Source organism: Streptomyces wuyuanensis (assembly GCF_900103455.1).
Taxonomy (GTDB): domain Bacteria; phylum Actinomycetota; class Actinomycetes; order Streptomycetales; family Streptomycetaceae; genus Streptomyces; species Streptomyces wuyuanensis.
On sequence record NZ_FNHI01000016.1, the window covers coordinates 1 to 57,194 of the forward strand.

At 72.8% G+C, this 57,194-nt stretch carries 49 protein-coding genes, 1 pseudogene and 1 riboswitch (1 of these 51 running past the window's edge); of the genes and pseudogenes, 21 read left to right on the plus strand and 29 right to left on the minus strand.

From position 1 onward, the window contains the following. Window positions 1-86: 86 nt before the first annotated feature. Entirely contained in the window at window positions 87-1,199 is a 1,113-nt protein-coding gene (locus tag BLT82_RS22750) for an MBL fold metallo-hydrolase (RefSeq protein ID WP_093657793.1), read from the minus strand. 301 nt (window positions 1,200-1,500) lie between these two features. Here BLT82_RS22750 and BLT82_RS22755 point away from each other — a divergent pair, with 301 nt between their 5' ends. The 4 genes from BLT82_RS22755 (at window position 1,501) to BLT82_RS22770 (ending at window position 5,293) form a co-directional block, all read left to right on the plus strand. Further along, a complete protein-coding gene (locus tag BLT82_RS22755; protein WP_093657795.1) occupies window positions 1,501-2,091 on the plus strand; it encodes a carboxymuconolactone decarboxylase family protein in 591 nt (196 codons plus the stop codon). Between the two features lie 65 nt (window positions 2,092-2,156). Beyond that, on the plus strand, window positions 2,157-3,344 hold the full coding sequence (locus BLT82_RS22760; protein ID WP_093657798.1) for a glutamate dehydrogenase: 1,188 nt from the start codon (window positions 2,157-2,159) through the stop codon (window positions 3,342-3,344). A gap of 383 nt (window positions 3,345-3,727) precedes the next feature. After that, complete coding sequence (locus BLT82_RS22765; RefSeq protein ID WP_167746063.1) at window positions 3,728-4,348, plus strand: TetR/AcrR family transcriptional regulator; 621 nt, start codon at window positions 3,728-3,730, stop codon at window positions 4,346-4,348. A gap of 27 nt (window positions 4,349-4,375) precedes the next feature. Beyond that, window positions 4,376-5,293 (plus strand): carbohydrate kinase family protein, encoded by a 918-nt coding sequence (locus BLT82_RS22770; protein ID WP_093657802.1) that lies wholly within the window; start codon window positions 4,376-4,378, stop codon window positions 5,291-5,293. On the opposite strand, the gene BLT82_RS22775 is transcribed toward BLT82_RS22770, so the two are convergent. Then, window positions 5,284-6,321, minus strand: a complete 1,038-nt coding sequence (locus tag BLT82_RS22775; RefSeq protein ID WP_093657804.1) for a DUF6745 domain-containing protein — start codon at window positions 6,319-6,321, stop codon at window positions 5,284-5,286. The genes BLT82_RS22770 and BLT82_RS22775 overlap by 10 nt on opposite strands. Window positions 6,322-6,413: 92 nt before the next feature. Beyond that, the gene (locus BLT82_RS22780; protein WP_093657806.1) at window positions 6,414-6,740 is read right to left on the minus strand and encodes a hypothetical protein; all 327 of its coding nucleotides are present in this window, start codon (window positions 6,738-6,740) and stop codon (window positions 6,414-6,416) included. A gap of 308 nt (window positions 6,741-7,048) precedes the next feature. Here BLT82_RS22780 and BLT82_RS22790 point away from each other — a divergent pair, with 308 nt between their 5' ends. From BLT82_RS22790 to BLT82_RS22810, 5 genes are all read left to right on the plus strand, one after another. Continuing rightward, window positions 7,049-8,002 carry an STM4015 family protein gene (locus tag BLT82_RS22790; RefSeq protein WP_093657811.1) on the plus strand — a complete coding sequence of 318 codons (954 nt, stop codon included), beginning with the start codon at window positions 7,049-7,051 and terminating at the stop codon, window positions 8,000-8,002. Beyond that, the gene (locus tag BLT82_RS22795; RefSeq protein ID WP_093657814.1) at window positions 7,999-9,162 is read left to right on the plus strand and encodes an STM4014 family protein; all 1,164 of its coding nucleotides are present in this window, start codon (window positions 7,999-8,001) and stop codon (window positions 9,160-9,162) included. The genes BLT82_RS22790 and BLT82_RS22795 overlap by 4 nt, the downstream gene beginning before the upstream one ends. Window positions 9,163-9,248: 86 nt before the next feature. Continuing rightward, the gene (locus BLT82_RS22800; protein WP_093658074.1) at window positions 9,249-10,073 is read left to right on the plus strand and encodes an STM4013/SEN3800 family hydrolase; all 825 of its coding nucleotides are present in this window, start codon (window positions 9,249-9,251) and stop codon (window positions 10,071-10,073) included. Beyond that, window positions 10,070-11,413 (plus strand): STM4012 family radical SAM protein, encoded by a 1,344-nt coding sequence (locus tag BLT82_RS22805; protein WP_093657816.1) that lies wholly within the window; start codon window positions 10,070-10,072, stop codon window positions 11,411-11,413. The genes BLT82_RS22800 and BLT82_RS22805 overlap by 4 nt, the downstream gene beginning before the upstream one ends. A gap of 7 nt (window positions 11,414-11,420) precedes the next feature. Next, complete coding sequence (locus BLT82_RS22810) at window positions 11,421-12,335, plus strand: STM4011 family radical SAM protein (RefSeq protein WP_093657818.1); 915 nt, start codon at window positions 11,421-11,423, stop codon at window positions 12,333-12,335. 18 nt (window positions 12,336-12,353) lie between these two features. On the opposite strand, the gene BLT82_RS22815 is transcribed toward BLT82_RS22810, so the two are convergent. From BLT82_RS22815 to BLT82_RS22825, 3 genes are all read right to left on the minus strand, one after another. Further along, a complete protein-coding gene (locus BLT82_RS22815) occupies window positions 12,354-13,145 on the minus strand; it encodes an SGNH/GDSL hydrolase family protein (RefSeq protein WP_093657820.1) in 792 nt (263 codons plus the stop codon). A 224-nt stretch (window positions 13,146-13,369) separates the two neighbouring features. Then, on the minus strand, window positions 13,370-14,389 hold the full coding sequence (locus BLT82_RS22820) for a M23 family metallopeptidase (protein WP_093657822.1): 1,020 nt from the start codon (window positions 14,387-14,389) through the stop codon (window positions 13,370-13,372). Between the two features lie 2 nt (window positions 14,390-14,391). Then, window positions 14,392-14,554: riboswitch (cyclic di-AMP (ydaO/yuaA leader) on the minus strand. Window positions 14,555-15,016: 462 nt separating this feature from the next. Continuing rightward, window positions 15,017-17,113: an alpha-galactosidase gene (locus tag BLT82_RS22825; protein WP_093657824.1), complete on the minus strand. Its 2,097-nt coding sequence runs from the start codon at window positions 17,111-17,113 to the stop codon at window positions 15,017-15,019. Between the two features lie 170 nt (window positions 17,114-17,283). On the opposite strand from BLT82_RS22825, the gene BLT82_RS22830 reads away from it, so the two are divergent. Further along, window positions 17,284-18,099: a tyrosine-protein phosphatase gene (locus tag BLT82_RS22830; protein WP_093657827.1), complete on the plus strand. Its 816-nt coding sequence runs from the start codon at window positions 17,284-17,286 to the stop codon at window positions 18,097-18,099. Window positions 18,100-18,231: 132 nt separating this feature from the next. On the opposite strand, the gene BLT82_RS22835 is transcribed toward BLT82_RS22830, so the two are convergent. The 16 genes from BLT82_RS22835 to BLT82_RS22910 all read right to left on the minus strand — a co-directional run bounded on the left by BLT82_RS22835 (window position 18,232) and on the right by BLT82_RS22910 (window position 37,748). Next, window positions 18,232-19,617, minus strand: a complete 1,386-nt coding sequence (locus tag BLT82_RS22835) for an aspartate aminotransferase family protein (protein WP_093657829.1) — start codon at window positions 19,615-19,617, stop codon at window positions 18,232-18,234. After that, complete coding sequence (dxs, locus tag BLT82_RS22840; RefSeq protein WP_244292091.1) at window positions 19,614-21,770, minus strand: 1-deoxy-D-xylulose-5-phosphate synthase; 2,157 nt, start codon at window positions 21,768-21,770, stop codon at window positions 19,614-19,616. Before dxs ends, BLT82_RS22835 begins: the two co-directional genes overlap by 4 nt. A gap of 55 nt (window positions 21,771-21,825) precedes the next feature. After that, a complete protein-coding gene (gene hpnH / locus BLT82_RS22845; RefSeq protein ID WP_093657831.1) occupies window positions 21,826-22,848 on the minus strand; it encodes an adenosyl-hopene transferase HpnH in 1,023 nt (340 codons plus the stop codon). Window positions 22,849-22,853: 5 nt separating this feature from the next. After that, window positions 22,854-23,543 (minus strand): phosphorylase family protein, encoded by a 690-nt coding sequence (locus BLT82_RS22850; RefSeq protein ID WP_093657834.1) that lies wholly within the window; start codon window positions 23,541-23,543, stop codon window positions 22,854-22,856. Next, window positions 23,544-25,574 (minus strand): squalene--hopene cyclase, encoded by a 2,031-nt coding sequence (gene shc / locus BLT82_RS22855; RefSeq protein ID WP_093657836.1) that lies wholly within the window; start codon window positions 25,572-25,574, stop codon window positions 23,544-23,546. A 137-nt stretch (window positions 25,575-25,711) separates the two neighbouring features. After that, window positions 25,712-26,812 (minus strand): polyprenyl synthetase family protein, encoded by a 1,101-nt coding sequence (locus BLT82_RS22860; RefSeq protein WP_244292092.1) that lies wholly within the window; start codon window positions 26,810-26,812, stop codon window positions 25,712-25,714. Next, entirely contained in the window at window positions 26,809-28,233 is a 1,425-nt protein-coding gene (hpnE, locus tag BLT82_RS22865) for a hydroxysqualene dehydroxylase HpnE (protein ID WP_093657840.1), read from the minus strand. Before hpnE ends, BLT82_RS22860 begins: the two co-directional genes overlap by 4 nt. A 100-nt stretch (window positions 28,234-28,333) precedes the next feature. Then, on the minus strand, window positions 28,334-29,284 hold the full coding sequence (gene hpnD, locus BLT82_RS22870) for a presqualene diphosphate synthase HpnD (protein WP_404204962.1): 951 nt from the start codon (window positions 29,282-29,284) through the stop codon (window positions 28,334-28,336). Beyond that, on the minus strand, window positions 29,281-30,204 hold the full coding sequence (hpnC, locus tag BLT82_RS22875) for a squalene synthase HpnC (protein ID WP_404204965.1): 924 nt from the start codon (window positions 30,202-30,204) through the stop codon (window positions 29,281-29,283). The genes hpnD and hpnC overlap by 4 nt, the downstream gene beginning before the upstream one ends. A gap of 431 nt (window positions 30,205-30,635) precedes the next feature. Next, window positions 30,636-31,436 carry an ABC transporter ATP-binding protein gene (locus BLT82_RS22880; protein WP_093657844.1) on the minus strand — a complete coding sequence of 267 codons (801 nt, stop codon included), beginning with the start codon at window positions 31,434-31,436 and terminating at the stop codon, window positions 30,636-30,638. Continuing rightward, window positions 31,423-32,352 carry an ABC transporter permease gene (locus BLT82_RS22885; RefSeq protein ID WP_093657846.1) on the minus strand — a complete coding sequence of 310 codons (930 nt, stop codon included), beginning with the start codon at window positions 32,350-32,352 and terminating at the stop codon, window positions 31,423-31,425. Before BLT82_RS22885 ends, BLT82_RS22880 begins: the two co-directional genes overlap by 14 nt. A gap of 91 nt (window positions 32,353-32,443) precedes the next feature. Then, on the minus strand, window positions 32,444-33,316 hold the full coding sequence (locus tag BLT82_RS22890; protein ID WP_093657848.1) for a glycosyltransferase family 2 protein: 873 nt from the start codon (window positions 33,314-33,316) through the stop codon (window positions 32,444-32,446). A 5-nt stretch (window positions 33,317-33,321) separates the two neighbouring features. Next, on the minus strand, window positions 33,322-34,101 hold the full coding sequence (locus BLT82_RS22895; RefSeq protein ID WP_208868009.1) for a CDP-alcohol phosphatidyltransferase family protein: 780 nt from the start codon (window positions 34,099-34,101) through the stop codon (window positions 33,322-33,324). Further along, entirely contained in the window at window positions 34,079-35,143 is a 1,065-nt protein-coding gene (locus tag BLT82_RS22900) for an iron-containing alcohol dehydrogenase family protein (protein ID WP_093657852.1), read from the minus strand. Before BLT82_RS22900 ends, BLT82_RS22895 begins: the two co-directional genes overlap by 23 nt. After that, window positions 35,131-35,868, minus strand: a complete 738-nt coding sequence (locus BLT82_RS22905; RefSeq protein WP_093657854.1) for a phosphocholine cytidylyltransferase family protein — start codon at window positions 35,866-35,868, stop codon at window positions 35,131-35,133. Before BLT82_RS22905 ends, BLT82_RS22900 begins: the two co-directional genes overlap by 13 nt. Beyond that, on the minus strand, window positions 35,865-37,748 hold the full coding sequence (locus tag BLT82_RS22910) for a DUF5941 domain-containing protein (protein ID WP_093657856.1): 1,884 nt from the start codon (window positions 37,746-37,748) through the stop codon (window positions 35,865-35,867). The genes BLT82_RS22905 and BLT82_RS22910 overlap by 4 nt, the downstream gene beginning before the upstream one ends. Window positions 37,749-38,047: 299 nt before the next feature. On the opposite strand from BLT82_RS22910, the gene galE reads away from it, so the two are divergent. The 4 genes from galE (at window position 38,048) to idi (ending at window position 42,413) form a co-directional block, all read left to right on the plus strand. Continuing rightward, window positions 38,048-39,031: a UDP-glucose 4-epimerase GalE gene (gene galE / locus BLT82_RS22915; RefSeq protein ID WP_093657858.1), complete on the plus strand. Its 984-nt coding sequence runs from the start codon at window positions 38,048-38,050 to the stop codon at window positions 39,029-39,031. A gap of 156 nt (window positions 39,032-39,187) precedes the next feature. After that, window positions 39,188-40,129 carry a cation diffusion facilitator family transporter gene (locus BLT82_RS22920; protein WP_093657860.1) on the plus strand — a complete coding sequence of 314 codons (942 nt, stop codon included), beginning with the start codon at window positions 39,188-39,190 and terminating at the stop codon, window positions 40,127-40,129. Window positions 40,130-40,429: 300 nt separating this feature from the next. Then, window positions 40,430-41,683: a bifunctional class I SAM-dependent methyltransferase/N-acetyltransferase gene (locus tag BLT82_RS22925; protein ID WP_093657862.1), complete on the plus strand. Its 1,254-nt coding sequence runs from the start codon at window positions 40,430-40,432 to the stop codon at window positions 41,681-41,683. A 136-nt stretch (window positions 41,684-41,819) separates the two neighbouring features. After that, window positions 41,820-42,413, plus strand: coding sequence for an isopentenyl-diphosphate Delta-isomerase (idi, locus tag BLT82_RS22930; protein WP_093657864.1), 594 nt, complete (start codon window positions 41,820-41,822; stop codon window positions 42,411-42,413). Between the two features lie 73 nt (window positions 42,414-42,486). Here idi and BLT82_RS22935 read toward each other — a convergent pair whose 3' ends face one another. Both BLT82_RS22935 and BLT82_RS22940 read right to left on the minus strand, forming a co-directional pair. Next, a complete protein-coding gene (locus BLT82_RS22935) occupies window positions 42,487-42,957 on the minus strand; it encodes an ATP-binding protein (RefSeq protein ID WP_093657866.1) in 471 nt (156 codons plus the stop codon). 144 nt (window positions 42,958-43,101) lie between these two features. Next, on the minus strand, window positions 43,102-43,752 hold the full coding sequence (locus tag BLT82_RS22940; protein WP_093657868.1) for an HdeD family acid-resistance protein: 651 nt from the start codon (window positions 43,750-43,752) through the stop codon (window positions 43,102-43,104). A gap of 155 nt (window positions 43,753-43,907) precedes the next feature. Between BLT82_RS22940 and BLT82_RS22945 the strand changes: the two genes are divergently transcribed. Beyond that, window positions 43,908-44,684: an enoyl-CoA hydratase/isomerase family protein gene (locus tag BLT82_RS22945; RefSeq protein WP_093657870.1), complete on the plus strand. Its 777-nt coding sequence runs from the start codon at window positions 43,908-43,910 to the stop codon at window positions 44,682-44,684. A 142-nt stretch (window positions 44,685-44,826) separates the two neighbouring features. Here the strand turns inward: BLT82_RS22945 and BLT82_RS22950 are convergent, their stop codons facing one another. Together BLT82_RS22950 and BLT82_RS22955 are read right to left on the minus strand one after the other, a co-directional pair. Beyond that, on the minus strand, window positions 44,827-45,471 hold the full coding sequence (locus tag BLT82_RS22950) for a DJ-1/PfpI family protein (RefSeq protein WP_093657872.1): 645 nt from the start codon (window positions 45,469-45,471) through the stop codon (window positions 44,827-44,829). A 130-nt stretch (window positions 45,472-45,601) separates the two neighbouring features. After that, a complete protein-coding gene (locus BLT82_RS22955) occupies window positions 45,602-46,564 on the minus strand; it encodes a GlxA family transcriptional regulator (RefSeq protein WP_093657874.1) in 963 nt (320 codons plus the stop codon). Between the two features lie 510 nt (window positions 46,565-47,074). Between BLT82_RS22955 and BLT82_RS22960 the strand changes: the two genes are divergently transcribed. From BLT82_RS22960 to BLT82_RS22975, 5 genes and pseudogenes are all read left to right on the plus strand, one after another. Beyond that, complete coding sequence (locus BLT82_RS22960; protein WP_093657875.1) at window positions 47,075-47,935, plus strand: SCO6745 family protein; 861 nt, start codon at window positions 47,075-47,077, stop codon at window positions 47,933-47,935. Window positions 47,936-48,121: 186 nt separating this feature from the next. Next, window positions 48,122-48,256: an LPFR motif small protein gene (locus tag BLT82_RS38595; protein WP_280142496.1), complete on the plus strand. Its 135-nt coding sequence runs from the start codon at window positions 48,122-48,124 to the stop codon at window positions 48,254-48,256. 116 nt (window positions 48,257-48,372) lie between these two features. Then, window positions 48,373-50,775 carry a Tex family protein gene (locus BLT82_RS22965; RefSeq protein WP_093657876.1) on the plus strand — a complete coding sequence of 801 codons (2,403 nt, stop codon included), beginning with the start codon at window positions 48,373-48,375 and terminating at the stop codon, window positions 50,773-50,775. Window positions 50,776-51,092: 317 nt separating this feature from the next. Beyond that, a pseudogene (locus BLT82_RS38840) lies at window positions 51,093-52,398 on the plus strand (MFS transporter). Window positions 52,399-52,664: 266 nt separating this feature from the next. Beyond that, on the plus strand, window positions 52,665-53,189 hold the full coding sequence (locus BLT82_RS22975; protein WP_093657877.1) for a hypothetical protein: 525 nt from the start codon (window positions 52,665-52,667) through the stop codon (window positions 53,187-53,189). 91 nt (window positions 53,190-53,280) lie between these two features. Here the strand turns inward: BLT82_RS22975 and BLT82_RS22980 are convergent, their stop codons facing one another. From BLT82_RS22980 to BLT82_RS22990, 3 genes are all read right to left on the minus strand, one after another. Continuing rightward, window positions 53,281-53,700 carry a hypothetical protein gene (locus tag BLT82_RS22980; protein WP_093657878.1) on the minus strand — a complete coding sequence of 140 codons (420 nt, stop codon included), beginning with the start codon at window positions 53,698-53,700 and terminating at the stop codon, window positions 53,281-53,283. A 14-nt stretch (window positions 53,701-53,714) separates the two neighbouring features. Beyond that, window positions 53,715-55,352: an ABC-F family ATP-binding cassette domain-containing protein gene (locus BLT82_RS22985; protein WP_093657880.1), complete on the minus strand. Its 1,638-nt coding sequence runs from the start codon at window positions 55,350-55,352 to the stop codon at window positions 53,715-53,717. Between the two features lie 559 nt (window positions 55,353-55,911). Beyond that, window positions 55,912-56,934, minus strand: coding sequence for an oxidoreductase (locus tag BLT82_RS22990; RefSeq protein WP_093657882.1), 1,023 nt, complete (start codon window positions 56,932-56,934; stop codon window positions 55,912-55,914). 67 nt (window positions 56,935-57,001) lie between these two features. Between BLT82_RS22990 and BLT82_RS22995 the strand changes: the two genes are divergently transcribed. Continuing rightward, window positions 57,002-57,194, plus strand: the start of a protein-coding gene (locus BLT82_RS22995; protein WP_167746064.1) for an FAD-dependent oxidoreductase. 764 nt of this gene lie beyond the right edge of the window; 193 of the gene's 957 nt are visible here — the first part of the coding sequence; its start codon is at window positions 57,002-57,004; its stop codon lies off the right edge, out of view.

Here is a 57,194-nt window from a genome sequence, read left to right on the forward strand (position 1 = left end):
GGCTTATGTAGCCGCCGTCGACGACATGGCAGTAGCACATGCCGAACATCGCTGCGGTGCAGAAGACGCGCCGTCCCCGATCGACGTCACCGCTCGCCCGCGAGATCGAGATCGCCGCCGTGCGTCCCGGTCGCGGCCTCGGCGCGCCGCGGGCGGCTCAACGGTTGTCCGATCGGATGGGACACGGTCCGCCACCACGGCTCATCCGGGAGCTTCCCCGCAGGCTCGAAGGGCTCGCCCGGCCGGGGGAGCGCCACCGCCTGGCCGGCCTCCTCGGCCGCGTCCTGCGTCCACTCCCCCGGCTCGTCCCACGGGTGCAGCGCCAGGTTGAACGTGGCCCAGTGGATCGGCAGCATCACCCCCGACGGCTGCCCGCCCTGGAGGTCCAGATGCGCTCGCATGCCCTCGGCCGGCGTCATGTGGATGTCGGGCCAGTACTCGCTGTACGCGCCGATCTGGATCATGGTGGCGTCGAACGGGCCGTGCTCGGCACCGATGTCCCGGAAGCCGGGGAAGTACCCTGTGTCACCGCTGTGGTAGATCCGGTGACCGGACGGGCCCTCGACGGCCCACGACGCCCAGAGGGTGTGCTGCTGGTTGCGCAGGCCGCGCCCGCAGAAGTGCCGGGCCGGGGTCGCGGTCAGCCGCAGGCCGTCCACCTGCGTCGACTCGTTCCAGTCCAGCTCCCGCAGGCGGCTCTCCGCGACGCCCCAGCGCTCCAGGTGCGCCCCCACCCCCAGCGGTACGGCGAAGAGCGTGTCCGTCGAGGCCAGGGCGCGGATCGAGGGGAGGTCGAGGTGGTCGTAGTGGTCGTGGGAGATGACGACCACGTCCACCGGGCCGAGGGCGGCCAGCGGCAGCGGCACGGCGTGGAGCCGCTTCGGTCCGGCGAAGGCGAACGGTGAGCAGCGCCGGCCCCAGACCGGGTCGAAGAGCACGCGCTTGCCGTCGATCTCCGCGAGCACGCTGGAGTGGCCCATCCAGGTGAGCCGCAGCCCCGAGGCCGGGGGCCCGGCGAGGTCCTCGAGCGTGGTGGGGTGCACGGGTATCGGAGCGGCGGGGCCGCGGCGTCTGCGGGACTCTTTCCGGAAGTAGATCTTCGCGAACTCGAGTGTCGATCCGGACGGCCTGGTCCGGGCTGCCACGGGGTTCCGGAACACCCCGTCGGCGAAATTCGGGGAGCGGCGGATCCGCTCCATCCGCTCTCCGGCGGGGTCTGCCCCGAAGGCAACGGGCCGCAGCGATCGCAGCCGGGAGCGCAGCGGGTGCGGGGAACCTGCGCCGGTCACGGGACCTCCTGAGGTCTTCGGTTCGTTCCATTATCGGTGGATGTCACGGGACGCCGGGGTCCGTGAAGCGGAGGCGACGAGCCTCCCACGGCAACCGCAACGTACGAGGCCCGGAAAAAATGCCGGAGGCCGCGTCCGGCGGATGTCACATCCGGCACCACCCCTTCCGTCGTACGGGCGACGGAACACATCACGACCGAGGAGCCCCGCCATGGCCCGCATCTCCCTCTCCCCGCCCCGCACGCTCTTCTACCGCGCGATGGAGTGGTACTCCAATCGGACGTACGGGAAGGTCCTCGACCCCGCGAAGGCGCTGGCGCACAACCCGAAGGTGCTCCGGTCCGATCTGCGGTTCGAACTCGCGGTCGCGAAGTGGAACCGGCTGGACGCCGACCTCAAGGCGCTCGCCGTGATGGCGTCGGCCGCCTCGATCGGCTGCAGCTGGTGCATGGACTTCGGGCACTGGGAGAACCAGCGGCGGGGCATGGACGTCCGCAAGGTGCACGACGTACCGGTGTGGCGGGAAAGTGACGCGTACACCCCGCTGGAGCGCGACGTGATGGAGTACGCGGAGGCCATGACGGCCAATCCGCCGGAGGTCACCGACGAGCTGGCCGGGCGGCTGCTGACGGCCCTGGGCGAGGCCGCGTACGTGGAGCTCACGGCGATGGTCGCGGTGGAGAATCTGCGGTCGCGCATGAACTCCGCGCTCGGCCTGACCAGCCAGGGCTTCAAGGACCACTGCGAGGTGCCGGGGCGGCCCGGGGCGGCCGGGGCGTCGGCCGCCGGCGACTCGCGTTGACAGGCCGTCCACGGCCTCCGGATACTGACCGGCGGTTCAGTTGGTTGTCGTATCCGGAGGCGTCCGTGTCCCAGCCCAGCCCGCTCGTCTCGCTCACCTGGACCGACCACGTCACCGGGCGGCGGGGCCACCTCGTGATCGACCGCCTCGTCCGCGGGGTGTGCAGCGGAGGTCTGCGGATGCGCGAGGACTGCACCCTGGACGAGGTCGCCGGGCTGGCCCGGGGCATGACCATGAAGGAGGCCCTCCACTACGACCCGGAGGCAAGGTACGTCCCGCTCGGCGGCGCGAAGGGCGGAATCGACTGCGATCCGAGGTCGCCGGAGGCATACGGCGTACTGGTCCGCTACCTGATGGCGATGCGGCCGTACATCGAGCGCATGTGGACCACCGGCGAGGACCTGGGGCTCACCCAGGACGTCATCGACAGGGCCGCCACCGAGGCCGGGCTGGTCTCCACGGTGCAGGCCGTGTATCCGCTGCTCGACGACGAGACGGCGGGGCGGCGGCGGCTGGCCGACGCGTTCGCCCTCGACGTCGACGGGATCGGGCTCGACGAGCTCGTCGGCGGCTGCGGGGTCGCCGAGTCCGTACTCACAGCCCTGGAACGCGCGGACGTGCCCCGCGAGGGCACCCGGGTCTCGGTGCAGGGCTTCGGCACGATGGGCGGGGCGGCGGCCCGCTTCCTCTCCCGCGCAGGTCTGCGGATCGTGGCCGTGGCCGACGTCAAGGGGACGATCGCCCACCCGGACGGCCTCGACGTGGAGGCGCTGCTCGCCGCCCGGGACTCCTTCGGCACGGTCGACCGCGCGGCACTGCGCCCCGGCGATCTCGAACTGCCCGGTGACGCCTGGCTGTCCGCGGACGCGGAGGTCCTCGTGCCCGCCGCGGTCTCGTACGCCGTCGATCCGGCCAACCAGTCCGAGATCCGCGCACGTTGGATCGCGGAGGCGGCGAACATGCCGGTGCTTCCGGAGGCGGAGGAACTACTGCGGGCCCGGGGCGTCACCGTGCTGCCGGACGTCGTCGTGAACTCGGGGACGAACGCCTGGTGGTGGTGGACGCTCTTCGGTGACATCGGCGCCGACGCGGACGAGGCGTTCGACCACACCCGGCGGTCCATGCGAGCACTGGTCGACCGGATGCTCACCCGCGCGGACGCGGACGGCACGACCCCGCGCGCCGCGGCCCACGCGATCGTGGCCGACCGCCTGCCGCTGATCCTGGAACGCTTCGGCCCGTACGGCCGGTAGGCGCGTTTCGGCCTGTACGGCCGGTGGCCAATGGGGCATCGCCGGCCGGACCGGGCGGCCCGCCGGGCTGCCGGGCTGCCGGGCTGCCGGGCTGCCGGGCTGGGCCGAGGGTACGCCGTGTGGGGCGGCGGCCCCGGCCACGGAGGGGCGACGCACCGCGCTCGGGCAGGCGGCCCCGGGGCCGCCTGCAGGCACGGCCCTCGAACCGAAGGCAGCCCTCCGCATGACCTCGGGCCGAGCCGCCTGCCCCGGCGGGAAGCGCCGGTCTTCCCCGTGTGCTGCCGCGCGGATCGGGGTGAGCCGGCTGCCCTTCGGCGCATCCTGGGCCGCGTGACCGAACGGCGACCGCCGGCTCTCGCGACACGCGTGTGTAGGGTGACCGGGTGACGAGAGTCCGGTTGAGCGTGGCGCAGCGGCAGGAGGAACTGCTGCGGGCCGCCGTGGAGCAGATCGAGGTCCGCGGGGTGGCCGCCGTCCGGATCGCCGACGTCGCCTCCGCCCTCGGTGTGAGCAACGCCTTGGTGCTGTACCACTTCTCGTCGAAGGAGAAGCTCGTCGCTGCCGCCTTCGCCTATGCGGCGGAGGGCGATCTGGCGCATCTGCGCAAGATCCTCGGGCGCCGGACCTCCGCGGTGCGGCGGTTGCGAACCGCCGTCCGCTGGTACGCCCCGACCGGGCAGGCCAAGGGGTGGCGACTGTGGATCGAGGGCTGGGCGGCGGCGCTGCGGGAGCCCGCCCTGCGCGAGGTGTCCCGGGATTTCGACCGCCGGTGGAAGGCGGAACTCACGGCGGTCATGGCGGAGGGCGCCGCGGCCGGCGAGTTCCACTGCGCGGATCCGTCGTCGGCGGCCTGGCGGCTGACGGCACTGCTCGACGGCCTCGGCGTGCAGATGACGTCGTATGCGGGCTCGCTCGGCCGGGCCACCATGCTGGTTTGGGCCGAGGAAGCGCTCGCCCGTGAACTGGGGCTGGACCGCGAGGCGTTGACCGGGCAGAGTGCCTAGCCGGGCAGGTACGCGGAGAGGAAGACGGTGTCGGCGCAGAGCACGGAACAGTCCGCCCTCGACGTACTCGTGGTCGGTGGCAGTGGGGTCGACACGGTCGTTCGGGTCGGCACCCTGCCGGTGCCGCAGGTGGACTCGATCGGGGTGCCGCCGATCCGGGAGTGGGCGGGCCACACCGGCGGCAATGTCGCCCTCGGCTGCCGGGCCCTCGGACTCGGTGTGACCTTCCTGGACTTCATCGGTGAAGACCTGCCGGGCGAGCAGGTGCGCGAGCGGCTGGCCGGCGGCGGCGTGGACTTCGAGCATCTGGTCTCCCCCACCGGAACCCGGCGTGCGGTGAACCTGGTCGACGACACGGGCCGCAGGATGTCGTTCTACGACGCCCGCGACCCGGGCGACCTGCGGATGCCGCGCGACTTCTACCTCCCTCATCTGCGACGCGCCCGCCACGTCCATCTGTCGATCATGAACTTCGCCCGGTTCCTGTACGACGACATCGCGGAACTCGGGGTGCCCGTGTCGACCGATCTCCACGACTGGGACGGAGTGGACGACCACCACCGGGACTTCGCGCTGCGCTCGGACGTGGTGTTCCTGAGCGCGGCCGGCGCGGGCGAACGGATCGCGTCGGTGATGCGGGAGATCCTGCGCGAGGGGCGCGCGGAGGCGGTCGTCGCCACGGCCGGGGCCGGCGGCTCGTACCTGATGACCCGCGACGGCGGCCGCACGCCCCGCCCCATACCGGCGACGGTGCCGCCCTCACCGGTGGTGGATTCCAACGGCGCGGGCGACGCGTACGTCTCCGGCTTCCTCTACGGCCGGCTGGCGGGCCGCCGCGTCGAGGACTGCGCACGCCTGGGCGCGGTCGCCGGCGCCTACGCCTGTACGGGCAACGGCAGTTCGGCGCTCATCGGCCGCGAGGGCCTGGATTCCGCTCAGGTCTGACGCACGGGAACATACGCCTCGGCATCCAGCCCGAAGGTCCAGGCGACACCCTCCTTCGCGGTCCGGGTCGCGGGCGGCACCCGCAGCCAGTACGTCTTGTGCGTGCCGTCCGGTTCGGGCGTGGAGTTGACCACTTCCACCATCGTGACGTCCTCGTCGTCGGCCAGCGCGATCCGCCACAGCACACCGGTCTCGTCGCGGTGCACGGGGCGGGCGTCCGACTCGGCCAGATAGCGGTCGTAACCGTAGAACTCCAGCATCACCCGGCGCAGTTCGGCGTTCTCCTCGCCGCGTATGCGCTCGGGGGTGAGCGAGGCGAGTCCGGCCAGGAACTCGGCCGGTACGGGCATGCCGCGCCAGGCGTGGAGCGCGAAGCCGTCCGGGAAAGCGAGCGCGGGGCCGTCGCCGCGGTCGAGCCGGCCGGCCTCGTCGCGGTGCAGTTCCACGGGCCGTTCGCAGATCACCACCGCTTTCTCGAACGGCCACCACCAGCCCGCGTGCTCCGCCACCCGGGCCAGGCCGGCGAGCCGGTCGCTGCGGCCGTCGAAGGCGGCGAGCCAGGCCGCGTCGTGCTGGCCCAGGACCGCGTCCAGCAGGACCAGACGGACCGCCTTCCGTTCGGCGTCCGCGGCCTCGGGGTCGACTCCGGCAAGGACGGCGGCCTCCTCGGCCAGGGCGTCTGCCGCTCCCGTCCGTATCCGCTCGGCGAGCGCGCGCGTGGTGTCCCACAGCAGCGCGCCGCTCCTGCCCCACAACTCCGTCCAGCCCGCGGGGCCGAGGGCGTCGTGGACGCGGCGGCGTTCCTCCGCCCAGGGCACCGTCCTCACCTCGTCCCGCACCGAGCGGCCCGCGTCGGTCAGCGACCGCACCGCCGTCACGGCGGCCCTGGGCGAGCCCACCCACACGAAGCGCTCGGGCTCCGCGAGTCCGGCCGTGCGGTAGGCGAGCCGGACCCCGTCCTCCGCGGCCTCCCGGTCGGCCGGGCCCGTCGCCGCCGCCACGGCCCGCCACTTGTCCATGTACTGCATCCCGAATCCCCGTCCCCTGATTCCCTGTCCCGTGTCCCGCTGTCCCGCTGTGTAGCGCCGCCCGCCGGTCCGTCGCCGTCGCGGGCCGGCACTCAGTCCGCGACGATCCGCACGGCGCCCGGGATGTACTCCCGCTGGCGCACCACCCGGTACCAGCCCCTGGGCAGGGGTATCGGCGCGTGCTCCTCGTGCACCACCCGGCCGCCCTCCGGGAGATGGAGGAGCATCGGCCCGGACGAGCCGGCCTCGCGGAAGAGCCGCCCCGGCCCCGTGACCGCGTGGGCGTGACCCGTGACCTCGCCGAGCGCCAGCACCAGCCGCCCCCGGCCGTCCCTCGGTTCCCCCTGCGCGTCCTCGGCACGGGCGGGGACGGCGTCCTCCGCGACGGGCACGATCAGCACATCTCCCTGCCGGTACATGGCTCTCCCCTCGACCGTCGGCGCCAGGTGCGCCGGGCTGTGATCGAAGCTAGAGGCAGGGTCTGACAGTCCGCGTCACCAGTCGATCCAACCGTCCTCGCCCACGACCGGTCCCGTCGACCGCGGCCGCCCCACCGGGCCGGTCGTGGTGTTCCGTCGCTCGGCGACCTCGTGCCCGGATCCCCCATGCGCACGCCACGGGCCGCCGATGGCCGTCGGGGCGCCCCGCGGCGGGCCCTGTCAGTGGCGCTTGGTAGAACTGCTCGCACATCAGCCGATCATCGCCGTTCGCTGTCTGGAGCATCGTCATGACCATTGGGGTCCATCTGCAGGAGCTGCACGGCCTGCCCGCGTTCGACTTCCCCGGCGCCGACGCGAAGTCCGGCGAGCTGCCGGACCCCGCGTCCGTCGCCTGGCGGATCGGCGTGGACGCGTACGAGAGCGAGGAGGCGTGGCAGGACGCCTTCGCACGCTTCGCCGCCGCCGTGGACACCACGAAGGTCCGGGCCCTGATCGTGGGCGCGTGGAGCGATGTCTACGACAGCGGTCCCGACGAGGTGTTCGCGGCGCTGCTCGGCGCGCGCGAGCGGCTGCCGGAGCTGCGGGCGCTGTTCGTCGGCGACATCACCTTCGAGGAGTGCGAGATCTCCTGGATCAACCAGGGCGATGTCACCCCGCTGCTCGACGGCTTCCCGGAGCTGGAGGAGTTCGGGGTGCGAGGCGGCATGGGCCTGGGGTTCGGCGCCGCCCGCCACGAGCGCCTGCGGACGCTCGTGGTCGAGAGCGGTGGTCTGCCGGCCGAGGTGGTGCGGGGCGTGGCCTCCTGCGAGCTGCCCTCGCTGGAGAACCTGGACCTGTGGCTCGGCACCTCCGGCTACGGCGGGGACGCCGAACTCGCCGATCTGGAGCCGTTCCTCGCCGGCACCCGGCTTCCGGAGCTCCGGTGTCTCGCGCTGCGCAACAGCGAGATCCAGGACGAGATCGCCGCGGCCCTCGCGGCGGCCCCGGTCGTCGCCCGGCTGGAGGTACTGGACCTGTCGATGGGCACCCTGGGCGACCAGGGAGCGGCCGCGCTGCTCGAGGGCCAGCCCCTCACCCATCTCAGGAAGCTGGATCTCCACCACCACTTCGTCAGCGAACCGATGGCCGAGCGCATACGCGGCTCGCTGGAGCCCTCCGGAGTGAGCGTCGACCTCGACGACGAGCAGGAGCCGTGGGACGACGACGAGGACAACGGCCGGTTCACCGCGGTGGCCGAGTGAGACCGGCGGCGTCGCGGCGCTTCGCCGTCGTCGGCGTCCCGGGGAACCGCCGGGTCGCGTTCTTCCAGCGGGCCCTGCGGACGGCGGGGCTGCCCGAGGCGCGTGTGGTGCCGTGGCTGGACGTCCTTCGGGGCCGGGCGGCGTTCTCCGCCGGTGAGACCGTGCGGATCGACTCGCCCGGTGAGGACCCGGAGGTCGACCGGCTGCTGCGCGGGGTCGAGGACCCGTCCAGGGTCGAGGGCACCGGCCGCTGGTACGCCCGCTTCACGGAAGCCGTGCGGGAATTGGCGGATTCCGTGCGCGCGGCGGGCGGCACGCTGCTGGACGACCCGGACGAGCTCGCCGTGCTGTTCGACAAGCGGCTGTGCCACGAGCGGCTCACTGCGGCCGGGGTGGCGGTGCCGCCGTCGCCCACCTCGGGCGCCGCGGCACCCGCGGTTCGCGGCTGGGACGACGTGCGGGCCGTCCTCGCCGAACCGGGGTACCGCCGCGCGTTCGTGAAGCTCGCCCACGGCTCCTCGGCATCCGGCGTCCTGGCAGTGGAGTTCGCCGGCGGCGGCCGCATCCGGGCCACGACGTCGGTGGAACGGACGCCGGACGGAAAACTGTTCAACTCGCTCAGGCTGCGCCGCTACACCGCCGAACCGGAGATCGCCGCGATCGTGGACGCCCTCGCGCCCGACGGTCTGCACATCGAGCGCTGGCTGCCGAAGGCCGTCCAGCACGGCAGGGCCGCCGATCTGCGGGTGGTGGTGGTCGCGGGCCGGGCCACGCACGCCGTGGTGCGGACGAGCCGTTCCCCGCTGACCAATCTCCATCTGGGCGGCCTGCGGGGTGACCTGGCCGAGGCCCGGGCCGCGGTACGGGCCGCCGGCCGCAGCTGGCGCGACGACGTGCTGGGGCTCTGCGAGCGGACGGCCGGCCGCTTCCCGGGAACCCTGTGCGTCGGAGTCGACCTGCTGCCGGCCACGGGCTGGCGCCGGTTCGCCGTCGGCGAGGTCAACGCCTTCGGCGACCTCCTGCCGGGGCTGACGGGACTGCCGGGGAGTGGCAGCGAAGGCCTCGACACCTATGCGGCGCAGGTCGCCGCCGTACATCCGCACCATGAGGAACCACCATGCACCCAGCCCCTCCCGGCCGGACCGGTCCGGCCGGCATGACAGAGCCCACCCTCGCGACGGACGCGGCCGGCGCGGTGGAGCCGGCCGGCTCCACAGTCCTCGCCGCCACGGCGCCCCCGATCGACATGCGGTCGATCGTCGGCACGGACGACCTGCTGCTCGTCACCCTCGACACGCTGCGCTTCGACGTCGCGGAGGAGCTGGCGGCAGCCGGCCGCATCCCGCACCTGGCCCGTCATCTGCCGGGCGGCCGCTGGGAGCGGCGGCACGCCCCGGGCAGCTTCACCTTCGCCTCGCACCAGGCGATCTTCGCCGGTTTCCTGCCGACGCCCGCGGCCCCCGGCCCCCACCCCCGGCTGTTCGCCGCCCGGTTCGCGGGCAGTGAGACCACCGCCGACGGCACGTTCGTCTACGACACCCCCGACCTGGTCTCCGGGCTGGCCGGCGCCGGGTACCGGACCGTGTGCATCGGCGGGGTCGGCTTCTTCAACCGGCAGGCACCGCTCGGCACCGTGCTGCCGGGAATGTTCCAGGAGAGCCACTGGGAGCCGGAGTTCGCAGTGGCCTCCCCCACTTCCTTCGAGGCGCAGGTCGCAAGGGCAGAGGAGGTCGTCGCCGCGCTCCCCGCGGACCGGCGGCTGTTCCTGTTCGTCAACGTCTCGGCCCTGCACCAGCCCAACTGGTTCCATCTGCCCGGCGCAACACGGGAGGCGGGCGACTCGCGCGAGACCCACGCGGCGGCACTGGAGTACGTCGACCGGCACATCGGCCGGCTGTTCGCCGCGGCGGGCAGCCGCCGGCGCTGCCTCGCGATCGTCTGCTCCGACCACGGCACGGCGTACGGCGACGACGGGTACACCGGCCACCGGCTCGGCCACGAGGTCGTGTGGACCGTGCCGTACGCGCAGTTCTTCCTGCCCGGACCCGACGCGTCGGAGGGGGCCCGGTGAACGGCGCGGCGCACGGGATCCGCCCGTACCTGAGCTATGTCTACGCCTATCCGCACAAGACGTCGTACCGTCCCCTGCCGGACCGTCCCGCGCTGCGCGAACTGTGGACCGGGGAGGGGAGGGACGCGCTGTCCCTCTACCTGCACATCCCGTTCTGCGAGGTCCGCTGCGGTTTCTGCAATCTCTTCACCCGGATCGGCGCTCCCGGCGAGCTGACGACGCGGTACCTCGACGCGCTGGAGCGGCAGGCGGTCGCCGTGCGGGACGCCCTGGGCGACGAGGACCCGGTCCGGTTCGCCGCCGCCGCCTTCGGCGGCGGCACTCCGACCTTCCTCACGGCCGGGGAGCTGGAGCGGCTCTGCGACATCGCCGAGAAGCGGATGGGCGCCGATCTGCGCGCCGTGCCGCTTTCGGTGGAGACGTCCCCCGCCACCGCGACCGCCGACCGCCTCGCGGTCCTCGCCGAGCGCGGCACGACCCGGCTGAGCATCGGCGTCCAGAGTTTCGTGGACGAGGAGGCGAGGGCCGCCGTCCGTCCGCAGCGGCGGGCCGACGTGGAGGCCGCGCTCGGCCGCATCCGGGAGACCGGCGTGCCGGTCCTCAACATCGATCTGATCTACGGTATCGACGGCCAGACGGAGGCGACCTGGCGGCACTCCCTCGACGCGGCGCTCGCCTGGCACCCCGAGGAGCTGTATCTGTATCCCCTCTACGTCCGGCCGCTGACGGGGCTCGGCCGGCAGGACGACGCCGGAGGAGACGCCGCCTGGGACGAGCAGCGGCTGCGGCTCTACCGGCAGGGCCGGGACCATCTGCTGTCGCACGGCTACGAGCAGGTCTCCATGCGGATGTTCCGCCGTCCCGGCGGGCAGGGCACCGCACCGCGCGGCCCGGACGACCACGCCTGCCAGACCGACGGCATGATCGGCCTCGGCTGCGGGGCCCGGTCGTACACCTCCGGACTGCACTACTCCTTCGACTACGCCGTCGACATGCGCCGGATACGCACGATCATCGACGACTACACGGAGACGGCGGACTTCACCCGCGCCGAGGTCGGCAGGCGGATCGACGGCGGCGAGGCCCGGCGCCGCCATCTGCTGCAGTCGCTGCTCCAGGCACAGGGCCTGGAGGTGGCCGCCTACCGGGACCGTTTCGGCGGCACGCCCGCCGAGGACTTCCCCGACGAGCTGGCCGCGTTCGCGGGGCGCGGCTGGCTGGAGGAGAGCGGGGGTCTGCTGCGGCTCACCCCGGAGGGTCTGGCGTACTCGGACGCGCTCGGCCCCGAGCTGTTCTCGCCCGCCGTACGCGACGCGATGGCCGCGTACGAGCCGAAGTGAGGCCGCGATGGATCTGACCGTGCTGTACCGCGGGCCGCTGGCGTCGTGCGACTACGACTGTCCCTACTGTCCCTTCGCCAAACGGCGGGACAGCAGGGAGCAGTTGCGGGCCGACCGCGCTGCACTGGAGAGGTTCGCGGGCTGGGCGGCGGCCCGGGAGGGCGAGGACCGGCTGTCGGTGCTGTTCACCCCGTGGGGCGAGGGGCTGGTGCGCTCCTGGTACCGGCGTGCGCTGACGGAGCTGTCCCGGCTGCCGCACGTCCGCAGGGTCGCCGTCCAGACCAATCTGAGCTGCCGCACGGACTGGCTGGACGGCGCCGACCCGGACACCCTGGCGCTGTGGTGCACGTACCACCCGGGCCAGACACCGTACGACCGCTTCCTCGGCAAGTGCCGGGACCTGGTGGCGCGCGGGATCAGGTTCAGCGTCGGCATCGTCGGCTTCGAGGAGCATCTGGAGGCGGCGCGCCGGCTGCGGGCGGACCTCCCGGACCGCGTCTATCTGTGGGTCAACGCGGCGGAGGGGCACACGTACACGGACGAGGAGGCCGCCCGCTGGACGGCGCTGGACCCCCTCTTCCCGTACAGCCGGCATCCGCACCGCTCGGCCGGTCTGCCCTGCCGTACGGGCGAGTCGGTCGTCTCGGTGGACGGCGACGGCACCGTGCGGCGCTGCCATTTCGTGCGATCCGAGCTGGGCAATCTCTACGACGGCTCCTACCGTGCGGCGCTGGGCCCGCGGGCCTGCCCGCTCGCGGTGTGCGACTGCCACATCGGCTATGTCCATCTGGAGTCGCTGCCGCTGTACGACGTGTTCGCCGGCGGGGTGCTGGAGCGGATCCCCGCCGGGTACCGGGACTCCGGGCCGGGCGGCGCGGGCACGACGAGCCGGGGCGGCGGCGCGGGCTCGCGCCCGGGCTGACGCCCGGACCGGGCCCGATCAGAGCGGCAGCAGGTCCGGACGCTTCGGCTCGACGTGGTCGCCGGACGACTCGCCCCGCAGCCGCCGTCCGATCCAAGGCACGAGGTGCTCGCGGGCCCACTGGATGTTGTCGCGGCGGACCTCGAGGCTGCCGCGCGGCGGCTGCGGGGGCCACGGCTGGTCCGGGTCGGCGGGCACGTCCAGACCGAGCACCTGCGCCGCGCGCAGCGCCACGCGGGTGTGGCCCTCGGGCGAGAGGTGCAGCCGGTCGCCGTCCCAGGCCCGCCGGTCCTGCACGGACTTGAGCGACCAGAGGTCGAGGACGGGGCAGTCGTAGCGGTCGGCGATGGCGCGGACGTGCGCGGAGTAGGTGGCGATCTTGCCCCGGAGGTGGCGGAGAACCGGCACCCCGCGGGTGTCGAACCCGGTTGTCACCATCACCGTGCCCACGGAGGCGGTGAGTTCGGCGACCGCCCGCTCGAAGCGTTCGGCGACGTCGTCGGGGTCGCTGCCGGGCCGGATGATGTCGTTCCCGCCGGCGCAGAACGTCACGAGATCGGGGGCGAGTTGCCTGGCCCGCGGGACCTGCTCCTCCACGATCTGGTCGAGGAGCCTGCCGCGTACGGCGAGATTGGCGTAGCGGAAGGTGTGTTCCGGTAGGCGGTCGTCCAGCAGCACCGCGAGGCGGTCCGCCCAGCCGACGAACCGTCCGTCGGGTCCGGGGTCTCCGACGCCCTCGGTGAAGCTGTCACCGATCGCCGCGTACGACCCGAAGGAGTCCTTTGCTCGTGATCGCGAATCATCTGCCACGTCGAGTCATCATTCACGTCGTGAAGTGACCTACGCCACCGTAGGGAGGGGTTGACGGCGCGTGATATAGACCACCAGGTCAGTTTTCGGCAAAGCGGGAATAGCCTCCGAGCGGTCCGCCACCCGTTGCCGGCTCGGCTGCGGAGGCCGGCACGAAGCCGTCCGCCGGCCCCCTGCGCGGGACCGGTGGACGGAGGGACGCCGCGTGAGGTACGGACGTGGCGTCAGATCGAGACCCCGTGCCGGCGCAGGTAGGCCAGCGGGTCGATGTCCGATCCGTAACCGGGGCCGGTACGGATCTCGAAGTGCAGGTGCGGGCCGCTGGAGTTGCCCGTCGAACCGGACAGCCCGATCTGCTGGCCGCCCGTGACGCTCTCGCCGGAGGAGATGGAGAGCTGGGACAGGTGGGCGTACTGCGAGTAGGTGCCGTCGTGGTGCTTGATGACGACCTCGTTGCCGTACGCGCCGCTCCAGCCGGCCGAGACGACGGTGCCCGGGCCGACGGCCTTCACGGACGTGCCGGTGGAGGCGATGAAGTCCACACCCGTGTGGTAGCCGCTCGACCACATGGCGCCCGCGGTCTTGTACGCCGTGCCGACGCCGCCGACCACCGGGGAGAACCAGCCCGAGGGGATGTTCTTGACGGCGGTGTCGGCGGCCGGGGCCTGGACGGGGGCCGCCGCGGGGGCCGCGGCACCGCGGTCGGCGGTACGGGAGGCACGCTCGGCGGAGGCGGCCGGCTTCTCGGCCTTGGCCCGGGTCTCGGCCGGGGCCTCGGCCTTCGCCGGGGCGGCGGCCTTGCGCTCGGACTTCGACGCGGCGGCCTTCGACTGGACCTTCGGCTGCGGCTTGGCGTCGCCCTGGGCCTTCGGCTTGCCGTGGAGGCTGAGCTTCAGACCCGGGTGGATCAGCGAGGGGTTCTCGCCGACGGCGGCACGGTTGTCGGCGTACAGCTTCTTCCAGCCGCCCGCGACGTCCTGCTCGGCGGCGATCTTCGACAGGTAGTCACCCGCCACGACGGTGTAGGCCTTGGCCGCCTTGCCGGCCTGCGGAGCCTGGGGGACGAGAGCCTTGTGGGCGGTCGGGGCGGCGTGTCCGGCGGCGGGCGCGGACTGCCCGGCGGCGCTCGCGCCGGCGGCACCGAAGAACGGGATGGCGATGGCGGCTCCGCCCGTACCGGCGGCGACGAATCCGCGCTTGAACGGGCTGGTCCTCGGACGGCGGTGCTTCCCCTTACCGGGCATGGCTCATTCCTCTCCGCCGCCTGCGAGGTGAGCTGTCGGGTTCGGGCTGGAGCTGCCCGGCCGCGCTGGGGACACGGCTTCACCCCGAGCCGTCCGGGATCACGGAACGGCGCAGTACCTGGGTCCCCCGCTCCTGCCACATGTGGGTGGGTGCGATATTCCGGACGGCGGCAGGATTAGGCGTTCCGACCGGATTGCGGTGACCGTAAGCGAGCCGGGTCGGCATGAACAAGCCGTCATTTCCCCCCTGAATCGAAGTGCCGGATATCAGCGCACATTTCCCGGTCACGCTCCGTGGATTACGGATCTTCGATTTCCACGCGGGCAAGGGAGTTGGACCGTCGGGCACTCCACGGAACGTCACGGATATGATTCAGCTCACGGGCGGATGCCATCTCATTTCCAACCGGGGCGCGTTACCTGAAAACGGCCAATTCGGACACATCACTCATTGCGGGTGCAATGCAATTTAGGGTGCGAGCGGCGCGTAAAACCCTCTTCCGCATCTACAGGCGGAATTCCATTCGCACAACGCGTCGAATGCCGTGATTCATCCCGCCCGCGCACACCGCGCCGCGCCTCCCCGCACCCGGCCCTGCCGGGATCCCGATGCGTCCGCGCCGTGGCTCACAGGCGCCGGAAGCGCAGCACGGCCGCGTCGAGGTCCCCGCGGAGGCCGGTGTGGAGCCCGTGGTGGAGGAGCACGGCGCCGCGATGGCGGCGGCCGGTGTCCCGGCACTCGTACTCCGCCGCGGGGTCGAGGCCGCGCAGCCGGAGCGGCGGCGGGCGCTCGCCGTAACGCTGGGCAGGCAGCCAGGCCAGGACCGCCACCTCGTCGCCGCGTACGTACTGCACGGCACTCAGCACGTCCTCCGGCGGGCGCAGCCGGTACAGCTCGCCGTGCTGGACGACCGGTCTGATCTCCTTGTAGAGATCCACCCAGCCGCGCGCCTCGGCCAGCTCCGCCTCGCTCCATCCGGTGAGATCGCCGCCGATGCCGAGCACCCCGGCCATCGCGCTGACGAAGCGGAAGCGCAGCGAGCTGACCCGTCCGTTGAGTTGGACGTTCGGGCTGTCCGTGACCCAGGCGGCCATGACCCGCGCCGGGTGCAGCTGCCCGAAGCCGTGCTGGATCGCGAGCCGGTCCAGCGGATCGGTGTTGTCGGACGTCCACACCTGGTCGGTACGGGAGAGGATGCCCAGGTCGATCCGGCCGCCGCCGCCCGAGCAGGACTCGAAGGCGACCCGGGGGTGAGCGGCCCGCAGCCGGTCCAGCAGGGCGTACAGCCCGTGGACGTGCTCGACCCAGAGCCGCTGCGGGTACGGCTCCCCGGGCCAGCCGGCGTCCGTGAAACAGCGGTTGAAGTCCCACTTCACGTAGTCGACGGGGGCGGAGGACAGCAGCGCGTCGAGCTGCTCCCAGAGGTGCTCGCGGACGTCCTCGCGGGCGAGGTTCAGCACGAGCTGGTTCCGGAACTCGGTACGCGTCCGGCCCGGATGGTGCTGGACCCAGTCCGGGTGCGCCCGGTACAGGTCGCTGTCGGCGTTCACCATCTCCGGTTCGACCCAGATCCCGAACCGCATCCCGAGCGCGTGGGCCTCGTCGGCGAGCGGTTTCAGTCCCCGCGGGAAGCGGTCCGGATTCGGGGTCCAGTCTCCCAGTCCGGCCCGGTCGCTCGTCCGCCGCCCGAACCAGGCGTCGTCGACCACGAACAGCTCCACCCCCATCGCCGCCGCCCGCACCGCCAGTTCGCGCTGCTGCTCCTCGGAGATGTCGAAGCCCGTCGCCTCCCAGGAGTTGTAGAGGACGGGCCGGGAGGCCCCGGCGTCGGGCACGACATGGGCCAGCTGCCAGGCGTGCCAGGCCCGGCTGGCGGCACCGAACCCGCCGTCGCTCCACAGCCCCGCGAACACCGGTGAGACATAGGTCTCACCGGGCCCGAGCAGCAGCAGCCCGGAGTCGTCGTGGCCCGCTCCGCCGGCGATCTGCACCTGCCCGTCGGGCAGGTACTGGACGGCGATGCGCCAGGACCCCGACCAGCCCAGGGCGCAGCCGTACACCTCTCCCGACTCCTCCGTGGCCGCGCCGTCGTCCACGGCGACCCAAGGGAGGTGCTGGTGACCGGTGTGGCCCCGGCGCGAGCCGATCAGCTTCTCGCCGTGGGTGAGCTCGGAGCGTACGAGCCGGGACTCCGCCGCCCACCTTCCGTGGAGCTGTGAGAGACGGCGGCGGTCGCGCGGCGGGAGCGTGAAGACGGCGGCGTCGGCACGCAGCAGCTCCGGCGCGGGCCCGTCGCCGGTGCGCGTGACGGTGACCCAGCGCTCGATCACGTCGGCGTCGTCCCGCATCCGGTAGTGCAGGCCGAGCAGGAGTCCGTGCACCGGATCCTCGAAGTCGAGCCGCAGCACGTCCTCGCCGTGCCCCTCGTGGGCCGCCACGAAGCGCCACTCGGTGCCGCGGACCTCGGGGGTGCGCACGGACAGCGCCGGGCGCACGAATCGGGGGCCGCCCTCGACCGGGTACTCCTCGTGCCCGTCCAGGCGCGACTCGAAGGGCCGGTACGGCGGGAGGGGATCGGCGGCCAGTGCCTCGGCGTCGGCCGGCGCGATGCGCGGTCCCCAGTGGAGATGCAGGAGTTCGTCCCGCTCGGTGAGCAACAGTGCGTAGCTACTCTTCGTACCGGACAGAAGCCAGATCCGACCGTCGCCGACCGTCTCGATCATCCAGACCCCTCAGATTCGAACAACTCCGCACATCATCGGGCGGAATTCGGCTGCACGGCAACGGCCTTGCCGGTACGGGTCGAAATAATTGCCTGAGGAATCGATGTCGTAGTGTCAGCACCGCGCCATCGTCGGCGAGCAGCGCCGACCGCAGACACGGAGGAGCCCCCGTGACGCAGCAGCTGCCCCAGACCCCGTCGACCGAACCCGAGCTGTCCGGTGTGCGCAACTTCCGGGACGTGGGCGGACTGCCGACCGTGGACGGACGGCGCGTGCGGTACGGACGGCTCTTCCGCAGCGGCCATCTCGCGCACGCGACGGACACCGACGCGGCCTTCCTCTCCTCACTCGGGCTCCACACGATCTTCGACTTCCGCAACGCCGCGGACCAGCGGCTGGAGGGCCCGGACGTCGAGCTCGCCGGGGTGCGCAACGTCAACATCCCGCTCTCCGACCCGGCCGACGGGGCCGAGTTCTGGCGGATGGTCCGGGACGGCGACCTCGACCAGCTGAAGTCGATCCTCGCCGACGGCCAGGCGGCCGGACGGATGATCGCCTCCTACCGCATGATCATCAAGGAGCGCACCGCCGAGCACAGCCGCGTGCTGCACGCGCTGGCCGAGGACAGCACGCCGGCGCTCATGCACTGCGCGGCGGGCAAGGACCGGGCCGGGCTGTCCATCGCGGTCTCGTTGCTGGCCGTGGGGGTGGAGCGGGACGCCATCGAGGCGGACTACCTCAAGTCGAACGATCCCCACCGGCGCTACAAGGTGCGCCGCAGCGACAGCTCACCGGCCGGGATGTCGCCCGAGGTGATGGAGCTGCTGAGCCCGCTGTTCGACGCCCGGGCCGAATACCTGGCCGCCGCGTTCGAGACCATGGACGAGGTCTGGGGCGGCACCGAGCGCTATCTCACGGACGGCCTCGGCCTCACGCCCGCGACGCGGGAGCGGCTCCGCGAGCGGCTGGTCGACGGAACGGTCTGACCGCGTCCGGCGGCCCGGCCGGGAGGCGGTCCCCGGGGGCACCGGCCCGGCGGGGATGGCCCGGGCGATCACGCGCCGCCCGGTGACCGTGCGGGCGGCCGGAACCGCCGGCCGCCCCGCTGTCCCACGGCTTCAGCGGTTGGCGACCGCCTGTCGCACGAGGGTCTTCCCGAAGTCCCACATCAGCCCGCTGCCGCCGTGCGCGTCGTCCATGACGGCGGTGAAGGCCTCGACGAACCGGTCGACCTCCGGCTCCCCGATGATCAGCGGCGGGATCAGCTTGATCACTTCCAGCCGGTCGCCGGAGACCTGGGTGAGGATGCGGTGCCTCTGCAGCAGGGGCACGACCACCATCTGGGCGAACAGCCCCTTGCGGGCCGCCTGCAGCATCGTCCAGCGGCTGCGGAGCTTCAGCGAGGACGGCTTCCCGAACTCGATCCCGATCATCAGCCCGCGCCCGCGGACCTCGTGGAGCAGTTCGTAGCGGTCCACGAGCGCGGCGAGCCGGGAGCGCAGCAGGTCCCCGGTGACCCGGGCATTCGCGACGACCTGCTCGTCCTCGATCACCGACAGCACGGCGAGACCGGCCGCCATGGCCTGGGCGTTGGAGCCGAAGCTCGCCGAGTGCACCAGCACCCGGTCCATCGACGAGTAGACCTTCTTGAAGATCCAGTCCTTGCCCAGGGTCGCGCCGACCGGCACGTACCCGCCCGACAGGGCCTTGGCGACGCAGACGAGGTCGGGCTCCACCCCGTCCTCGTGCTGGTGGGCGTAGAAGTCCCCCGTCCGGCCGAGACCGGTCTGCACCTCGTCCGCGATCAGCAGCGCCCCGTGCCGGCGCAGCAGTTCCTGCGCCGCGCGCAGGAAGCCGGGCGGCGCCTCGTGCACGCCCTTGCCCTGGATCGGCTCGACGACGAAGCCGGCCACGTCGCCGCGCGCCAGCTCACGCTCCAGCGCCGTCAGATCCCCGAGCTCCACCGCGGTGTCCGGGAGGAGCGGGGCGAAGCCGTCGCGGAAGCCCGCCTCGCCGTTGACCGACAGCGAGCCGGCCGTCAGCCCGTGGAAGGCGTGGCCGCAGTACAGGATCCTGGGCCGGCCCGTCGCGTACCGGGCGAACTTCAGGGCCGTCTCGACCGCCTCCGTACCGCTGTTGCAGAAGAAGACGCGGTCCAGGTGAGGGCTGTGGGCCAGCAGCTTCTCGGCGAGCAGTCCGGGCAGGGGCGGGCAGTCGAACCGGGTCAGATCGGCGAGGGAGGCGTCGAGCACGTCGTGGAGCGCCTTGCGGACGACGGGGTGGTGCCGGCCGAGACCCATCACCCCGAACCCGGCGAGCATGTCGAGGTAGTCGTTGCCCGCGTCGTCCCAGAAGTACGCACCCTCCCCCCGCTCGTACACCTTGTCGAAGCCGATCGTCCGGAGCATGCGCGGCAGTTGGTGGTTGAGGTGCCGGGCGTGCAGCTCGTACCGCTCACCCCCGCGTTCCGCCAGCAGCTTCGCGAGGTCGAACTCGTTGCTCATCCGCCGGGCTCCTCGGGCTTCGGGGTGTGGGGGGCCTGCCCGGCCGTACGGGTCTGCGGGGAACGGGCCGTCCGGGTCTCAGGGGCAGGGGTCCGGGTCTCAGGCGCAGGGACCGTACGGGTCTCCGGGGCAGGGGTCCGGGTCTCAGGCGCAGGGACCGTACGGGTCTCCGTGGCCGGGGTCCGGGTCTCAGGCGCAGGGACCGTACGGGTCTCCGTGGCCGGGGTCCGGGTCTCAGGCACGGGGGCCGTACGGGTCTCCGTGGCCGGGAGTGTCTCCGGCTGCCTCCCCCTGGCGAGGGCGGCGGCGATGCGCCCGGCGATGTCCACCGGGGTCAGCCCGATGTCGGCCAGCACCTCGGCCCGCTTCGCGTGGGCGAGGAACTCGTCGGGGATGCCGAACGTCCGCAGCGGCACGTGCACGTCGGCGTCGCGCAGCGCCTGGCCCACGGCGGACCCGACCCCGCCGGCACGGCTGTTGTCCTCGACGACCGCGACGAGACGGTGCCTGGCCGCCATGGGCGCCAGCTGCCCGTCGACGGGCTTGACCCAGCGGGGATCGACGACGGTGCACCGCAGCCCCCTGGCCTCCAGCAGCCCGGCTGCCTGCAGACAGACCGGCGCCAGCGCCCCGACCGCGACGATCAGCACTTCGGGGTCGGCGCCACGGTGCAGCACGTCCATCCCGCCGACGCGCGCCAGCGCGGGCAGCGGCTCCCCCACGGACTCCTTGGGGAAGCGCACCACGGTCGGCGCGTCGGAGACGTCGACGGCCTCGCGGAGCTGGGCCCGCAGCTGTTCGGCGTCGCGCGGGGCGGCGATCCGGAGTCCCGGGACGACCTGGAGGATCGACATGTCCCACATGCCGTTGTGGGACGGGCCGTCGGTGCCGGTGACACCGGCCCGGTCCAGGACGAAGGTCACTCCGCACCTGTGCAGGGCGACGTCCATCAGCAGCTGGTCGAAGGCGCGGTTGAGGAACGTGGCGTAGACGGCGAAGACGGGGTGCAGTCCGCCGGCCGCGAGCCCGGCGGCGGAGGTCGCCGCGTGCTGCTCGGCGATGCCCACGTCCCACACCCGGTCGGGGAAGCGCTCGGCGAACGCCGTCAGGCCCACCGGGTGGAGCATCGCCGCGGTGATCGCCACGACGTCCGGCCGTTCCGCTCCGATGGCCGCCAGCTCGTCCCCGAACACCGAGGTCCAGGACGGGGCGCCCGCCGGGGCGAGCGGCAGGCAGGTCGCCGGGTCCATCGCGCCGACGGTGTGGAAGCGGTCGGCCTCGTCCTCGAGCGCGGGGCGGTAGCCGCGGCCCTTCTCGGTCAGGCAGTGGACCAGCACCGGCCCGTGGAAGCCCTTGGCCCGGCGCAGCGCCGACTCCACGGCGGCGATGTCGTGGCCGTCGACCGGCCCGACGTACTTCAGGCCGAGGTCCTCGAACATGCCCTGGGGCGCGACGACGTCCTTCAGGCCCTTCTTGGCCCCGTGCAGGGTCTCGTAGAGCGGCCTGCCGACGACGGGGGTGCGCTCCAGGAGGTCCTTGCCGCGCGCGAGGAAGCGCTCGTAGCCGTCGGTGGTACGCAGCGTGGCCAGGTGGCTCGCGAGGCCGCCTATGGTCGGGGCGTAGGAGCGCTCGTTGTCGTTGACGACGATGACGAGCGGGCGGTCCTCGGCGTGGGCGATGTTGTTCAGCGCCTCCCAGGCCATTCCGCCGGTGAGGGCTCCGTCGCCGATGACCGCGACGACGTGGTCGTCCCGCCCCAGGAGCTCGTTGGCCTTGGCCAGGCCGTCCGCCCAGCCGAGGACGGTCGAGGCGTGCGAGTTCTCGATGACGTCGTGCTCGGACTCGGCGCGCGAGGGGTAGCCGGACAGGCCCCCCTTGCCGCGCAGCTTGGAGAAGTCCTGACGTCCGGTCAGCAGCTTGTGGACGTAGCTCTGGTGACCGGTGTCCCAGAGGATCCGGTCGGCCGGCGAGTCGAAGACCCGGTGCAGGGCGATGGTCAGCTCGACCACGCCGAGGTTGGGTCCCAGATGGCCGCCGGTCCTGGCCACGGCCCGGACAAGGAACTCCCTGATCTCCTCGGCCAGCCCGTCGAGCTCCGCTTCCGTCAGCGCCTCGAGGTCGCGCGGCCCCCGGATGTGCTCCAGAATCGTCACTCTCGGCCCCCTCTCCGATCCGTCGGACTCCGGCCGGAGGCGTCCGCCGCCGGCCTCACCCCCCGCTACCCGACACCGTTTCCCGCGCGGCGCGCAACGACTCCTTCAGGGAGCCCATCGTCGCCAGCACGGCGGTCGGCTCGTAGCCGCAGTGCGCCATGCAGTTCGCGCAGCGCGGGTCCTTGCCGCGGCCGTACTTGCTCCAGTCGGTGTCCTCTACGAGTTCCTTGTACGTGGGGACGTAACCGTCGCTCATCAGATAGCAGGGGCGCTGCCAGCCGAAGAGCGAGTAGTTCGGAATCGCCCAGGCGGTGCAGGGGAAGTCGACCTTCCCCTCCAGGAAGTCCAGGAAGAGCGGGGAGTGGTTCAGGCGCCAGCGCCGCCGGTTGCCGTCGGCGAAGGCCTTCCGGAACAGCTCGCGGGTCTGCTCGACGCCGAGGAAGTGCTCCTGGTCGGGAGCCTTCTCGTAGGCGTACGCGGGAGAGATCATCATCTCGTCGACCCTGAGGTCGTCATTGAGGTAGTTCAGCACCTCGACGATCGTCTGCGGGGTGTCGGTGTTGAAGAACGTGGAATTGGTGGTGACCCGGAAACCGCGCTCCTTGGCCTCCTTGATCGCCTCCACCGCCTCGTCGAAGACGCCCTCCTGGGCGACCGACTCGTCGTGCCGCTCGCGCAGCCCGTCGATGTGGACGGCGAAGGCGAAGTACCGCGACGGGGTGAAGCGGTCCATCTTCTTCCGCAGCAGCAAGGCGTTGGTGCACAGGAAGACGTACTTCTTCCTCGCCACCAACTGCCGTACGATCTCGTCGATCTGGGGGTGCATCAGGGGCTCGCCGCCCGCGATCGAGACCATCGGAGCACCGGACTCCAGAACGGCGCCCACGGCCTGGGCGACCGGCATCCGCTGCTTCAGGACCCCGGCCGGGTGCTGGATCTTCCCGCAGCCCTCGCACTTCAGATTGCACGCGAACAACGGCTCCAGTTCCACGATCAGCGGGAACTTCTCACGCCTGCGGAGCTTCTGTTCGAAGAGATAGGTCCCGACCCTGATGGTCTGGCGGAGCGGCATGGCCATCTGGCTCACCTCCTGGGGAGCAGCAAAGAACGGTGCCATTCATAGAAAGCGGGCAGTACGGCACGTAGGACGCGGAAAGCTGATATTCCACCGCGCACCGTGCCGATACGGACCAGCTCATGCTCTGGAGCGTCCACGACCACCCGGACGGCCGCAACCGGGCGCACCCCGGCCCTCAGGGCGCTGTGGAGCGTCGCGGCGGACTCCATGTCCACCGCGATCGCGCCGGTCGCCGCCAGCTCCGCCCGTTCCTGCCCGCGCACCACGTGGTCGGAGGCGGTGAGCGGGCCGGTGTGCACGGTCCGCCCCGGCACCGCCCTGGTCAGGGCGGCCGTCAGCACGTCCGTGGCCGTGCAGGGCGTGATGCCCCAGGGCCCGCGGGTCTCCTCGGCCACCACGACGTCGCCGGGGTGCATTCCGGGGGCCAGCCCCGCACAGAAGCCGGAGGCGATGACCCCGGCCGCCGGGGCCGCGCCGGGAGCAGCCTCCCGGCCCTGCGTTCCGTCACCCAGCGCTCGCGCCAGCGCGCGCTCCGTGTTCTTCGGCCCCATGCCCGTTCGGAGTACGGTGACCGGGCCCGGCGCGCCGCCGCGGCCGCCCGCCCGCAGGGCCAGCCGCTCGATGCCGAGCGCACAGGCGATCAGCAGCGGCGGGACGGGGGCGTCGCCGGGCGGCGTACCCGGGGCGGACGCCATTCAGGCCCCGTTCCGGCCGGTGGACGGTTCCCCGTGCACGTACCGGCCGAGCGCCATCAGCGGGAAGACCTGCCGGTAGATGTGGTAGTTGATGGAGAAGTCCCAGGGGAAGCCGGTGCCGGTGAAGTACGGCTCGTCCCAGGAGCCGTCCTCGCGCTGCGTGGCGGCGAGGAACGAGACGCCCCGGCCGACGGCGGCGCCGCCCCGCTCCCCCGCGGCCAGCAGCGCCAGCAGCGCCCAGCCGGTCTGGGAGGGGGTCGAGACTCCGCGGCCGATCCACGCCTCCTCGCGGTACGAGCGCAGGTCCTCGCCCCAGCCGCCGTCGTCGTTCTGCACGGACTCCAGCCAGCCGACGGCCCGCCGGATCGCGGGGTGCGAGACGGGCACACCGGCCGCGACGAGGGCCGGGACGACCGCGCCCGTGCCGTAGAGGTGGTTGACGCCCCAGCGGCCGAACCAGGCGCCGTTCGGCTCCTGTTCGCGCAGCAGCCACTCGACACCGCGGCGGGCGCGGGGGTGGTGGGCCCGGCCCTCGTGGGCCAGCATCTCGACGACGTGCGCGGTGACGTCGGCCGACGGGGGGTCGATGACCTCGCCGAAGTCGCAGAACGGCAGCCGGTTCGGGAAGGTGCCGGTGTTGTCGGCGTCGAAGGCGCCCCAGGCGCCGGACTTCGACTGCATCCCGAGCGTCCAGTTGCCCGCCCGGGCGACGGCCTCCTCGACTCGGGACGGGTCCGGGTGCTTCACCCGCCGCAGGGCCAGGACGACCTCGGCCGTGTCGTCGACGTCGGGGTAGTTGTCGTTGTGGAACTCGAACGCCCAGCCGCCGGGGGCAAGGCGCGGCCGGCGCACGGCCCAGTCTCCGGGCCGGGTGATCTGCTCGCCGAGCATCCAGTCGGCGGCCCTGACCAACGCCGGGTGATCACCGGGCACTCCGGCGTCGGAGAGCGCGACGACGGTGAGGCAGGTGTCCCACACGGGCGACTGGCAGGCCTCGATCATCCTGGCCGGGCCCTCCTGGCGGCCGCCGGGCCCGGTGCTCTCGTCCCGCCAGACGGCGAAGCGGTCCAGCGACTCCAGTCCGGCGCGCATCACCGGGTGGTCGAGGTCGTAGCCGAGCAGATGGAGGGCGATCACCGAGTACACGGCGGGCGGCTGGATGCCGCCCCAGCAGCCGTCGTTCTCCTGCCGCTCGATGATCCAGCGGGCGGCTCTGTTCATGGCCGCACGGCGCAGCGGGCGCAGTGCCACCTTGTGGTAGCCGTGCAGCAGCCGGTCCAGGCGCTGGAAGAGGCCGTCCCAACTGGCCGCCGGGGCGAGGGGCCTTGGCGGGTTGGGGTGGTGGCGGTCCGTGTGCAGCTCGTCGAGCGCGAAGGGCGCGGGGCGTACTGGCCGCTCGGCCGAGACGACGGTGAGCGGCACGATGGTCTGCCGCGCCCAGCAGCCGAAGTCGTAGATGTTGAGCGGGAACCACGAAGGCAGATACATGAGTTCCGGCGGCAGCTCGGGCAGGTCCTCCCACTTCCACCAGCCGAAGAGCGCCAGCCAGATGCGGGTGAAGACGCGGCTCGCCGCGAGGCCGCCCTGCGCCCGCACCCAGGCGGCGGCGCGTTCCATGTGCGGATCGTCGGGGCGGTCGCCGGCGAGGCGCAGGGCCACGTACGCCTCGATGGTGGTGGAGAGTTCGCCGGGCCCTCCGTAGAACGTGGCCCAGGTGCCGTCCTCGCGCTGCTCGCCGCGGATGAAGACGGCGGCGGCGGCCGTGGTCTTCTCGTCCTGGATTCCGAGGAACTGACGGAGCAGCAGGTCCTCGGCGTCCATGGTGACGTTGGTCTCGAGGTCCGCCTTCCACCAGCCCTGCGCGTCCTGTCTGCCCAGCAGGTGCTCGACGGATCGCTGCGCCGTCAGCAGGGCGGTGGTGCCGAGGTTTCCGGGGTCTCCCGGAGTCGTGCGGTGGTCGGTGGTGCGGTCGCTGGCCGAGGCCGCGCGGGACGCCGGAGTCCCGCCGCTTCCGTCGGTCGTCGCTGTCATGGCTTCCCCTTCTTGCAGTCGGACGTGCTGCTTCGGGTCTGCCGTCGGCCGGTGCCGAGAGGGCACCGGCCGGCGACTGCGAACTCATATGCGATTGATCGTGATCATCTCCGTCGGTGCCGTCCGAGGAACCGGGGTCATCTCTTGCGTACGACGACGAAGTCGGCGAGGGCGACGAGCTGGGCCCTCACGTGCTCCGGCATGTCGACCCGCTCCAGTGCCTCCACGGCCACGGCGTGCTGCCTGCGGGCCTCCTGCGACGTCCAGTCGCGACCGCCCGCCTCCTCGATGAGCGCCGCCCGTGCGGCGAACTCCTCCTCGGAGAAGCTGTCGAAGTCATTGCTCTTGGCGTCGGCGGCGAGGAGTTCCCCGAGCCGCTCCGACGCGGGGCCGCCCGCGGCGAGCGCGGCGACGACGGGCAGGGACTTCTTGCGCTGGCGCAGATCGCTCCAGGTCTGCTTGCCGGTGGCCTCCGGGTCGCCCCAGATGCCGAGCAGGTCGTCGACGGCCTGGAAGGCGAGCCCGAGGTGGTAGCCGTAGGTCTCCAGGGTGTCGGCGGTGCGGTCGTCGGCGCCGCCGAGCACCGCGCCGATGGAGACGGCGCAGGCGAGCAGGGCGCCGGTCTTGTTGCCCTCCATCTCCAGGCACTCGTCGACGGTGACCCGCTCGCGGTGCTCGTACGAGATGTCCTGGGCCTGACCGTCGATGAGCTTGCGGGTGGCGGTGGTGAGCCGGCGGGTGGCGCGGCCGGCCTCCACGGTGCCGAGCTCCAGCAGGATCTCGTTGGCGAGGGCGAAGAGCGCGTCGCCGACGAGGATGGCCTGCGCCGGCCCGTGCACCTTCCAGACCGTGTCGCGGTGGCGGCGCTGCTCGTCACCGTCCATCAGGTCGTCGTGGAGCAGCGAGAAGTTGTGCACCAGCTCGACGGCGACGGCGCCGGGGATGCCCACCTCGGGCGCCGCCCCGGCGGCCTCGGCGGACAACAGCGCCAGCGCCGGGCGTACGGCCTTGCCGCCGTCGCCGTCCGCGGGGCGGCCGTGGGCGTCGATCCAGCCGAAGTGGTAGGCGGCGACGGTGTCCATGGGGGGCGCGAGCCTGTCCACGGCCGCGCGCAGCACCGGGGTGGACATCGTCCGCCCACGCTCAAGCAGCGCGGTGACGGCCGCGGTGTCGACAGCCGGGTTCGCCGAAGGCGCAGTCGGCACTTTCTCTCCTCTGGTTCCGGACGTGGTTCTCATGCCGCCTCCTCGAGCGGATGTTCATGGCGGCGGCCGAGAGCTGCGAGCGCGGCACATGCGGCGCTCAGTCCGCTTCGCACAGCGCCCTCCATGGTCGCGGGCCAGCCGGTGGCGGTCCACGACCCGGCCAGAAAGAGGCCGGGGGCGTTGGTACGGGCGGCGGGCCGGAGCCTACCGACACCGGGGGCGGGCGCGAAGGTCGCCGTGCGCTCCCTGGTGACGAAGAAGTCCCGCACCTTCGCGCCGCGGGTCGCGGGCAGCAGTCGTTCCAGCTCGGGCAGGTAGCGCTCGCGCAGTACGGAGACGGGGGTGTCGATCTCGTCCTGGGCGGCCGACTGGGACAGGGCCAGGTACTGTCCGGCGCGCCGTTCGCCGCCGGGCCCCGCGGGCCCGCCGTCCGACAGGCCGGAGGCGTCGGTGCGGTCGAAGACCCACTGGACGGGGCTGCCGAGCGCGGCGAAGAAGGGCCGGCGCAGCACGGTGCGGTCGTAGACCACATGCATGTTGAGGATCGGTGCGGTGCCGATGCCGAGCAGCAGGTCCGGCTCGTCCAGGGCGCCCTCGGGGAGCAGGGCGTGCGCCTCGCGCTGCGGTACGGCGAGGACGACCGCGTCCGCGGTCAGCCGGCCGGTGCCTGCCGTGACGTTCCAGCGCCCGTCGTCCGCGCGGGTGACCCGGCTGACGCGCGTGCGCAGTTCGGTGCGGACGCCGGCCGTGTCGAGTGCCTTCCGGGCCAGCGTGTCGTGCAGCTCGCCGAGGGGGACCCGGGCCCAGCCGATGTCGGCGGCGCCGGGGTCGGAGAGCAGCCCGGTCTTGAAGACCATCGCGGCCAGGGCCATGGAGGCGTTCGGCGCGGTGGCGTTGAGGGTGGCGACGCCGACCAGGTCCCAGAGGGCCTCGACGGCGCGCGGGGACTGGCCGTGGCGGCGCAGCCAGGTGGCGAAGTCGATGCCGTCGAGGGCGGGGTCCGCGGGGTCGAGTCCCTTGAGCGCGAACGCGGCGCGTCCGACGGCGGCCCGCTCGGCGAGGGAGAGGTGGGGGTATCCGGCGAGGCTCGCGGCGAGATGCAGGGGCACGGGCAGGGCGGTGCGGCGCAGCCGCCCGAGACGGGGCCCCTCGGGGTGGGCCACATCGAGGACGGGAACGTCGAGGCGCGGCTGGATCGGCGCGAGGCCTGCGCCGCCGACGCGGTCGAGGAACCAGCGGTAGGCGGTGCAGCAGCGGAGGTAGACGTGCTGGCCGTTGTCGACGGTCAGCTCGCCGCGCCGGAAGGAGAAGGCGAGCCCGCCGAGCCGGGGCCGGTTCTCCAGGAGCGTGACGCGCAGACCGGCGTCGGCGAGGCGGAGTGCGGCGGCCGCACCGGCGATCCCGCCCCCGACGACGACGGCGTGCCGCTCGGAGGTGCCGTCCCGGTTGGTCATGTGTCCTCCCCTGCGGAGGGACCCCCGCACTCGGCTGCGTGCCGGGCTGTCGCCGGCGGCCCGGCGGCCGTTCGGCGCCGAGGGCATGTCAGCGGCCGCATCAGACGCGCCTCCTGACGGCCTTGCGGGAGATGTGGCGCGCGTCGAGGCCGGAGAGGCCGCGCACGGCGACGTACGCCTTCTCCCGGCCGGGCAGGGAGACGCGGCCGCGCAGGACGGCCATGGGGTCGCGTTCGATGCGGTCGAGCAGCCGGCGGTAGATCCCGGCCATGGCCGCGACACAGGCGCCGCTGCGCCGGTCCAGCATGGGCAGCAGCCGGTAGCCCTCGGCGAACAGCCCGCGGGCCCGCCGCACCTCGAAGTGGACGAGGCCGGTGAAGTCGGCCCCGGACGGCGGGATGGCGCGGTGGAAGCCGCCGGTGCAGCCGAACTTGGCGAGGTCGTCGGTGGGCAGGTACGTGCGGCCGTTGCTCGCGTCCTCGCGCACGTCGCGCAGGATGTTCGTGAGCTGGAGGGCGAGTCCCAGCGTGTCGGCGTACTCGGAGGCCCGCTCGCTGCCGCGCGCACCCGGGAGGGTGCCGAACACGCCGAGGGAGAGCCGTCCGATGGCGCCCGCGACACACCGGCAGTAGACCTTGAGGTCGTCCCACGTCTCGTACGTCTCGCCGCGCACGTCCATGAGGACGCCGTCGATCAGCTCGTCGAGGGCGTCGAGCGGGATGGGGAAGCGGTGCGCCGCGTCCGCGAGGGCCACGGCGACCGGGTCGGTGTCGTCCTCGTCGACCGCCCCGTCACGGATCCTGCCGAGGAGCTCGCGGGTCCCTTCGAGCCGGTCCCGCTTGGCGGTCTCACCGAGGAAGCCGTCGCCGATGTCGTCGACGCGCCGGGAGAAGGCGTAGAGCGCGGACATGGCCTGGCGCTTGTCGGCGGGCAGGAGCCTGATGCCGTACGCGAAGTTGCGCGCCTGCGTCCCGGTGACGGCCTCGCAGTAGCTGTACGCGGCCCGGACCGGCGCGGACATGTGTGTGAACTCCTCCATGGTCCGGCTCACCCCTCTCTACGCGCTCTGTGCAAGACGGCTCCCACTTCACGCGTCAGCCGGGCCTTGGTGGGCCTGGGCGGCCCGGGGAGGACGTCGTGGCCGGCGGCCGCGATCGCCGCGAGTGCGGCGCGTCCCCCGGCCACGAAGCCGGCGAGCAGCAGCCTGAGCCTGCCGTGGACGCTCCCCACGAGCGGGATCCCCTCGTCCAGCAGCCGTGCGGCCCGCGCGGCCTCGTGGGCGATCAGATCGCGTACCGGCGTGCCCGCGGTCGGTGCGGCCAGGTCGTCCTCGGTGACCCCGAACCGCTTCATGTCGTCGGCCGGCAGGTAGACGCGGTCCGCGGCCAGGTCCTCCGCGACGTCCTGCAGGTGCTCGACGATCTGGAGGGCGGTGCACACGGCGTCGGAGCGGCGGATGCGCTCGGGACTGGCCGTGCCGGTGATCGCCAGGACGAGCCGGCCCACGGGGTTGGCGGAGAGCTCGCAGTAGCGCGTCAGGTCGTCCCACGTCCGGTACCGGCGGACGAGCTGGTCCTGGCGGTTGGCCTCGATCAGGCCGAGGAACGGCTCCGGGGTGAGAGCGCAGCGGCGCACGGTCGGCACCAGCGCCCGCAGCAGGGGGTGGCGCGGGGCACCGCCGTCGCCGCCGGGGAAGATCCGCCGCAGATCGTCCTCGAAGGCGTCGAGGGTCGCGAGCCGGTCGTCGGTCTGCTCGGGGTCCAGGCCGAGGTGGCGGGCGTCCGCTCCGCCCGGGGCGAGATCGCCGTCGCCGATGTCGTCGACGAGCCGGGCGTAGCCGTAGACGGCCATGAGGTCGTCGCGCCAGGCGCGGGGCAGGAAGAAGGGGGCCACGGGGAAGTTCTCGTCCGCGGCCTTGGCGAGCGTGGTGCGCATGGAGGCGTCGGGGCGCACCTGCCGGGTACCTGTCACTGCGGGCTGCCAGGTGCGGGGACGGCACTGCCCACGCGGAGCTGGAGATCTTCCGTCATGGCCGTCACATCTCCCGTTCTACACTGCCGACCCAATACATCCTATTTCGGACACGCCGCCGGTCCCGACGAGGGGCTTCGCCGCCCGGCAGCCGGGATCCCTCAGGGCGTATCGCCCCACTTGCCGTGAATCAGCACCGGTACAGCTTACGTTCCACCTCGTCCCCACTCTCAGCGGGGCACCGGCCGCGCCGCAGTCGACCTGCGGTGCGCCGTCAACCTCCCCGGAGGGAACAGGACCTGACGGCCGGTCGGCTACGCGCGGACCTCCGTCCGCCCCGCTTCCCGGCCGGCTCCGGCGGGGGCCGGCCGTGCGAGGGCCCCCGCCGGAACGGTCCGGCGGGGGCCCTTCCGCCCGCTGCGGGAGACGGGCTACTTGCCGGTCTCCTTCTCGTACGCCTTGATGACCTCGTCGGTCGGGCCGTCCATCAGCAGCTCGCCCTTCTCCAGCCACAGGACCCGGTCGCAGGTGTCCCGGATCGACTTGTTGCTGTGGCTCACCAGGAAGACCGTGCCCGCCTCCTGCCGCAGCTCCCGGATCCGCTCCTCGGAGCGGATCTGGAACTTGCGGTCGCCGGTGGCCAGCGCCTCGTCGATCATCAGCACGTCGTGGTTCTTGGCCGCCGCGATCGCGAACCGGAGCCGGGCACCCATACCGGAGGAGTACGTGCGCATCGGCAGGGTGATGAAGTCGCCCTTCTCGTTGATGCCGGAGAAGTCGACGATGCCCTGGTAGCGGTCGCGGATCTCCTCGCGTGACATGCCCATGGCCAGGCCGCCGAGGATGACGTTCCGTTCACCGGTCAGATCGCCCATGAGGGCCGCGTTGACGCCGAGCAGGGACGGCTGGCCGTCGGTGTAGACCTTGCCGCTCTCGGTGGGCAGCAGGCCCGCGATCGCGCGCAGCAGCGTCGACTTCCCGGAGCCGTTCGTACCGATCAGGCCGATGGCCTCACCGCGGTAGGCCGTGAAGGAGACGCCCCGGACGGCATGGACCTTGCGGACGCCGCGGGCCTCCCCGCGGTTGCGCTTGACGATCCGGCTCAGCGCGGCGGTCGCGCTGCCCTTGCCTCCGCTGCCGCCGTTGACGCGGTACACGATGTGCACGTCGTCGGCGATGACGGTGGGCACCCGGGCGTCGCGCGGGTCCTCGAGGTGGTCAGCCGCGGCCATAGCGCTCCTCCGCCTTCCAGAAGTACACGAACCCGGCGACACCCAGCAGCAGCGCCCACAGCCCGCCGGCCAGCCACACGTGGGTGGGCAGGTTCGACGAGTCGTAGCCGTCGATCAGGGCGAAGCGGATCAGGTCCATGTAGATCGCCGCGGGGTTGTACATGAGGACCTCGGCGATCCACGCGGGCTTGTCCTCGAGCATCACCTTGATCGAGAACATGACGCCCGAGCCGTACATCCAGGTCCGCATGATGAACGGCATCAGCTGGGCGAGGTCGGGGGTCTTGCTGCCCATCCGGGCCATGATCAGCGCCATGCCGACGTTGAAGACGAACTGGAGCCCCAGGGCCGGCAGCACCAGCAGCCAGCTCAGCGACGGGTAGCTCCCGAACGCCACCACGATGAGCACGAGGACGATCATCGAGAACAGCAGCTGCTGGAGCTGCTGCAGCGCGAACGAGATCGGCAGCGAGGCCCGGGGGAAGTGCAGGGCCCGCACCAGTCCCAGGTTCCCGGAGATCGCCCGCACGCCGGCCATGACCGACGTCTGCGTGAACGTGAACACGAACACGCCCGTCACCAGGAACGGGATGTAGACCTCCTTCTCCATCCCGCGGCCCGCGCCGAGGATGAGGCCGAAGATCAGGTAGTACACGAGAGCGTTCAGCAGCGGCGTCGCGACCTGCCAGAGCTGGCCGAGCTTCGCCTGGCTGTACTGGGCGGTCAGCTTCGCCTGGGAGAACGCCAGGATGAAGTGCCGGCGGCCCCAGAGCTGCCTGACGTATTCGACCAGCCCGGGGCGGGCACCGCTCACCGACAGGCCGTACTTGGCGGCCAGCTCCGCCGGTGTCAGACCGTCGTCGGGAGACGGCCGAGCGCTCGTGGCGATCGCGCCGTCGTGGGTTGTGTCACTCACAAGTCGAGACTTTCGTGTTCAAGATGCGCGGCTTGGGCCTCAGGTGGCGGCCAGGTCCCGGAGTACGCCCGATGCTCTCAGATCCGGACCGTCAGACGACAGGCGGTCGGCCCAGTCGCGTCAGTCGCCACACGGTACGCCACTTCATGGGACGGCGGGGCCCGCACGGGGTGGACCAGCCCTCCTTGAAGCCGCCGAACCAGGCCTTGAGTGCGGCGGCCGACGGCCGGCGCAGGAGCGTGAGCAGGATCCACACCCCGAGGTAGACGGGCACCAGGGGTGCGGGCAGGTTGCGACGGGCCAGCCACACCCTGTTGCGGGCCACCATCCGGTGGTAGACCGCGTGCCGGGAGGGCGGCGTCGTCGGGTGGTGCAGCACCATGTCGGAGCGGTAGTCGATCATCCAGCCCGCGTCGAGTGCCCGCCAGGCGAGGTCGGTCTCCTCGTGGGCGTAGAAGAACTCGTCCGGCAGTCCGCCGACCTGTTCCAGCACCTTCGTGCGGACCGCGTTCGCACCGCCGAGGAAGGTCGTGACGCGCGAGGAGCGCATCGGGTCGGACGCCCGCAGCCGCGGGACGTGCCGGCGCTGGGTGAGGCCGGTGTCCGGGTCGGCGATCCGGAAGCTGATGATCCCCAGGGCGGGGTCCTCCTCGAACGCCCGGCGCACCAGCTCGGCGGTGTCGTTGTTCGGCAGCAGACCGTCGTCGTCGAGGAACAGCAGCGCGTCGACGTCCCCGCCGCCCGGGCCGAACGCCTCGATGCCGACGTTGCGGCCGCCGGGGATGCCGAGGTTCTCGGGCAGGTCGACGGTGCGCACGCCGTCGGGCACGCCCGTGACCGGGGCGCCGTTGCCGACGACGACCACCTCGACGGGCTCGCCGTCCTGCTTGGCGACCGAGTCGATGAGGGCGCGCAGGTCGTCGGGCCGGTTGCCCATGGTGATGATGACGGCACCGAGCTTCATCCCGCTCACCTCAGCCTGCTGGACACGAGGATGGACACCAGGTGCAGCACCGTCTGCAGCATGGCGATGCTGGCGAGCACCGCCACGCCCAGGCGGGAGAAGAACAGGTCGCCCTGGACCTGGTCGAGGATCGCCAGCACCAGGATCAGCAGGGACGCCTCGATGCCGAGGACCAGCCGGTGGAACTTCAGCGCCGCGGCGGCCCGGCGGGCGAGCGCCATGCCGGACGAGCGCGGCTCGGCCGCGGCGTCCTTGACCGGCTCCATCCCGGCCTGGTGCCGGGCGACGCCGACCAGGTCGGTCTCGGCCTTGATCAGGATCGCGCCGAGCGCCGCGAGGGTGCCGAGGAAGGCCCACAGCCAGTCGACGCGCCCGCCACCCCACAGGTCCGCGGCGCGCAGGCCGAAGCCGACGAGGACCGCGGCGTCGCACAGGTAGGCGCCGACCCGGTCCAGGTACACACCGGACAGGGAGTACTGCTTCTTCCAGCGGGCGACCTCGCCGTCCACGCAGTCCAGCAACAGGTAGAGCTGGACCATCACCACGCCGAGCACGGCGCCCCAGATGCCCGGCACCAGCAGGGCCGGCAGTGCCAGGACTCCGGCCAGGGTCATCAGGTACGTCAGCTGGTTCGGCGTGACCTTGGTGCCGACCAGGACGCGGGTGATGCGCAGGGAGATCTCGCGCATGTACAGGCGGCCGCCCCAGTGCTCGCCACTGCGCCGGTCCTTCACACCCGCGGGGTGAACGACCGGACGGAGCTCAGCTACGGATGGTCTTGGCATAGTCGGCGTACGCGTCCCTGATCTGATCGGTGGACAGGTCGAGGTGCTCGAGAATGGTGAAGCGGCCGGGCCGGGTCTGCGGTGCGTAATCCACGGCCCTGACGAACTCGTCCGCGGAGAAGCCGATGTCCTCGGGGAGTACCGGCAGCCCGTGCTTGCGGAGGACCTCGGCGAACAGCCCGGACTCCTCCCCGGCTCCGCGCAGGTGCATCGCGAAGGCGGCGCCCAGTCCGACCTGCTCGCCGTGGCTGGCGGCCCGCTTGGGGTAGAGCAGGTCGAAGGCGTGGCTGATCTCGTGGCAGGCGCCGGACGACGGCCGGGAGTCGCCGCTGATCGACATGGCGATGCCGGAGAGCACCAGCGCCTCCGCGAGCACCGTCAGGAACTCGTCGTCGCCGACGCCCCCGGGGTGGCGGAGCACGGCCTCGCCGGCGGTGCGGGCCATCGCGGCCGCCAGTCCGTCGACGGACTCCCCGGTGATCTTGCGGGAGAGCTCCCAGTCGGCGATCGCGGAGATGTTGGAGATCGCGTCGCCGATCCCGGAGCGGACGAAACGGACCGGGGCCGCGCGCACCACGTCCAGGTCGATCACCATGGCGATCGGCGAGGGGACGCCGTAGGAGCCGCGGCCGTTGTCGTTGTCGAGGATGGAGATCGGCGAGCACAGGCCGTCGTGCGCCAGGTTGGTGGCGACGGCGACCATGGGCAGCCCGACCCGCGCCGCGGCGTACTTCGCCACGTCGATGATCTTGCCGCCGCCGAGGCCGACGACCGCGTCGTAGCGGCGCTTGCCCTTGATGTCGTCGGCCAGCTTGACCGCCGAGTCGATGGTGCCGTCCGAGACCTCGTACCAGTCGGCGCCGGGCAGCACCGGCGCCAGCCGCTCGCGCAGGGCCTGGCCCGAGCCGTTGCTGATCGCGAACGCCAGCTCGCCGGACGCCGAGATCCGCTGGTCGGCCAGGAGGCCGGCCAGATCGTCCATGGCGCCGCAGCCGATGTCGACGACGACCGGCGACGGGATGAGCCGGGTCAGTACAGGCACGCGATCTCCCGGCCCTTGGCGAGGTCGTCGTGGTTGTCGATCTCGACCCAGCTGACGTCGCCGATCGGGGCCACGTCGATCTGGAAGCCGCGGTTCACCAGCTCCTGGTAGCCGTCCTCGTAGTAGAGATCGGGGTCGCGCTCGAAGGTGGCCTTCAGTGCGTCGGCGAGCTCCTCGGCGGCCTCGGGCTCGATGAGGGTGACGCCGATGTACTCGCCGGTGGCGCCCGCCGGGTCCATCAGCTTGGTGATCTGCCGGACGCCCTGGCCGTCCGCCGTGATGACCTTCATCTCCTCGTCGGCGAGCTGCTTGACCGTGTCGAGGGCGAGGATGATCCGCCGGTCGTCGCCGCGGGCGGCGAGGAGGGTCTTCTCGACCGAGACCGGGTGCACGGTGTCGCCGTTGGCGAGGATCACGCCCCGCTTGAGGACGTCACGGGCACACCACAGGGAGTAGGCGTTGTTCCACTCCTCGGCCTTGTCGTTGTCGATCAGGGTGAGCTTCAGGCCGTACGTGGCCTCCAGCTCGTCCTTGCGCGCGTACACGGCCTCCTTGCGGTAGCCGACGACGACGGCGACCTCGGTGAGGCCGATCTCGCTGAAGTTCTTCAGCGTCAGGTCGAGGACCGAGAGGTCCCCGTTCACCGGCACGAGGGCCTTCGGAAGGGTGTCGGTGTAGGGGCGCAGACGCCGTCCGGCACCGGCAGCCAGGACAAGGCCGATCATGCGGGTTCTCCTTCGTCGTGTACGGCGGGTGCTCCGGAGGAGACCCAGAAGCGGACGGACTCCGCGACCACCACGAGTGCCACGGCGACCGCGAGGACCGTCAGCGCGATCGTGAACTGGGGGGCGCCGAGCAGGGTGGCCAGCAGCGCGACCGCCAGGGTCCGCCCCTCGTGCCCGCCGACCGCCCGGACCAGCCAGTGCGGGGGCGCGCCGGTGCCCCCGCGGATGCGGTACACCGTGTCGTAGTGATGGTAGGCGACCGCGGCCACCAGGCCGAATGCCGCGGGAAGGGCCCCGTTCACGTCCGCCCGGGCGGCGAGGATCAGGATCGTGCCGTACTCCGCGGCGCGGAACACCGGGGGCACGAGCCAGTCGAGGGCGCCCTTGAGCGGGCGTGCGACGGCGAGCCCCGAGGTGAGGGCGTATCCGAGGGCGGCGACGACCGTCCAGGGGCTGCCGTACGGGGCGAGCCACGCGGTGAGGGTGACCGCCGCGGCGCCTAGCGCGGCTATCACGGGCGGGGCGAGTGACGGCAGCCGGCGGGCGAGGCCCTTGGACGCGGCGGCGAAGCCCTCCGCCAGTGGACCGGAGTCGGCGAGGTCGGCGAGCGCCTGTGCGGCACGGTCGGTCCTGCGCGCCTTGCGGGTGAGCGAGCGCAGCACGCGGCCGGCGGTGGTGTACGCGGCGGCGAAGCCGCAGCCGATCAGCAGGGCGTAGAAGACGATCCGCGGGGTGGTGACGGCGGTCAGCACGGCGATCATGGCCCAGCGCTCGCCGATCGGCAGCACGATCATGCGCCGGACCCAGACCGTCCAGCCGACGCTGTCGAGCCGGTCGGAGAGTGCTGCGGTGGGGCTGGTGTTGCCGGTGGCGTCGTGGTTGGCCTCGTTGAAGGAGAAGTCGACCACGTGGCGGCAGGTCTGGAGCACCATCGCGCCCAGCGCCAGGGCCCAGACGTCGTCCCCGCCGCGGGCCGCTCCGAGGGCGAGGCCCGCGTAGTACGCGTACTCCTTGGCGCGGTCGAAGGTGGCGTCGAGCCAGGCGCCGAGCGTGGAGTACTGCAGGGAGTAGCGGGCGAGCTGCCCGTCGGTGCAGTCGAGGACGAAGGAGAGGATCAGCAGCACGCCGGCCGCGACGAAGCCGCCCCGGGTGCCGGTGGCCGCGGCGGCGGCCGCTATGAGCGCGGTGATCAGCGATGCGGTGGTGACCTGGTTCGGGGTCAGCCCGCGCCGCGCGCACCAGCGGGCGATGTAGCGCGAGTACGGGCTGATGAAGAAGGTCGTGAAGAACCCGTCACGCGCCTTCACCGCAGACCGCAGCCGGACGTCCTCGTCGTCCACGGCGGCCACGGCCTGGCGGGCCTCGTTGCGGGTCTGGGGGTCTCCGGGCACGGTCGCGACCAGGGTCCCCAGTTCGGGCCGGTGCGGCGCGGCGCCCTCGGCGTCGAGAGCCCCGGCGACGAGGTCGGGGAGCGAGACGGCGGGGGCGGGGTGGGTGTCCGTGGCCGCTGCGCCGGAGGGCGCGCCCTCGGCCGCCTGCCCGGAGGGCTGCGACGCCCGTGCGGTGTCGGGCCGCGGGGCGGCGGCCGCCTGCCGCAGGGCCGCCAGCATCGCGGCGCGGGCCTCGGGCCGTGCCGTGGCGGCGCCGGGGATCGCGGCGGCCGGGAAGCGGGGGTCCGTCAGGCCGAGCCGGAGTGCGTGGACGTGACCGACGAAGCGCGGGTCCACCAGGGCGGCCCGCTCACCGGCCGGGACCCGGCCGAGCAGCTCGGCCGCCTCGTCGGCCCCGGAGGCGATGCGTACGTCGAAGCCCAGCGACCGCAGATCGCCCTCGAGCGGCGATCCGGGTACCGGAGGACCGGTGAGGATGGCGGTCGACAGACGGACTCACTCCTTGGCGCTGATCAGATGGGTGGGCACGGCGGCTCGGCCCGGGACCGGGCGGCGGCACGTCGGCTGAGGCTATCGGATGAACGGAAGCGCGAGTTCACTGAGGTTTCCCGGTGAGGACACTCCCGATCGCCCCGCCGGCCCCGTCCTCGATCCGGGCGTCCCTTGCCCGAACGAGGACCGGCCGCCGGCACCGCGACCGAGATCATCATTGTCGATCAGTGGCCGACCCCACAAACCGCCCCCGGCGGCACCGGTGCCCCGGACGCCGCGTGGTTAGGGTGGCGTGCATGACTTGGCTGATCACAGGCGGGGCGGGGTACATCGGAGCGCACGTGGCACACGCCATGACCGGCGCCGGGGAGAGGGTCGTCGTGCTCGACGACGTCTCCACGGGCAAGGCGGCGCGGCTGCCGGAAGGGGTGCCGCTGGTCCGGGGCACCCTGCTGGACAGGGAGCTGCTGGACCGCGTCCTCTCCGAGCACGCGGTCACCGGGGTGGTGCACCTGGCGGCGCGGAAGCAGGTCGGCGAGTCCGTGGAGCAGCCGCTGCGCTACTACCGGGAGAACGTGCACGGGCTGACCGTGCTGCTGGAGGCCGTCGCCGGGGCGGGCGTGAAGCGGTTCCTCTTCTCCTCCTCGGCGGCGGTGTACGGGATGGCCCACGTGGACCTGATCACGGAGGACACCCCGGCCGTTCCGATCAACCCGTACGGCGAGACCAAGCTCGCCGGCGAGTGGCTGGTGCGGGCGGCGGGCCGGGCGCACGGCATCGCCACGGCCTGTCTGCGGTATTTCAACGTCGCCGGTGCCGCCCGGCCGGAGCTCGCCGACACCGGGGTGTTCAACGTCATCCCGATGTTCTTCGACCGGATCACCCGGGGCGACGCCCCGAGGATCTTCGGCGACGACTACCCGACGCCCGACGGCACCTGCGTCCGCGACTACATCCACGTCGCCGACCTCGCCGACGCCCATCTGACCGTGGCCCGCCGGCTTGCCGGCGGGGACGCGGCCGGAGACCTCACGGTGAACGTCGGCCGCGGCGAGGGCGTCTCCGTGCTCACGCTGGCCCGCGTCGTCGCCGAGGTGACGGGTCACGGCACGCCCGCCGTCGTGGAGCCGCGCCGCCCCGGGGACGCGGCCCGGGCCGTCGCCTCGGTCGAGCGCATCGGCAAGGAGCTCGGCTGGTCCGCCTCGCGCGGGGTGCGCGAGATGGTCGAGTCGGCGTGGGAGGGCTGGCTGCTGCATCGCCCCGACGCCGCGCGCCGCTGACCCCTCCGGGTGTCTGCCAGGGCTCTGACCTGCGGACATAACCGCAGGTCAGAGCATATGACAACGGTGTTCAGCGTCGTGTTGCCCGGTACCCCCCGCCCGTAGTTGACTGGCCACTCGGGCAGATCGTCACGCGTGATCCGGGAGGCTTCTCGCATGGGGGCAGGGCACGACCACGGACACACGCACGGCGGTCGCCCGCCGACGGGGACCGCGGCCGCCGCCTACCGGGGACGGCTGCGGGTCGCCCTGGCGATCACGCTGGGCGTGATGGTCCTGGAGATCGCCGGCGGTCTGCTGGCTGACTCGCTCGCCCTGATCGCCGACGCCGCGCACATGGCCACGGACGGCCTCGGTCTCGCGATGGCGCTGCTCGCGATCCACTTCGCCGGCCGCCCGGCCGACGCGAAGCGCACCTTCGGCCTCGCCAGGGCCGAGATCCTCGCCGCGCTCGCGAACTGCGTACTGCTGCTCGGCGTCGGCGGCTTCCTGCTGTACGAGGCGATCCAGCGCTTCATCACCCCGGCCGAGACCAGGGCCGGGGTCGTCGTCGTCTTCGCCCTCGTCGGCCTCGCGGCCAACACCGTCTCGCTGTTCCTGCTGACGCGGGGGCAGAAGGAGAGCCTCAATGTGCGCGGCGCGTATCTGGAGGTCCTCGCCGACGCGCTCGGTTCGGTGGCGGTGCTGATCTCCTCGGCGGTGATCCTGGCGACCGGCTGGCAGGCCGCCGACCCGATCGCCTCGCTGGTGATCGGCCTGATGATCGTGCCGCGGACGCTCAAGCTGCTGCGGGAGACGTTGAACGTGCTGCTGGAGGCGGCGCCGAAGAACGTCGACATGGCCGAGGTACGTGAGCACATCCAGGCCCTGCCGGGCGTCCTGGACGTCCACGATCTGCACGCCTGGACGATCACCTCCGGAATGCCGGTCCTCTCCGCGCACGTGGTGGTGGCGCCCGACTTCCTGGACGTGGTGGGCCACGAGAAGATGCTCCACGATCTGCAGAGCTGTCTCGGCTCGCACTTCGACGTCGAGCACTGCACGTTCCAGCTGGAGCCCGGAGGTCATGCCGAGCACGAGGCGGGCTACTGCCACTGACGCAGCGTCCGCGGAAGGCGGACGCCCTCGCGCGCGCCCGGGCCGAGCGCGCGCGGGCCACGTCAGGCCGGCAGCTCCCACCCGCTCTCCGAGGGCTGCTAGATTGGCGCGGCCGAGTTCGTGCGGACCGAGAGGAGCTGAGGTTGATGACGGTCGCAGTCGCCGCTGCCCTGCGCAGCGCCCCGTCCACCATCGACCTGCGGGTTCCCGACCGGCCGTGCTCCACGCGCTGAGCCGATCCGTACGCTGAGCCGATCCGTACGTCGGCCGGGACCCGTCTCATCCAAAGGGTTTCCCACGTTGTCCGACAACGCTTTTCATGACGCCTTCTTCGCCCTGCACCACGGGCTGCCCCGGCAGGGGCCCGGTTCCGACGCCACCACCCGCCGGCTGCTGAGCCTGGCCGGCCCCGTCCCGCCGCGTCCGCGCGTGCTCGACCTGGGCTGCGGACCCGGCCGTGCCGCACTGCTGCTGGCCGCCGAGGCCGGGGCCGAGGTGACCGCCGTGGACCTGCACGAGCCGTTCCTGGACGAGCTCAGGCAGGCGAGCGACGAGCGCGGTCTCGCCGAGCGCATCCGCACCGTCAGCGCCGACATGGCCGCACCGCCCTTCCCCGACGGGTCCTTCGACCTGGTCTGGGCCGAGAGCTCGGCGTACGCGATCGGCTTCGACACGGCACTGCGCTCCTGGCGGCGCCTGCTCGCGCCGGGCGGCGCCCTGGTCCTCACCGAGTGCGAGTGGACCTGCGCCGAACCGAGCCCGCCCGCCCGTGCCTTCTGGGACGAGCACTATCCGCTGCGCACGACGGCGGCCAACGCGGCCGCGGCGGTCGGCGCCGGCTATCACGTGGCCGGGGTGCACCGCCAGCCCGAGAGCGACTGGCAGGAGTACTACGGCCCGCTCGGCGCCCGGGCCGCCGCGGTCGATCCGGAGACGGCGACTCCGGAAACGGCCGCCGCACTGGAGGCCGCCAGGGCGGAGATCGCGATGCGCCGTGACCACGGCGCGGAGTACGGCTACACCGGATACGTACTGCGGCCCGCCGACCCGCGCTGGCGGGTCCGGCCGGAGACGGACGCCGACATCCCGGCGGTGCACGCCGTCAACGCGGCGGCCTTCCCGACAAACGCCGAGGCGGATCTCGTGGACGCGCTGCGGCGGGACCCTTCGGCGTGGCTGCCCGGGCTCTCCTGGGTGGCCGAGGCGCCGGACGGCTCCGTGGCGGCGTATGCGCTGCTCACCCGCTGCCTGGTCGGCGGCGAGCCCGCGCTGGCGCTGGCGCCCTGCGCCACCGCTCCGGAGCACCAGGGGCAGGGCGCGGGCTCCGCCGTGATCCGGGCGGCACTGGACGCCGCGCGGGCCGGGGGTGAGCGTCTGGTCGTGGTGCTGGGCCATCCGGAGTACTACCCCAGGTTCGGCTTCGGGCCCGCGTCACGGCTCGGCGTCCGGCCGGCCTTCGACGTTCCGGACGAGGCGATGATGGCCTTGGTGCTGGACGGTTCCGACACAGCACCACAGGGCATGATCACGTACCCGGAGGCGTTCCGGGTCTGAGCCGCCGTCCGTGCCCGTCGTGCGCCTCGCACGACGGGCACGGACATGCCCAGGGGTGGTGAAGTGCGGACAAGCCGCTTTTGTACGGCAGACTGGGTGCGCCCCTCAGGGCCGAGGACCGAAGCGAAGGATGGCCATGCCGATCACACCCGCCACCGCGCCGAACAGCTCGTCTAACGGCACCACGCAGCAGATCCTGCTGGAACTGGTCGACGAGACCGGCCGAACCATCGGCACCGCGGAGAAGCTCTCCGCCCATCAGGCGCCCGGACAGTTGCACCGGGCGTTCTCCGTGTTCCTGTTCGACGAGCACGGGCGGCTGCTGCTGCAGCGGCGCGCGCTCGGCAAGTACCACTCCCCCGGAGTCTGGTCGAACACCTGCTGCGGGCACCCTTACCCGGGCGAGGCCCCGTTCACGGCCGCGGCCCGGCGCACGCACGAGGAGCTGGGCGTCTCGCCGTCGCTCCTGGCCGAGGCGGGCACCGTCCGCTACAACCATCCGGACCCGGCCTCGGGCCTGGTGGAGCAGGAGTTCAACCACCTCTTCGTGGGTCTGGTGCAGTCGCCGCTGCGGCCGGACCCCGAGGAGGTGGGCGAGACCGTGTTCGTGACCGCGGCGGAGCTGACGGAGCGGCATGCTCGGGACACGTTCTCGGCCTGGTTCATGACGGTGCTCGACTCGGCGCGTCCGGCGATCAGGGAACTGACGGGCCCGGTCGGAGGCTGGTGACCGGTCGGAGGCTGGAGACGGTCGGAGGCTGGAGACCGGTGGCACTTCCGCGTGAGGCCGGCGGCGCGGCGCCCTACAGCGGTGCCGCGCCGCTCACGGGAACGAGCGGCAGTGCGGCCCAGATGATCTTTCCGCCGTTCGACGTGTGCTCGACGTCGCACTCGCCGCCCGCCTCGCGGGTGATCTCCTTGACGAGGAGCAGGCCCCGGCCACCCGTCTGGGCGGAGTCACTCTCCAGGGCCTTGGGCCGGTAGGGGTGGTTGTCCTCCACGGCCACCCGGATCCACTCGGGGCCCACCGCGATCTCGACCGCCACCTCCGGGGAGAGCAGGGCCGCGTGCCGGACGGCGTTGGTGACGAGCTCGGACACGATCAGCAGCAGTCCCTGCAGGACCTCGTCGTGGACCGGTACGCCCTGACGGCGGACCAGATCGCGAACGGCGTGCCGGGCCTGCGGTACGGACACGTCGAGTGCGGGTGCGGTGAACCGCCAGACGCCTTCGTACGACAGTGGCCGGGCCGGGACGCTCCCGGGGCTCTCCATAGTCCCGCACCCCACCCTCGTGAAACGTCGCTGGGAACTGTTGTGTACACGAGTGTTGGGAATGGGCTGGTCCATACCGGGCTGCTGACCAGAAGTCAGCTCCTATCGACAGTTCCGGACCGGGATATTGCTTTCCGGTCAGCTCTACGATCGATCGGGATTCTCTTCTGACGACCTCTCGGGCAGGTCGGCGGCGCCCGTACGGGGCGCCCCGCCGCCCCCTCCGGCCGGCCCGCCGTCCGTGACCATCTCGACGATCCGGCGGCCGCCCACACCGATCGCGATCAGACCCAGCCCGTCGAAGAGCAGGGCCAGCGAGAAGAACGTGCCGAGGACGTAGCGGCTGCTCTCGGGCCAGTTCACGAGCACCAGGACGCCCAGCAGGAGACCGAATGCGCCCTGGAGCAGGGTCCAGCCGAACTGCGGCCCCCGCACCACGAGACTGCCCACCAGCCGGAACAGTCCGCCGGTCAGGAAGAGCAGCGCGGCGAACATCGTCAGCGCCTCCGCACTGCCCTCCGGGTGGCGGATGACGACCACACCGGCCGCGATGTTCAGGGCGGCGACGACGACGCCCAGCCAGAAGAAGCTGCTGCCGCGCGATTCGACGGCGTGGAGAAGCCCGACGAGCCCGCCGACGAGCAGCAGCCAGCCGAACAGCAGCATCGAGGTGAGGGTGGCGACGCCGACGTAGACGAGGCCCACGATCCCGGCGATCACGAGGATCACCCCGAGGGCCGCCAGCCAGCCGAAGCTGCGGCGGAGCTTTCGGCTCTCCTGGGCGGGACCGGTCATGGGTGCCTCCTCCTCGTGCCCCTCCCCGGTCGCTGTCGTCCTCGCCTGGCTCCGGCCGTCGTGGCCGCTTCTCCGTCGCCGTCGTCACTGCCTCGCCGCCGGCCCCGGCGCCCTTCCTGATCATAGGTAGAGGTCCGGCGGATAGCATCCGGCGCATGGACCGGACGAACGAGGCGCACGAGGCGGAGCCGGGGGTCCGGCACACGGTGGCGGACGGGGTCGCGACCGTGGTGATCAGCCATCCCGCCAGGCGGAACGCGATGACGGCCGCGATGTGGCGGGAACTGCCCGGGCTGCTGGACGGACTGGGCCGCGACCCCGCCGTACGGGTACTGGTGCTGACGGGCGACGGCGGCACCTTCTGCGCGGGTGCCGACATCACCTCCCTCAGCGCGGCCGCCACGGAGGAGTCACCGCAGGAGCTGGCCGTACGGGCCGAGGAAGCGCTCGCGGCGTTCCCCAAGCCGTCGCTGGCGGCGGTGCGCGGCTACTGCGTGGGTGGCGGCTGCCAGCTGGCGGCCGCCTGCGATCTGCGCTTCGCCGAGGAGGGTGCCTCCTTCGGGATCACCCCGGCGAAGCTCGGCATCGTCTATCCGGCGTCCTCGACCCGGCGGCTCGTCTCGCTCGTGGGTCCGGCCACCGCGAAGTACCTCCTGTTCTCCGGCGAGTTGGTCGGGACGGAGCGGGCGCTGCGCACCGGACTGGTGGACGAGGTGCTGCCCGCGGGCGAACTGGGCAAGCGGGTGGCCGAGTTCACCCGGGTGCTGGCGGCCCGCTCACAGCTGACGCAGGCCGCCGCGAAGGAGTTCGCCGCGGGACGCACGGACCGTGCCCCCCACTGGGCGGAGCAGGCGCGCGGGAGCGGCGACACCGAGGAGGGGATCGCCGCCTTCCTCGAGCGCAGGGCGCCGCGCTTCACCTGGAGCGTGTGAGACCGGGCGGCCGGACGGGTCGGGCCTGCCGTCGCCCGGGACCGCGGGGTCCGGACGGCCGGGGGGCCGGGGGGCCGAGGCGAGGGGCCGCGCGCCGGAGCCGCGCCGGGGGATCAGGCGTCCGGGCAGGACCGAGCGGCGGTCAGGCGTCCGCTCCCAGGACCAGCCCCGCGTGGGTGCGCCACTGCGCCACCATCTGCTCAGGGGCCTTGTCCGGAGATCCGGCGTCGTACGGGGGCTGCGGGTCGTACTCGGTCAGCAGCTGGACCGTCTGGGCGACCTCGTCGCCCGCGATGCGGCCGAGCAGGTGGAGCGCCATGTCGATCCCGGACGAGACGCCCGCGGCCGTGACGTACTTGCCGTCGAAGACGACGCGCTCGCCGGTCGGCTCGGCGCCGAAGGGCACGATGTCCTCCAGGGCGAGCCAGTGGGACGTGGCCCGGCGCCCTTCGAGCAGTCCGGCCGCGGCCAGCAGATGCGAACCGGTGCACACGGACGTGGTCCAGGTGCTGGTCGCGTCGGCCGTGCGCAGCCAGTCGAGGATCGTCTCGTCGAGCATCGCCCGCCGTGAGCCGGGACCACCCGGGACGAGCACGATGTCGGGCCGGGCCACCTCGTGCAGCGCACGGTCGGCGACCATCACGAGAGTGCCCTGGTCGTTGCGTACGGGACCGGCCTCCTTGGCGACGAACACGGTCTCCGCCCCGGGCAGACGGGAGAGCAGCTCGTAGGGGCCGACGGCGTCGAGGCTGGTGAAACCGTCGTAGAGCACGATGGCGATCTGCATGGCGGGGTCCTTTCGGCGGTCGTTCTCGCGGTCGTTGCGGTCGTTGCGGTCGTTGTGGCCGGTGGTCGCCCCGGCAGGGCCGGGGCCGCGGTCCTCCTCGTGCGGGCTCGGGGCCGGGCGGTCGGCAGGGTCAGCGGGCTGGCACGTGGAAGCGGCGCCGGTACTCGGCGGGGGCCGTGCCGAGGGTCTTCACGAAGGCGCGGCGCATCGCCTCGGGCGTCCCGTATCCGCAGGCCCGGGAGACCTCCTCGATCCCGTGGCCGGTGTCCTCCAGCAGCCGGCGGGCGTGCTCGAGGCGCACCCGGTCGACGTACCTCCCCGGCGTGGTCCCGGTCTCGGCGCGGAACGCGCGGGCGAACTGACGGGGCGAGAGCCTGGCCAGCCCGGCCAGCGCCTCCACGGACAGATCGCCGTCCGGGTGGTCGGTGATGTACTGCTGCACGTCGCGCAGCGGTTCACGCCGGGCGCTCTGGGCGGCGAGCTGGGCGCTGAACTGGGACTGATTGCCGGGCCGGCGCAGGAACACCACGAGATGGCGGGCGATGGTCAGCGCCGTCCTGCGCCCCAGGTCCTCCTCGACGAGGGCGAGCGCCAGGTCGATGCCCGCGGTGACCCCGGCCGAGGTGGCGAGCGAACCGTCCCGTACGAAGATCGGCTCGGGGTCCACCTCGACCTCGGGGTAGGAGCGGGCGAGCTGGTCGCAGACGGACCAGTGGGTGGTCACCCTGTGCCCGTCGAGCAGCCCGGCCTCGGCCAGCAGCAGGGCTCCCGTGCACACCGAGACGAGGCGGTTGGCCCTCCCGGCGTGGCCGCGCAGCCAGTCGACCAGCGAGGGCTCGGGCCGGCGCGTGCCCTCCCCGCCCGGCACGATCAGCGTGTGCGGCGGAGCGCAGTCGCCGAGGGCGGCGTCGGGGACGACCGTGAGCCCGCTGGAGGTGCGCACGGGGCCGCCGTCGAGCGAGGCGGTGCGGACGGCGTACCGGAACGGCGCGTGAGGAGCCTGGTTGGCGCCGGTGAAGACCTCGACCGGGCCGGTCACGTCGAGGCTCTGCACTCCGTCGAAGAGCACCACGAGCACGGTTCGCTGCTGCATGCGTCCATCGTCCCGGCCGCCGACTGATGACCGCAATGACGAGAACCCCACCTTTCCTGCCATCGATCCGGGCGAGTGAGCCGAAGGGGCGCGTGGGCGTCGAAAGGGAGGACGCGCGCAGGCCCCGAGGCACGAGGGACCGAGCACGAACGACCGTCGACGCACACCCAAGCGCCCCCGAGGCGAACCGAGAAGGCCACGGGAGCGAGCCGAAGGGGCGCGTGGGCGTCGAAAGGGAGAACGCGCGCAGGCCCCGAGGCACGAGGGACCGAGCACGAACGACCGTCGACGCACACCCAAGCGCCCCCGAGGCGAGCCGAGAAGGCCACGGGAGCGAGCCGAAGGGGCGCGTGGGCGTCGAAAGGGAGAACGCGCGCAGGCCCCGAGGCACGAGGGACCGAGCACGAACGACCGTCGACGCACACCCAAGCGCCCCGGAGGCGAACCGAGAACGAGAGAGAGACGCCCCCTCGCCTTCACGTCGTACCGACCAGTCGGTAACGTGCGGGCATGAGCTCTCTGCACCCGCGCGCGGGACGCCGCTGCCACAACGCCGTCAACCCGCTCCACTCCACCGTGTACTTCTCGCCCGACTACGCGAAGGAACTCGCGGGGATCGGCGTGGAGGACACCAGCGCCGCCTACTTCGCCGGCCGGGCGGCGGCCCTGGGGGCGGTCGGGCCCGGCACGGTCACGGCCACGTTCTACAACTTCAGCCACGAGCTGATCGCCCGGCACCTCCCGGCCGTCTGGGACACCGCCTCCCCCGCCACGGTGCTGGCCGCCCGTATGCGGGCGGTGGACGCGACCCTGCGCCGGCTGCTCGGCGACGCCATCACCTCACCGGAGATGGCGGAGGCCGCCCGCCTGGCACTGCGCGCCACCGAGGCCTGCTCGCGGCCCGCCCGTCCGCTGTACGCCGCGCACGCCGATCTGCCGGTGCCCGAGGAACCGCACCTCGCCTTCTGGCACGCGGCGACCCTGCTGCGCGAGCACCGCGGCGACGGCCATCTCACCGCGCTGCTGTCCGCCGGGCTCGACCCGCTGGAGGCGCTGGTCAGCCACACCGCGACCGGCAAGGGCATGTCCCCGCGATGGATCCTCGCCAGCCGCGGCTGGCGGCGAACCGACTGGGAGGCGGCCTCCGATCGGCTGCGTGAACGGGGACTGCTCGACGCCGACGGCGAGCTGACCGAGGCGGGCACGGCGCTCCGCGCGGACGTGGAGGAGCACACCGACCGGCTCGATCTCGCCCCGTACGAGCACCTGGGCGCGCCGGGCGTCGAACGCCTCACCGAACTCGGCCGCGGTTTCCTCATGGCGGCCGCCGCGGCCGGCGCGTTTCCCGACGACCTGACCGGCAGGGGCTGACCGGCAGGGTCAACCCGTCCGAGGGGGCCGGCCGGGGCTCCCCCCGCCGGGCCGGCGCACGGACCGGCACGGGTCCCGGAGCCGGCCCGCGGAAGCACGCCGGCACGGGCGGGCGGACGTTTGGCTGCACGGGACACGGCAACCCGGAACCGAGCACGACAACGTGTTCGAACCCAGGAGGCAACCGTGTTCCGTGTCATCGCCGACGCGCTCAGGACCCTCGGCGGCATCGTCGCCGCCGTCGTCACCTTCCCGTTCCGGCTGCTGGCCCGTCTCTTCGGCGGTGCGGCCGGGCACGGGCGACGCACGCGCCGCGCGTAGGGGGGACGCGCGACACGGCCCCCGCCCACCCGGCAGAATGCAGCCGAAGAGATCGCGCGGGCACCGGTCCGCGCGGCCTCCAGGCACAGCCGGTATCGGAAGGCGAGTCGGGAACCGTGACGACGTCCATCGAAGGCAGGATCGCCGAGGAACTCGGCGTACGGGAGCGGCAGGTGAAGGCGGCCGTCGAGCTGCTCGACGGCGGGTCGACCGTCCCGTTCATCGCGCGCTACCGCAAGGAAGCGACCGAGATGCTCGACGACGCGCAGCTGCGCACGCTCGAGGAGCGGCTGCGCTATCTGCGGGAGCTGGAGGATCGGCGGACCTCGGTGCTCGAGTCCGTACGCGAGCAGGGAAAGCTCACCGACGAGCTCGAGGCGCAGATCCGGGCCGCCGACACCAAGGCCCGCCTGGAGGACATCTACCTCCCCTTCAAGCCCAAGCGGCGCACCAAGGCGCAGATCGCCCGCGAGGCCGGGCTGGAGCCGCTCGCCGAGGGTCTGCTCGGTGACCCGTCGGTCGAACCCCTCGCGGCGGCCGCCGCGTTCGTCGACGCCGACAAGGGCGTCGCCGACGCGGCCGCCGCGCTGGAGGGCGCCAGGGCGATCCTGACCGAGCGCTTCTCCGAGGACGCCGACCTCATCGGCGAGCTGCGGGAGCGGATGTGGACCCGGGGCCGGCTGGCGGCGAAGGTCCGCGAGGGGAAGGAGGAGGCCGGCGCGAAGTTCGCCGACTACTTCGACTTCGCCGAGCCGTTCACCGAGCTCCCCTCGCACCGCGTGCTCGCGATGCTCCGCGGCGAGAAGGAGGACGTGCTCAGCCTGGAGCTGGAGCCCGAGGAGCCCACGGACGGCCCGTCGACGTACGAGGGCATGGTCGCCCGGCGCTTCGACGTCGCCGACCGCGGACGCCCGGCGGACAAGTGGCTGCAGGACACGGTCCGCTGGGCGTGGCGGACCCGGATCCTCGTGCACCTCGGCATCGACCTGCGGCTGAGGCTGCGGACGGCGGCCGAGGACGAGGCCGTACGCGTCTTCGCCGCGAACCTGCGGGACCTGCTGCTCGCCGCCCCGGCCGGCACGCGCGCGACGCTGGGCCTCGACCCCGGCTTCCGCACCGGTGTGAAGGTCGCCGTCGTGGACGCGACGGGCAAGGTCGTCGCCACCGACACGATCTACCCGCACGTGCCGGCGAACAAGTGGGACGAGTCGCTGGCGAAGCTGGCCCGTCTCGCCAAGGAGCACGCGGTCGAACTGGTCGCCATCGGCAACGGCACCGCGTCCCGCGAGACGGACAGGCTGGCCGCCGACCTGATCGCCAGGCACCCGGAGCTGAAGCTCACCAAGGTGATGGTGTCGGAGGCGGGCGCGTCGGTGTACTCGGCGTCCGCGTTCGCCTCGCAGGAACTGCCGGAGCTCGATGTGTCGCTGCGCGGCGCGGTCTCCATCGCCCGCCGCCTCCAGGACCCCCTCGCGGAGCTGGTGAAGATCGACCCCAAGTCGATCGGCGTGGGCCAGTACCAGCACGACCTGTCCGAGGTGAAGCTCTCGCGCTCGCTGGACGCGGTCGTCGAGGACTGCGTGAACGGAGTCGGCGTCGATGTGAACACCGCCTCCGCGCCGCTGCTCTCCCGGGTGTCGGGCATCGGGACCGGCCTCGCGGAGAACATCGTGGCCCACCGCGACGAGAACGGCCCGTTCCGCTCCCGCAAGCAGCTCAAGAACGTGGCGCGGCTCGGCCCCAAGGCGTACGAGCAGTGCGCGGGCTTCCTGCGGATCCGCGGCGGCGACGACCCGCTCGACGCGTCCAGCGTGCACCCCGAGGCGTACCCCGTGGTGCGGCGCATGGTGAAGACGACCGGCAGCGAGGTCGCGTCGCTCGTGGGCAACACCGGAGTGCTGCGGTCGCTGCGCCCCGACGACTTCGTCGACGAGACCTTCGGTCTGCCGACGGTGACGGACATCCTGCGGGAGCTGGAGAAGCCGGGGCGCGACCCGCGACCCGCGTTCCGGACGGCGACCTTCAAGGAGGGCGTCGAGAAGATCTCCGACCTGGCGTCCGGGATGGTGCTCGAAGGCGTCGTCACCAATGTGGCGGCGTTCGGGGCGTTCGTGGACGTCGGCGTCCACCAGGACGGCCTCGTGCACGTCTCCGCGATGTCGCGCACGTTCGTCAAGGACCCGCGGGACGTGGTGAAGCCGGGCGACGTGGTCAAGGTGAAGGTCCTCGAGGTCGACATCCCGCGCAAGCGGATCTCGTTGACACTGCGGCTGGACGACGAGGCCGCGACGCAGTCGGGCGGAGGCGGCGGCCAGGGTCAGCGCCGCGACCGGGCCCAGGGCGGCGAGCGCGGGCAGGGCGGCGGCCGGCCGCCGCAGCAGCGCCAGGGCGGCCGCGACCGTCGCGCGGGCGCCGGTTCGGGTTCGGGCCGGCAGGCCACGCCTCCCGCCAACAGCGCGATGGCGGACGCCCTGCGCCGGGCGGGCCTCCTGGACGAGAAGGGCCGCGGCGGGCGCTGACGCCGCTCCGGCCGCGCGGACGGGGTCAGTCCGCGCGGCCGGTCCCGCCGGCGGAGGGCAGGGCGGCGCCCCACCCCGGCGGCTCGTACGGTCGTGCGGGAAGGCTCTCTTGCGGAGGGCGTACGGGAGGTCCCGTGCCGGTCGTACGGGAGGCCCCGCACCGGCGTACCCGCGTACCGGTCGTGCGGGAGGAGGCGAAGGACGTGCCGTTCCCGGACCCGGCCGGCGGCGACGGCTCCGCGCGGTCCCCCGAACCCGCCGCGGATCCCGGAAAGCGGCCCTGGAAGCCGCTGCTGGCGGTCTGCGCCGGGTACTTCATGGTGATCCTGGACGTCACGATCATCAATGTCGCCGTGCCGGTGGTGGGCCGGGAGCTGTCGGCCTCGCTCACCGGAATCCAGTGGATCACCGACGGGTACACCCTGGTGCTCGCCGGACTGATGCTGACCGGCCGCGCCCTGGGCGACCGGCTCGGAAACCGCCGGATCTTCTGCGCCGGCGTCGCCGTGTTCACCGCCGCCTCCGCCGTCTGCGCGCTCGCGCCGAACACCGCGGTCCTGGTCGCCGCCCGGCTGGTGGAGGGGCTCGGCGCGGCACTGATCGTGCCCGGCTCACTGGCCCTGCTCGAGCAGGCGTACCCGGCCTCGGCCTCCCGCGCCTGGGCCTTCGGCCTGTGGGGTTCGATGGCGGGCATCGCGGCCTCCGCCGGACCGCTCCTGGGCGGACTGCTGGTCACCACGATGGGCTGGCGATGGGTGTTCCTGATCAACCTGCCTGTGGGCGTCGCCTGTCTGGCGCTGACGCTGCGGCACGTGGCGCCCTCGCCACGCGATTCCGCCCGGGCCCTGGACTGGCCGGCGCAGTGCGCGGTCGTGGCGGCGGTGGCCCTGCTGACCGCGGCACTCAACGAAGCGGGCCGGCGCGGCTGGTCCGATCCCGCGGTCCTCGCGGCCCTGGGCCTCGCGGTCGCGGCGGCCGTGGCGTTCACGGTCCGGGAGAGGCTGGCCCGCACGCCCGCCCTGCCAATGGACCTGCTCCGTTCACGCGCGCTGAGCGGCGGTGCCGCGATCGGTCTGCTGTTCAACTTCGGCTTCTACGGCATGGTGTTCACCGCCAGCCTGAGCTTCCAGCACGAGCGCGGCTACAGCGCGCTCGGCACCGGGGCGGCGCTGTTCCCCGCGGTGGCGATGACCACTGTTCGCCTCGGTCCTGTCCGGGCGGCTCAGCCGCCGGACCGGAGACCGCCCGCTGGTGATCTCCGGAATGCTCCTGGCCGCCCTCGGGCTGGCGGGCTGGGCGGCGGCGGGCGACGATCCCGCGTACCCGCTCCTCGTGGCCCCCATGATGGCCGCCGGATTCGGCACCTCCTTCGCCCTCACCGGGTCGACCGCCACGGTGATGGGCGCCGCACCGCCCGGGTACGCGGGAACCGCCTCCGCGCTGTTCAACACCACGCGCCAGATCGGCAGCGCCACCGGAGTGGCCCTCGGCGGCACGCTGCTCGCGACGGCGGGCGACTACGGCGAGGGCCTGCGCACGAGCATGGCCGTCGGGGCGCTCGCCTGTCTGACCGCCGCGGTGCTGGCCTGGCGGTGCGTCCCGCCCAAGGCCCACGGGGCCTGACCGACACCGGCCCGCACGGCCGCACGGCCCGTCGTCCCCGTCCTCGGCGTTCTGCCCGGCCTCTCATGGGCGCCGGCCTCTGTACGTGACCGTCCGGACGGTCGACCGCCTGCGCGAACCATGGGCACGGAGGGTGCCTGTGACCTGCGTCCTGTCGGCGCACGGGCCGTCGCCGTACGCTTGCCTGCCACTCGCGCGCCATGCGCGGACGTGCTCGCCCGCCCCGGCACGACCCGGCGAGCACACGTCAAGGATGGTTCCCCCACATGCCCAGTGATCTGTCGCCCGTCATCGCCGCCGCCACCCGCTGGCTGCTCTCGGCGTTCCCTCCGGAGGCCGGTGCGCTCGACCGTGCGCTGGCCGAGGCCCAGGCCGGACAGGCGGTGACCATCGCCGCCGCGCTGCGCTACCCGACCGAGCTGGACGCGGAACTGCTGCACCTGCTCGGCCCCGGGGGCTCCGCGCGGCTGGACTCGATCACCGGGGCCGACGTCCACCCGCCCGAGGGGGCCGAGCGCGTCTGGCGCACCTGGGTGGATGAGACCGTCGTCAGCTGGGCGGCGTGCCTGCTCGCCGACGCGGAGCTCGCGGCCGCGGCGGCGATCTGCGTCGCCGCCACGCACCACGGCGCCGGGTCCGTGGGCACCGCGCGACGGCTGACCATTCCCACGCAGCGCGACTACCGCGCGGCACCGCTGCTGCGCCATCCGGACCTGCTCGGCCCCATCGCCGAACTCCATCGGGGCACTCTGCGCGTCCTGGTGACCACCGCCGACATCCCGATCGCGTAATCCGCGCCCCGGCAGACGGAACCGGCTCCCGACCCGGCGTCCGCCGGCGAGGACGACCGCCGCCGACCACGCGCGGGACGGCGCCCCGCGCTCACGCGTGCGGGGGCGGCCCCGGCAGAAAGCGCAGCGCCCACACCGCGCGTTCGGCGACGACCGGGTCCGCGTCCTTCGTCAGCGGCTCCAGCAGGGCTCGGGACTCGTCCGGGTCGGACTGGACCAGGGCGACGATCTCGGTCGCCAGACCGTCCTGGTCGTCGCCGAGGTCGACGGCCGAGGCGCGGATCAGCAGCGGAAGCGTGCCGGTGCCACCGAGTGACGCGATCACGCCGCCGAGCATCTCGCGCGCGTAGAAGTTCCCTTCGCCGATGAAGCGGTCCAGCGCCGCCTCCAGGCGGGGCAGCAGTGCGAGGTCGCCGGACGCCGCAACGGCGTCGGCGAGATCGATCGCCTCGTCGACGGAGTCGAGGCTGTCGAGGAGTTCGAACAGCTGGTCAAGGGGGTCGGTCGTCATGGGCTCGGCCTTCTTCAGGACTCGGTGACCTTGCCGTGCGCCACTTCCAGGCGCCGGGTCGTGCGGACGGTGTCCAGCATCCGGCGGTCGTGCGTGACCAGGAGGAGCGTGCCCGTGTACGAGGCGAGCGCGGACTCCAGCTGCTCGATGGCGGGCAGGTCGAGGTGGTTCGTGGGCTCGTCGAGGACGAGCAGATTGACGCCCCGGCCCTGGAGCAGGGCCAGGGCGGCCCGGGTCCGTTCGCCCGGGGACAGACTGACGGCCGGGCGCAGCACGTGGTCGGCCTTGAGGCCGAACTTGGCGAGGAGGGTGCGGACGTCGGCGGGCTCGGTCTCGGGAACCGCCGCACAGAACGCGTCCAGCAGCGCGTCCGTGCCGTGGAACAGGCGGCGGGCCTGGTCGACCTCGCCGATGACGACACCGGAACCGACGGCCGAGTGCCCGGCGTCGAGGGTGAGCCGGCCGAGCAGGGCGGCGAGCAGCGTCGACTTGCCGGCGCCGTTGGCGCCGGTGACGGCGACGCGGTCGGCCCAGTCGATCTGCAGCGACACCGGCCCGAACCGGAAGTCGCCCCGCCGCACCTCCGCGTCGCGGAGGGTCGCCACGACCGAGCCCGAGCGGGGCGCGGCCGCGATCTCCATCCGCAGCTCCCACTCCTTGCGGGGCTCCTCGACCACGTCGAGCCGTTCGATCATGCGCTGGGTCTGGCGGGCCTTCGCGGCCTGCTTCTCGCTCGCCTCGCTGCGGAACTTGCGGCCGATCTTGTCGTTGTCGCCCGCCTTGCGCCGCGCGTTCTTCACGCCCTTGTCCATCCAGGAGCGCTGCATCCGGGCCCGGCCCTCCAGGGCGGCCCTCTTGTCGGCGTACTCGTCGTAGTCCTCGCGGGCGTGCCGGCGCGCGGTCTCCCGTTCCTCCAGGTAGGCGGCGTAGCCGCCGCCGTAGAGGGTGATCTGCTGCTGGGCGAGATCGAGTTCGAGGACCTTGGTGACCGTCCTGGTGAGGAACTCGCGGTCGTGGCTGACGACGACCGTGCCGGCGCGCAGGCCGGAGACGAACTCCTCCAGCCGCTCCAGGCCGTCCAGGTCGAGGTCGTTGGTCGGCTCGTCGAGGAGGAAGACGTCGTAGCGGGAGAGGAGCAGGGAGGCGAGTCCGGCCCGGGCGGCCTGGCCGCCGGAGAGCGAGGTCATCGGCTGGTCGAGGCCGACGGCGAGCCCGAGTGAGCCGGCGACCTCCTCGGCGCGCTCGTCCAGGTCGGCGCCGCCGAGCGCCAGCCAGCGCTCCAGGCTCGCCGCGTAGGCGTCGTCCGCGCCCGGCGTACCGTCGACGAGGCCCTGGGTGGCCTCGTCCATCGCGCTCTGGGCGGCGGCGACCCCGGTCCTGCGGGCGAGGAACTCGCGCACGGTCTCGCCGTCGCGCCGTTCCGGCTCCTGCGGCAGATGGCCCACTGCGGCGGTCGGCGGGGAGAGCCTCAGCTCACCGTGTTCCGGGATGTCGAGTCCGGCGAGCAGCCGGAGCAGGGTGGACTTCCCTGCGCCGTTGACGCCGACGAGGCCGATCACGTCACCGGGGGCGACGACGAGGTCGAGCCCGGCGAAGAGCGTGCGGTCGCCGTGTCCGGCGGCGAGATCCTTGGCGACGAGGGTTGCGGTCATCAGGGGATCGATCCTAGGTCAGAGCGGCCGGGCGAGTGTGCGGAGGCCGGACGAACCGGCCGGCGACCGGCACCGTGGTCCGCACGGCCGGTCCTGGGAAACCCTTTCGGCTCCGTACGGACGCGCCGGGGCGACCCGGTGGCCCGCTGGCGGACCCCGGCACGCAGGCGGCCACACCGCGTAGCGCGTACGACGGCGTCCGGGGCCGGAGCCCGGGCGGGTGCCCCTGCAGCCCGGGCCGGGCCGGCGACGGCGTCCGCACCGCCCTCCCGGCCGTCGACACCCGCGCGACCGTCGTCACCCGAGCCCCGACGCTGCCCGAGCCCTCTCCGGCCCGAGTCCCGCGACCGGCGGGGTCCGGCTGTGCCGGTGACGAAGCACCACACCGCCCTGCCGGCCGTCGACGACCCGCGTCCGGCGCCGACCGAGGGCTACCGTGTCCACGCGCCACCCAGGACTCCCGCCTCGGCGGACCACCCAGCGCCGACCTCTCGGCGCACCACCCGTACGGCCGCGACACCCGCCACAGCGCGCCGCCACCACGGCCGCCGCGCCTGCCTCAACTCGTCACCGCCGCGACCAGGACGCCCCCGGCCGCGCGCGCCACCAGGAACGACCGTCCCTTGGCGGCTTCGGCGTCCAGGGGTATCCGGTGGGTGCCGGGCTCCAGGGTGCCGTCGAAGACCTCGTGGGTGCGGGTGCGGTGGAGCCGGTCAAGGCGGTGGGCGACCAGCCGGACCCGGCAGACGGAGGCGACGGTCACCGATGCCGTGCGGCTGTCGGCGGTGAGCCCCGTCAGCCGGCGGTGTCCGGCGGGTCGGCGGTCGAGGGCCTGCTCGACCTGGGCGACGACGAGCGGGACGACGTCGGCGAGCGCGTCGACGCAGGCGACGTCCACGCCGGAGCCGGTGAAGGCCGCCCGGACCGCGGCCCGTTCGGACCGCGCGACCGAGCCGCCGAAGACGACGGCCCCGTACGCCCTCAGCTCCTCGGCCGGGACCGCCGCCGTGTCATGGGCGATGTCGGCACCGATGCCGATGGTCCGGAGCGCGGCGGCGAGCCTGGCGAGGGCGGCGGCCCTGGCGCCGATGAGCAGGACGCGGCGGCGCGCCCGGGTGGTGGCGCCGTCGAGGAGGCGTTCCAGCGCCGCGCGGTACTCGTCCGCGCGGAAGCGGAACGGGCCCGTCCCGTGGTAGCCGTTGAGTTCCAGGTCCACGGTCGCGTCCGTCTGCCAGGCGAAGTCCCGCCAGACGACGTCGTTCCCCTCCTGCTCGATCACGGCGGTCACGGCTCCGCAGCCGAGCTCCTCGCACTCGGGGCAGCCGTAGAGGACGTGGCGGCCGCCCGGCAGCGGGGCCGCCGTCTCCAGCAGCAGTCCGCGCACCTGGCGGGTGAGGATCGCCGGGGGCACGTCGGAGGCCAGTGGGGAAACGGCGTCGAGACCGGAGAGCAGATGGAGAAGCGGGTGGCCGTCGACGACGAAGTCCATGAAGTCGCGGTGGACCTCGAAGCCGCCGTCGGCGAGGAATCCCCCGGCCCGCACCGCGGGGGCCAGGGCGAAGGTCGCGTACTCGGCTGACATGTCTGGAGTATCCCCAGCCGTGACGCGATCCGAGCACGGTGGCGGGGATTCCGCTACGGTCCCCGCCATGAGCGGCGATGTGATCGTGGTGGGCGGCGGTGTCATCGGGCTGACGACGGCGGTGGAACTCGCCGAGCGGGGGCGGCGGGTGCGGCTGTGGACCGGCCTGCCCGCCGAGGCGACCACGTCCGCGGTGGCGGGCGCGCTGTGGTGGCCGTACCGGATCGAACCGGAAGCGCTGGTCGGCGCCTGGTCCCTGA

Excerpts from the sequence above, each read along its gene's own strand:
- BLT82_RS22985 (WP_093657880.1), bottom strand. The coding sequence starts at position 55,352 with ATGACCGCAACCCTCGTCGCCAAGGATCTCGCCGCCGGACACGGCGAC.
- BLT82_RS22980 (WP_093657878.1), bottom strand. The coding sequence starts at position 53,700 with ATGACGACCGACCCCCTTGACCAGCTGTTCGAACTCCTCGACAGCCTC.
- BLT82_RS22750 (WP_093657793.1), bottom strand. The coding sequence starts at position 1,199 with ATGGAGCGGATCCGCCGCTCCCCGAATTTCGCCGACGGGGTGTTCCGG.
- BLT82_RS22810 (WP_093657818.1), top strand. The coding sequence starts at position 11,421 with ATGGATCTGACCGTGCTGTACCGCGGGCCGCTGGCGTCGTGCGACTAC.
- BLT82_RS22835 (WP_093657829.1), bottom strand. The coding sequence starts at position 19,617 with ATGAGCAACGAGTTCGACCTCGCGAAGCTGCTGGCGGAACGCGGGGGT.
- hpnE (WP_093657840.1), bottom strand. The coding sequence starts at position 28,233 with ATGACCAACCGGGACGGCACCTCCGAGCGGCACGCCGTCGTCGTCGGG.
- BLT82_RS22975 (WP_093657877.1), top strand. The coding sequence starts at position 52,665 with ATGCCCAGTGATCTGTCGCCCGTCATCGCCGCCGCCACCCGCTGGCTG.
- BLT82_RS22825 (WP_093657824.1), bottom strand. The coding sequence starts at position 17,113 with ATGATCGAGACGGTCGGCGACGGTCGGATCTGGCTTCTGTCCGGTACG.
- BLT82_RS22775 (WP_093657804.1), bottom strand. The coding sequence starts at position 6,321 with ATGCAGTACATGGACAAGTGGCGGGCCGTGGCGGCGGCGACGGGCCCG.
- shc (WP_093657836.1), bottom strand. The coding sequence starts at position 25,574 with ATGACAGCGACGACCGACGGAAGCGGCGGGACTCCGGCGTCCCGCGCG.
- BLT82_RS22890 (WP_093657848.1), bottom strand. The coding sequence starts at position 33,316 with ATGAAGCTCGGTGCCGTCATCATCACCATGGGCAACCGGCCCGACGAC.
- BLT82_RS22935 (WP_093657866.1), bottom strand. The coding sequence starts at position 42,957 with ATGGAGAGCCCCGGGAGCGTCCCGGCCCGGCCACTGTCGTACGAAGGC.
- BLT82_RS22920 (WP_093657860.1), top strand. The coding sequence starts at position 39,188 with ATGGGGGCAGGGCACGACCACGGACACACGCACGGCGGTCGCCCGCCG.
- BLT82_RS22960 (WP_093657875.1), top strand. The coding sequence starts at position 47,075 with ATGAGCTCTCTGCACCCGCGCGCGGGACGCCGCTGCCACAACGCCGTC.
- BLT82_RS22790 (WP_093657811.1), top strand. The coding sequence starts at position 7,049 with ATGACCATTGGGGTCCATCTGCAGGAGCTGCACGGCCTGCCCGCGTTC.
- BLT82_RS22990 (WP_093657882.1), bottom strand. The coding sequence starts at position 56,934 with ATGTCAGCCGAGTACGCGACCTTCGCCCTGGCCCCCGCGGTGCGGGCC.
- hpnH (WP_093657831.1), bottom strand. The coding sequence starts at position 22,848 with ATGGCCATGCCGCTCCGCCAGACCATCAGGGTCGGGACCTATCTCTTC.
- BLT82_RS22955 (WP_093657874.1), bottom strand. The coding sequence starts at position 46,564 with ATGCAGCAGCGAACCGTGCTCGTGGTGCTCTTCGACGGAGTGCAGAGC.
- BLT82_RS22780 (WP_093657806.1), bottom strand. The coding sequence starts at position 6,740 with ATGTACCGGCAGGGAGATGTGCTGATCGTGCCCGTCGCGGAGGACGCC.
- BLT82_RS22895 (WP_208868009.1), bottom strand. The coding sequence starts at position 34,101 with ATGCCAAGACCATCCGTAGCTGAGCTCCGTCCGGTCGTTCACCCCGCG.
- BLT82_RS22800 (WP_093658074.1), top strand. The coding sequence starts at position 9,249 with ATGCGGTCGATCGTCGGCACGGACGACCTGCTGCTCGTCACCCTCGAC.
- BLT82_RS22880 (WP_093657844.1), bottom strand. The coding sequence starts at position 31,436 with ATGGCCGCGGCTGACCACCTCGAGGACCCGCGCGACGCCCGGGTGCCC.
- BLT82_RS22950 (WP_093657872.1), bottom strand. The coding sequence starts at position 45,471 with ATGCAGATCGCCATCGTGCTCTACGACGGTTTCACCAGCCTCGACGCC.
- galE (WP_093657858.1), top strand. The coding sequence starts at position 38,048 with ATGACTTGGCTGATCACAGGCGGGGCGGGGTACATCGGAGCGCACGTG.
- BLT82_RS22860 (WP_244292092.1), bottom strand. The coding sequence starts at position 26,812 with ATGAGAACCACGTCCGGAACCAGAGGAGAGAAAGTGCCGACTGCGCCT.
- BLT82_RS22850 (WP_093657834.1), bottom strand. The coding sequence starts at position 23,543 with ATGGCGTCCGCCCCGGGTACGCCGCCCGGCGACGCCCCCGTCCCGCCG.
- idi (WP_093657864.1), top strand. The coding sequence starts at position 41,820 with ATGCCGATCACACCCGCCACCGCGCCGAACAGCTCGTCTAACGGCACC.
- BLT82_RS22905 (WP_093657854.1), bottom strand. The coding sequence starts at position 35,868 with ATGATCGGCCTTGTCCTGGCTGCCGGTGCCGGACGGCGTCTGCGCCCC.
- BLT82_RS22940 (WP_093657868.1), bottom strand. The coding sequence starts at position 43,752 with ATGACCGGTCCCGCCCAGGAGAGCCGAAAGCTCCGCCGCAGCTTCGGC.
- BLT82_RS22755 (WP_093657795.1), top strand. The coding sequence starts at position 1,501 with ATGGCCCGCATCTCCCTCTCCCCGCCCCGCACGCTCTTCTACCGCGCG.
- BLT82_RS22945 (WP_093657870.1), top strand. The coding sequence starts at position 43,908 with ATGGACCGGACGAACGAGGCGCACGAGGCGGAGCCGGGGGTCCGGCAC.
- BLT82_RS22820 (WP_093657822.1), bottom strand. The coding sequence starts at position 14,389 with ATGCCCGGTAAGGGGAAGCACCGCCGTCCGAGGACCAGCCCGTTCAAG.